Genomic DNA, 54,598 nt, shown 5'->3' on the forward strand with positions numbered 1-54,598 from the left:
GTAATCGCATTGGAAAATGCTAAATTGGTTGAAGGGTCCATCGAAAAAGAAAGACTCGAACATGAGCTTAGACTTGCCCACGAAGTACAGCTGAATCTTCTTCCGAAGGGTGTTCCGGATTTACCCGATGATTTCGACATCGCTGCTGCCAGTATGCCGGCTAATGAAGTTGGCGGCGATTATTTTGATTTCATTGAGATTGATGAAAATCGTATCGGACTTGTTATCGGCGATGTTTCAGGCAAGGGAACATCAGCTGCATTCTATATGGCCGAAATTAAAGGGATGATTCAAGCCTACAGCAGAATTTATGATTCACCACGTAAAATATTATGCGATGTAAATCGCGCACTATACGGTAATCTGGACAGCCGCTCCTTTATATCGCTTACCTACGCCATTGTGGACAGTAAAAAACATAAAATGAAGTACTCAAGAGCCGGACATATGCCTATACTGCGCTATCTCGAAAAAGAGAACGAATGGTCCGAATTGGAGCCAAAAGGGATAGGATTAGGTATGGATAAAGGCGATATCTTCGATAAAGTTATCGAAGAAGCGGAAATAAAGCTTAAAAGTGACGAGCTTTATTTCTTTTACACTGACGGCGCTTCGGACGCGATGAATCATAATCAGGAGGAATTTGGAGAAGAAAAATTGAGAATATCGTTAACAAAACATTATCACTTGAGCTGCGAAGAGATAAAAGCCAACCTGATTAATGATATTTGGAAACATATCGGCAAACAAGATGTGCATGACGATATAACGATGATTATTATGAAAATTAAGTAACAATAAGCGTTTCAGAACGTAAATAGCAGGGAGAGATAAATGCAAACAGACATAATATTGAAGAGAGAAGACATTAATGGAGTCTCGGTAATTCACGTCGGAGGATACCTTGATGCTCATACAGCAACAAAATTCGAATCGTTAATACTCGAGTTGACCAATGCAGAAAGATATAAACTCATCCTGAACTTCAAGGAACTTGATTACATTTCAAGCGCCGGATTGGGAGTTATTATGGGAAATATCGAAGAGATACGGAATCATGATGGAGATATCAAGCTGTCTGATATGGGCGAGAAAATTTACAGAGTATTTGATTTAGTGGGATTCCCGAGTTTGTATGACATATTCGATACTCAGAAAGAGGCTGAAACTGCTTTCGAAAGCAAAAGCTAAACGGGGAGAGAATAGTGTCCAACAAAGATTTTATACTGAAAATTCCCACTCGCAGCACAAACCTGAAAATAATTCGTGATTTTATAATGGATGTTTCCGACAAAGCGGGATTTGAGAACGAAGCGTGCTGTGATATTGCGCTTGCGGTTGATGAAGGATGCACAAATGTTATAAAACACGCATATAGGGGTGGCGATGGCAAGGATATTATAATAAACGTCAAGTATGATAAAGAAAAAATAACTATTATCATATCTGATACGGGTAAAGGATTTGATTCAGAGGTTTATGAAACCCTTGATTTAGAGGAATACCTTATAAAATTGGAAAAGGGCGGATTAGGAATTCACATTATGAAAAATACAATGGACGAGATTGATTTTAGGAAGGAAAAGGATAACATTAATTCCGTTCATATGATAAAATTTTTACCGCAGGAGAGTGCAGATTAAAAGATGAATTCCAATTCCTTTGAATAAGTAATGATACAGTCGTATTTTACTTCTGCCATTTATGCAATATAATAACACAAACAGAAAATATCTCGAAGAGAGAGAGCAGGATCTGCATGATCTTTTTGAAGTAAGCAAACGACTGGATAGCTTAACTAATTTCGATTCCATTATCGGACAGATGCTTCTCTCATTAATGGGGAGATTGATGATACAGAAATCTGTATTTATCATCATGAATGAAGATAAAGATGAACTCAGTCTCTGCAAGGCAAAAGGACTTAATCAATTTGAAGAAGGGACGGTAATAAAATACAATAAATTACCGGAAGAATTTTGCAAGTTGGAAGCGCTCAAGAAAGATGAGCCCTTGAGGGATTATTTAGAAAGCGAAGACCTTGAAGTGTTGTTTCCTATGATGAAAGCAGGCAGATTGATGGGTCTCCTTGCATTCGGAAAAAGGTTCAAAAACGACGAATATGAGAAAGAAGAAATAAATTATGTTTCTTCGCTACTGTCTTTAACAGCTTCATCAATAGAAAACGCACTATCCATAGATAAGATAAACAGTATAAACCGGGGACTCGACAGAAAAAATCAGGAACTCCAGACTCTTTTTGAACTGGGTAAAGAATTAAACTCCACGTTAGATCAGGAGACTATAGTAAGACAATTCGGCTATGCTCTGATGGGGCAAATGATGGTAGGCAGGTTTCTAATCTATTTAATCAGCGACGACTCTCTAAAGATATTTCACAATAAAGGTTTCAGCGGCGAGCATGTTGAGAGTATTCATCCGTGCTTAAAAGAGCTGGAAGATTTAAACGAAATATTGCTTGTGCAGAAAAAGAAAGATAAACTAAACGGCATACTTGCCAAGGCTCAAATAGCTGCTGCTATTCCTCTCTCGATCCAGGGTGAAAATAAAGGGGTGCTTTGTATAGAGGAAAAAAGAGGGACAGAACAATTTTCTGATGACGATTTACAGCTTCTGCATACCATGGGCGGACAGGTGATAATTTCTTTAGAAAATGCGAGACTCTTTAAGGAATCGCTTGAAAGACAACGGTTGCAGGAAGAACTGAACATTGCCAGGGAAATACAACAAGGTCTGCTTGCATCTGATTTCAATGTCTCCGGCGGGTGGAAGATATTCGGGAAGAATGTTCCCAGCCTGGAAGTTGGCGGAGATTACTTTGATGTGATTAAATTGGATAACGGTAAAATAGCGCTAGCTATCGCTGATGTATCCGGAAAGGGAGCCGGCGCCTCACTGCTTATGTCGAATCTGCAGGCAAGCTTGCGCGCCTTAGTCAATGTTGATACAAATCTTGGTTCAATGGTGGCAAGGATAAATAATATCCTGTATCAAAATACATCAGCGGATAAATATATAACCTTTTTCATCGGGATTCTTGACCCTGACAAAAGAACATTCACGTTTTGCAATGCGGGCCATAACCCACCTCTAATATTCTCCCAAAACGGTAATGTGACCGAGCTCGAAGAGGGAGGTTTAATAATCGGGGTGATGGCTGGAGCAATTTATAAGGTTGGAAATGTCGTGTTAGATGATGGGGACACTATCGTAATGTACACAGACGGAATTACGGAAGCAGAAAACGAAAAAGGTGAAGAATTCGGCGAGGAAGGCTTAAAGAACCATGTAAAAAGAAACCTAAAGTCTTCCCCTGAGGAGCTGATAAACTCTATAATAGAGGAAGTAGAAAGCCACGCTGTTGATTTGTCGGCCCAGGATGATGTGACACTACTTATTTTTAGCGGTTAATTAAGGTTTTTTTAATTTAATTATGGGGAACTATTACTATTCTCCGATGTATAATTTTTAAATGCACACAAATTTAAAAAATGGCGTATAGAAAAGGTCTTGACAATTCTTTCGTGTGATACTACCTTGGTGCGCTGACTAATAAAATTTAAAGAGGGCATATATTATTATTGTTACAGTATTGTTCAAAAAGTATCACCGGGTTTTAAGGATTACGGGCAGGTTGTTCTAAAGCAACCGTTCCGAATAAAGATTTTAAAGGAGAAACTGATGACAAGAACTGTAATAGCAGCCCTTTTTCTGCTGGCTCTTACATTTAATACCACAACATTAAAAGCTCAAGGCGAAGCTGGCGCGCCTTTTTTATTGATAGCTCCGGGTGCGCGCGCAAGCGGGATGGGCGAAGCGAATGTTGCATTAGCCGATGACGCGGTTGGCGGATTTTATAATCCTGCCGGTATTGCATGGGCGGAAGGCAAAAATCTAACATTTATGCGCGCGAAGTGGCTTCCAAATTTAGTCGATGACATCAGTTATAATTTCTTAGGTTATAGCCAATATGTAGAGGGTCTTGGTTCAATCGGAGGTCATATAATATACCTTGATCTCGGAGAACAGGTGAGAACCGGAGAAAGTTCACCTGATGCATTAGGTACCTTTCAATCTTTTATGCTTGCGGTAGCAGGCACTTACGCCGCGGATCTCGGTGAAAATTCTGCGGTAGGAATTAGCGTTAAATTCGTACATCAGGACCTGGCGCCATTTGGAGCCGGACAGGAAAAAGGAAGCGGCTCATCCTCTTCCTTCGCATTTGATGTAGGTCTGTTAGCTCGAGATAAAATTGTCGGCGGACTTGATTTGGGTATTGCTATTGCTAATATAGGTCCGGACATCGCATTTATTGATGCTAATCAGGCTGATCCGATGCCGATGAATTTAAAAATGGGTCTCTCATATATGCTCTTCGATGGAGAATTTAATTCCCTGCGAATAGTGTATGATATGAACAAGCTTCTCGTGGCTTCATATCCTGATAGAGATTTAAACGGCAATGACATAATTGACATTGGAACTGATGAAGAAGCCCATAAAGATCCATTTTACAAAGCATTTGTTACTTCGTGGACTGATGATTCTGCAAATATTGAATGGCAGAAGATCATTCATAATTTTGGCGTCGAATATTGGTATTCAGGGGTGGTAGCGCTTAGAGCCGGCGTATTCAGAGATTATTTACTTAAAGATACAGATAATAGTGTCGCACTTTTTAAAACTGTTGGTGTGGGTCTCAGGTATAATACCTTAGGTTTCGATTTCGGCTACGTAGATGGTCCCGAAGGACATCCGATTACCAACACTATGCGTTTAAGTTTTAATCTGGCTTTTTAGAACACTTCAGCTAATAATTTTACACAGGTGCATGGCAGTTGCCGGTCCTCAAAAAGCGAATTCAATGTTGAATCTGTTTCCCGATAGAATAAAAACATTCGTTTTCGTTATAATCTTATTTTTTGTATCAGGAATTGAAGCGGCGGAAAACGGATACAGAGTTAATTTTCATAATTATTCTTCAGGTTTAAAGAGTTCTGTTATAAGTCAAAGTGTCTCAATAGCGGCTATCAGGGTTCAGTTTGTGGAAGATGACGAAGAAGGTACGACGGGAAACGGATTGTTCGATCTTTCATCACCATCGGCAGGCGATGATTTTATATTCGATCCGCCGCCGCATAACCGGAGATATTTTCAGGCGCATTTGGAATCGCTTAACAATTATTTTAATTCGGTAGGTCAATCCCGATGGGGAATTGGTGGGATCAATTCAACCGTATTCCCGCTTCTAACGGATAGCGTGTATGATCTTCAAAATCCGATGCGGTTTTATAGCCCGAAATCAGATGAAGAAACCAATGATAAACGGTTGGCGCAGCTTTTCTACGAATCTGTAATTTTAGCTGCGGATGATGCGGGAAATTACTCGGGAACTGACTTAGTTATTGTTTTTCATGCTGGAGTTGGAAAGGATTTTACATTTCAACTCGACCTCACACCGTTCGATATTCCCTCGGCTTTGCTCGACAGAGATTTTCTTCAGCTGAATTTGGCTTCTTCTGAATTTTCCCAATTAGAAAGTTTGGGAGTTACCACCGGATTGATACTTCCGGAAACACAAAGTCAGGATGGTTTCAATATTGCGCTAAATGGTACTATTACTTTGCTGTTCGGCAGGTTTTTAGGATTACCCTCTTTATGGAACACGGATACTGGCGACCCTGGAATCGGAAAATGGGGATTGATGGATCAAGGTTCAAATAATATGGATGGAGCTGTCCCAGCTCGCCCGAGCGCATTCAGCAGAGTATTTATGGGATGGGAATTGGATATACCAGCATATCCGAGTGAAGGAAGAGAAATATTCACTGCCGCTGACGAGTTTGGCATTAAATATTATTCTATTAAAATCAATTCAGATGAATATTTTTTGATTGAAAACAGAAGCAGAGCTACAACAAATAAAACGGGATTCGAAGAGCTTATAGTCGGAAGAGATACCGCTTATGTAAAGTTTGATTCCTTAGGAAGCGGCGTAATAGTTAGTGTATCAAATTATGATGCGGGAATTCCCGGCTCGGGACTGCTTATCTGGCATATAAATGAATCTGTCGTGAAAGAGTTTTACTCCACAAACCGGATTAATACAGATAAAGAAAACAGGGGAGTAGATCTTGAAGAGGGGGACGGTTCGCAGGATATAGGAGAAGAATTTGGATTCTTGCAGCCCGGGGGCGGTTCTGAAAACGGCACGCCTTGGGATCCTTTTTACGCTAAGAATCCCGCCTGGTATTTCCAAAATCCTGATTGGGAAGCGGATGCTGATTCCACAGTGGCATTTACGCCTGAGACCAGCCCAAACAGCAATAGTAACGCAGGTGGCAAAACAGGAATTAGTATAACAAATATTTCCAAAGCGGGTTTAAGAATGACCTTTGATGTTGCTTCAAGCTTTCTTGCTGTGGGGTTCCCATTATATCTGGGCGCCGGAGCGGGAAGGAGTTTTCCTGCAGTTGCCGACTTAGATGGAGACGGAAATATAGAGATATTAGTGGCAACGTCGGATGGAACTATACACGGCTGGACACTGATACTCGATAGACTTCCATTAGTTTACTTGGGAGGTGGTGATACAGAAAATATAGTATCCACATTCGGAAATGTAACTACAAGCCATAGAATCGGAATATTCGCAGATTCGGTAGGTTCTATTAGTAATATCGCAATAAGCGACATAGACGGAGACGATACACTTGAAGTTGTGGTAGTTACTAAAAATGGCAAAGTGATAATGTATGAGCCGGAAGAAGGGGCGGTTATTGATAATCGCGCCGACAGCGCCTGGTCAATCTATCTTGGCGAAGAAGTGTTAGCAACTCCAATTGTATCCAACGGAAGAGTTTATGTAGGCAGCTTAAGCGGCACAATTTCGGAGATTAACAGCAGCGGGAATCTGATTAATTCGACTGCATCCGCTATTGAAATTCTAAGTATGACATTACCGGATGGTGAAGCTGTCAAAGGTTCAAACGACAATATTATTTCCGGTAATTTTTTACAGAACCGTAAATCGCTTGGTTCTGAACCCGAAGATTTAATTGTGACTATTTCCGCGAAAGGAATTGTGAGGGTTTTTATCGGTACAAACACGGATCTGGTCAACGCTGATTATGAATATGATATGGGCGACAGTGTACTTTCCTCTCCCGCAATGGCAGATATAGATAAAGATGGTGAACTTGAGATAATAATAACAGGGAATAATAAACTTTGGGCGTTTAACGGGAATTTGACACTTGTGGAAAATTTCCCTGTCACAATCGGTATTCCGGAACCGGTCGGTAAGATATTATCGTCGCCTGTTATAGGAGATGTTGACGGCGACGGTTCACCGGAAATAATTTTCGGAGCTCCTGACGGAAAGATTTACGGTTATCATTCGGATGGAACTGTGGCGGAAGGTTTTCCTCTTTCAACGGGAGCAAGCGTGAGCTCAACGCCTGTTATAGTTGATGCGATTCCGTCAGGCGCAATGGAAATCGTGGCAACGAGTGACGATGGTTGGCTGTATATGTGGTCTGTGCCCGGTAACGGAACAGCTGGAAATACTCCGGCTTATCTTCCGTGGAGCGCATTTGCCGGCTCGAACGAAAGAACAAATTTTGCTCCCGCTTCACCGAGTTCACCTCCTGTAGGAATAAATGAACTGCTTGCTCAGGATAAAGTGTTCGCTTATCCGAATCCCGTGGAAGGGAGTGAAGTGCGGATACGGTATTTTGTTAATCAATCCGGCAGTGTTGATATAATGATATTTGATATGGCAGGTGAGTTTGTAACAAAATTGCTTAACTCCAACATAGTTCAAAATGAATATAACGAAACGGTTTGGAATGTAAAAAACGTGTCAAGCGGAGTCTATTTAGCCAGGGTAACCGCTCATGGATTATCCGGCGGGCTGTCGTCTAAAGTTATTAAAGTGGCAGTTGTAAAATGACGCTATTCCGATTTTTCAGTTTAATTCTGGCTTACTTATTATCCGCAAATGTTGTTGTTAATGCCCAATTTCAACGTAATAACCATACAGAATTAAATTGGAAAACGATCGAGACCGAACATTTTAGCGTAACTTATCATCAAGGGCTGGAAACTTCTGCTGGGCGTGTTGCAAAGATAGCAGAGGAAATCTATCATCCCGTTACGGCTCTGTATAATTATGAGCCTCAGAACCCGATTCATTTTATAATTCAGGACACTGACGATATATCCAACGGCGCCGCATATTTTTATGATAATAAAATCGTTATCTGGGCGTTACCTATGGACTACGACCTCCGCGGAACGCATAACTGGCTTCGGGATGTGGTTACTCACGAATTTACTCATATAGTGTCAATGCAAGCAGCAATGCGATTCAACAGACATATTCCGGCTCTCTATTTTCAGTGGTTTAGGTATGAGAATGAACGACGTGATGATGTCGTCAGAGGATTTCCAAATGGGATAGTTTCCTATCCTTACGCGGGACTTACGGTGCCTTTGTGGTTCGCCGAAGGAGCGGCTCAGTATAACAGCGGTACATTAAAGTATGACCATTGGGATTCTCATAGGGATATGTTATTGAGGGAGCGGTCACTCAACGGGTCTCTGTTAAACTTGGATGATATGGCGGTTTTCGGGAAAGTCGGCATTGGAAACGAGAGTGTTTATAATCAGGGATATTCATTTATAACCTATATTGCTGACCGGTTCGGAGAACAATCAATAAGTAAGATAGCTAAAGCATTTTCCTCAACGCTTCCGATTTCCATCTCCGGCGCTATAAAGAAGGCAACAGGGATTGAGGGAGAGATAGTTTTTGAAGATTGGAAAAGAAAAATTGGCATTGATTACACTGGCAACACCAATATCATTCAGCAGAACCTTGCAGAGGGAACGGTAATAAGCAAAGGTGGAGCCGCGAATTTGTTTCCTACATGGTCGCAAGACGGCAACAAAATCGCTTATCTGTCGAGCAAGAATCATATATCTTTTGGACGTACTGACTTAATGCTGTTCAACGCAGAGAATGGAAATAGTGAGAAAATCGCTTCTTCAGTCGGTACTTCACCTTCATGGTCACCCGACGGAAACGAGCTGGTTTACGGCAGGGTAAGTAAGCCGGATAAACACGGATCGACATATTTTGATCTGTACCGCTACGATATTAAGAAAAAGAAAGAGAAAAGACTCACTCACGGAAGCAGAGGAAGGTATCCGGCATTCTCTCCTGATGGTAAGGAGATTGTGTTTGTCACTACTAATGACGGCGCAAGCAGTTTGATGGTTTACGATATCAAGACCGAAACGATAAGAGAATTATTGAGTTTTGAGGAGATAAGACAAGCCTATAAATTGGATTGGTCGCCTGACGGAAATTCAATACTCTTTGAAACTTCTACAGAAAACGGAAGAGATATTGCGCTCGTTAATGCCGATGGCAGCGAATTCAGGATGCTTCTGAATAGCCCGGCGGATGAACGTCACCCTGTCTTTTCGCCTGATGGCGAAAAAATATATTATTCCTCCGATAAAACGGGCATATTCAATATTTATTCATATGATTTGACCAATAGTGAGACTAAACAATGGACTAATGTTACAGGCGGCGCTTTTATGCCGTCGGTTTCTTCAAAAGGAGAACTGAGCTATTCGCGGTTTGAGGGGACAGAATATAAACTTTCGCTATTGAAGCTGGGAAACGAGGTAAAACCTGAACATTCGGTTTATAATAACTATCTGGAGACTTTGCCAACAGTTGATTATGACCAAAATTCTCTCCCGGAATATGAATCAAAAGAGTATGTGGCCACCACCATGACTACGTTTTTTATGCCTCGATTGATGATTGATTACGGCACCGTAAAGGTGGGTGGATATGTTTTCTCCAACGAGCTGCTCAATAAAATAAGTGTCATCGGAGGAGCAACAATCAACAAGGATTACGATTACGATTTATACCTTCGATTCGATTTCAATCGTTTATCGCCTAATATTTTTATTGAAGCGTACGGGATTTCACAAAACGTAGTAGATTCGTTGGTGTTACCCGGTCAAACTACTCCACTTGATATAAAGTTCAATCTAAAGGAAGTGTCTCCGGGGATGACTTTTTACAGGGGAGTGAAAGATCAGTTCACTTTCAGACTAACGTATAGTATTTATTCTGCCTCTCAATCAGGATTTCTTATAGATGATTTCGGTGGTTTAGTTAAAACTTCGTTCGGTTATGATTACTTCATAGGTAGGTCGGCATCGGTGGAATGGGGAAGAGACAATAGAGAGAGAACTGCAAAGAGTTATATTGCGAGAGATAACGGTATGCGGTGGCGTTTATCATACGCATATAAGCGGGATAAATTCATAGTTGATTTTGCTCGAAATGAAGATTTCGGAACAATTGAGGAGGTCTTTATCCCATTTAATTATCAGCAATTGGATTTGAATATTGATAAATATTTCAGCCTTCCCGGCAATAGCGCACTTGCCTTGAATATAGAAGGTGGTTATATTTCTAATAACGTAAACGACTTTCTCCACTACTTTGGAGGAGGCCTCCTTGGGATGAAAGGATATTCGTATTACAGCTATGGTGGCGAGCGAAAAATACTCGGCACGGTAACGTTAAATGCTCCTATATCAAATGGGATTAACAAGGCTTTATTAAACCTTTACATTAGGGATTTATATGGCGGAATTTTCTTCCAATACGGAGATGCATGGATAGGAACAGCGAGGATAAATGAATTCAAACGGACGGTCGGTTATTCCATCAGAGTTGGCGCTTATTCGTTCTATGCTTTTCCAACGGCATTCGAATTTCAGGCTGCGTATGGACTCGATAAATTCAGTGATGAGCAAGGAATCGTCCGGGGAAATGAATGGCGATATTATTTTACGCTTTTGTTTGATTTTCTCTAATACTTTATTAAAAAAATTATGAAATTTAATTATTTAATATTAGCCATCTGTCTTTTACTCGCAGCGTCAGATTCTTTCGCTTCCGATAAAAACAGGGGGAGAAAAATAATTCTTGATTCGGGAGAAACGGTCGAATTTGCTTATTTCAGCGAAGAATCACCTGCGCAGGACAGCTCCGGAAATCGAGTGGTTGTGAAACGTCCCGGTATATCTTTCCTGAGTTCGGCAATTATACCCGGAGCGGGTCAATACTATAACGGCTCAAAAAAACGAGCCGCAGCATTTTTAGCGGTTGAAGTGGGTCTATGGGTAGGCTATGCTGCGTTTCAAGGTAAGGGTCGCGATAAGGAGGATGAATATCAGGCTCTTGCAGACCAATATTGGGATTTTACCAGGTATAATCCGACAGAAGATGAACAATCACAGGGCCATACTATTCCGCTTGATGCCAATGATAATGTGATAAAAACTAATGAATATTATGAAAATATCGGGAAGTACGATAAGTTTAACAGAGGATGGGAAGGGGCGATTATAGGTTCCAATTCAACGACAACGGAAGAAAGGGAGGTGTATCTGAATCTTAGAAAAGACTCCAACGACTTCTTTGGATTGGCAACCACAGCAGCTTCTTTAGCGATACTCAATCATATATTGTCCGTGGGTGACGCTATATTTACGGCTAAAAAGCTAAATGACGAAGCGTCGCTGAAAATATCTGTCAAACCGTTACCAACCGGAAAAGGAAACGAATTTGTGAACGCACTTTCGATCGGTATCGCATGGTAAATGTTAAAATGAAATTTTTAATTATTATATATATATCGGCTATTGCGTTATTCCTGACAGGGTGTGGTTCAAAGAAGAACAACGAACTGGAGCCTGTGGATGTTCGCTTCGAAAGAGGAATGGAGTATTTTCAAAAGAAAAAATATTCCAAATCCATAATCGAATTTAAATTTGTTACCTTTAACGCACCGGCAAGTGAAATTGGCGACGATGCACAATTCTATCTGGCTGAGGCGCATTTCTATTCGAAAGAGTATATTCTCGCAATCTCTGAATACGAGCGGTTGGTTCGAATACATCCTGAAAGCCCGCTTGTGGATGAAAGCCAGTATAAGAGAGCGCTTTGTTTCGATATACTTTCCCCAAAATCTTATCACGATCAGGAAAATACGATCAAAGCCCTTGACGCATATCAGGAATATATTGAGGAATGGCCTCAAAGCGAAAATAAAGAAAAAGCAGAAGGCCGCTTGGATAAATTGAGGTTCAAGCTGGCAAAAAAAGTATATGATGCCGGAATGCAATATCGAAAATTGGATGAGTGTAAATCATCCATCATATACCTTCGACAGGTATTGGATAAGTATTATGATAGTGAGTTTGCGCCAGGGGCGCGCTGGAACATCGCAAGGTGTGAAATAAAACTTGAAAACTGGAGTGATGCGCTGGCAATGCTTATCGAAATTATCAATCGTAATGACGATTCTGAATATCTGAAAAAAGCACAAGAAGTATTGCCTGAGGTAAGAGAAAATGCGGAAAAATCTGAAGAACAAGCCCTTTTAGAAGATAACTGATTCAACATCATTGCATAAAAACACTTTAATTTTAGCCTAAATTATGAAAATAGGATTATTCGGCGGAACGTTTGATCCTCCTCATCTTGGTCACATTCGGCTGGCTCTTTACGTTTTAAATGAGAAAAACCTCCAAAAGGTAATGTTAGTTCCTGCGTATAAAACTCCTTATGATGATAAGCAGTCCACTGTTTCATTCGAGCATCGTTTCAGTATGGCAAAACTCGCCGTCGAAGCTCATCCTGATTTGGAAGTCAGTGATATTGAGGGGAAGCGCGGCGGTCAATCCTATACGATTGATACTATTCGCCAGGTCAAAAAGCTTTATGGTTTGTCTTCAGAGGAGCTGTATCTGATTGTGGGAGCTGATGGTTTTCTCCGCTTTTCCGAGTGGAAAGAGCCCGAATCAATCCTCACCGAATGCCGTGTTTGCGTTCTTAAGAGAAATGATATTGATAGCAAAAATTATAATAATGAATTTCTCAAGAAGGCGGAACTGCTTGATAACGATTTCTATGATGTATCGTCCCGGGAGCTGAGAAATAGAATAGCGAATGGAGATGATTTAGGAGATTTGATTGACAGCGGAGTATCGGAATATATCAGAGAGAACGGATTATATGTCTGATATTCCTTTAATTATCCGATAATATAACTGGAATAAGAATCTCAGCTATTATAAATTTCCCACATTGCCCTCGTAGCTCAGCCGGATAGAGCGACGGTTTCCTAAACCGTAGGCCGCAGGTTCGAGTCCTGCCGTGGGCACATAATTCAATCTGAAATACTGATAAATCAGCCGATAAATATCAGTGTTCATTGAGAGGTATAGTGCTGTGCGAATGAAGATTTTATCAGCCACCTGTATTGTTATAGCTACGTTCCTGATAGGTTGCGAAGACCCGGACGTTATTCCGCCGACGATAAGTATCACTAATCCGGCGGACGGCGTCACACTGACAAGAGCGGTGACCATAAAAGTAGATGCCTCGGATGATGAAGCTGTGGATATAGTTGAATTCAGTGTGGACGGGGTGCAGATTGGAGCTGCAAGCACAGCGCCTTTTGATTTCGAATGGAATCTCTCTTTTTGGGCTGACGGCAAAACGCACAACCTCCACGCGAAAGCGACAGACCCCTCGGGAAATGTGGGAACTTCCGATACTATATCAGTTACTATCTCCGAATTAGCCTTAACTCTGATTTTAGATCGCCCTTTTGACAATGAAATTATACGGTACACTAACGAAGTGTCAATCAGCTGGCGAGAATTGACCGGTGCCGTGAGCTATGACCTGGAACTGTCAACTGACGTCAAATTTGTCGCAATCCCTTATTCAGAATCTATAGTTGATATCAGTGTTACAACGTCTGCCTTAACACAGAGAGTTTATTATTGGAGAGTCAGAGGTGTGAATGATATAGGCGAAGAAACTGAATGGTCAGATGCGAGAAACTTTTCAGTTTATGGACCCGAAGCGCCCGATCTGATAAGTCCGGAGAACGGCGCCCTTATTATCGGAGTCAGCACACCGGCTTTGGCGTGGAACGCTTCCGAGTTTGCAACTCTATATGAGGTCAATACCTCATTAACTACAACCTTTACGTCAATTGAATTTGAAAAAACTACAGTGGAGACAACGCTGGTCACCACTGCGCTCGCGAACAGCAATTATAGCTGGAGAGTGAGAGCGCAAAATTCGGTGGGGTTTTGGAGTGATTGGAGTTTACCGGGCACATTTATTCAATCTGACGTTACAATATTTGCAAAAACGTTCGGCGAACCGCTGGCTGACGAGGGGACTTCTGTTCATCAGACTGATGACGGAGGTTACATCATAGCAGGTCATATTTTTGTTGGCGGTAACTTAGATGTGAAACTTATTAAGACGGACTCGGAAGGCAATGAAGAGTGGAGCAACAGTTTCGACACCGGCGACACGGACTTCGGTCTTTCATTGGAGCCGACTTCGGACGGCGGTTATATAATTGCGGGATATAGTTTTATATCCGGGCAAAACCCTTACGATGTGCTGCTGATAAAGACAGATGGCGGCGGCAATGAACTTTGGAAAAAATTATTTGATAGAAGTGTTTTTGATGCGGGTAGGTCGGTGATACAGACTTCAGACGGTGGCTATCTCATAGCAGGCAGAACCCAAAAAAAGGGAGCCGATGGTAGCGAGGTATGGCTGCTGAAGACCGATGCCAACGGAATTGAAGAGTGGAACAGGACATATTTGAGTTCTTCATTCGAGAATGGCAATTCTCTGATTGAAACTGCTGACGGCGGCTTTATTATCGCCGGCGAAAGATGTTGTTTCCCGAATATAGGATTACTCATAAAGACGGATTTGAATGGGGACGAGGAATGGATTAGGGAATTTCAAGGGATATTAGAGCTTACCTCTATAAAACCGACTTCAGACGGCGGTTATATAATTGGTGGCTCAAACGGATCTCAACCAATTCTGCTGAAAACCGATGTCGCCGGAACAGAGGAGTGGAGAAGCGCATACAGCGGGTTAGGATTGAGTCGCAGCGCCTCAGCTCAACAAACACTCGATGGAGGTTATATTCTTACGGGAAACGCTTTGGCTGAAACCGCTGCTACGGCTCTCTTGCTGCTAAAGACCGATGCGCTTGGAATAATAGAATGGAATAAGATATATGGAGCGGGAGACGGCGCAGATGGTCGTTCGGTCCAACAGACCTCCGACGGCGGGTTTATCATCACGGGTAAAGTCAATGAGGATATTTGGCTCATAAAAACAGATTCAGAGGGGAGAACGGTTTTTTAGAGAGCTGTTTGTCCGGCCGAAAGTAACTGATAATACTTCTAAGCAATTAACATCTTCATTTCATATATTATCACAAGATTTGTATTCACTATTTGTTAATATCGATTTACACATTGGGGAGAGGATGATTTCTATAATATGACTAAACCATTTTTCATAATCGCATCAATCACAGGATTTTTAGGAGTGGCTCTCGGAGCGTTCGGCGCTCACGCTCTTAAAGAGAGAATTAGCGAGCAGATGCTCCAAACTTTCGAGACGGGAGTAAGGTATCAGATGTATCACGCTTTCGCTCTGTTTATAGTTGCTTGGGCGCTAACGCAGTGGAAATCCAGTTATCTTAATTACAGCGGATGGTTGTTCATTGCGGGAATAGTGCTGTTTTCCGGCAGCCTGTACCTGCTGGCGTTCACAGGGCAACGTGGTTGGGGAGCAGTGACTCCTATTGGAGGATTGGCATGGCTGCTTGGCTGGCTATCTCTTGCCTGGGGAGTATATAAAGCCTGAAAAACAATATATGATTAGTCTGGCAAATGTTTCCGTAATGTTCTCGGAGAATGTGGGATTAGAGGGGATAACTTTTGACGTCTCGAAAGGTGATTTTGTCTGCATTACGGGTCCAACCGGCGCGGGAAAATCGACAATCCTTAAATTGATCTATATGTCCATTGCTCCCACATCAGGAAGAGTGAGTGTTGGAGAATTTGAATCGGGTACGATTACGCGTCGCCAAATTCCGTATCTCCGCAGAAAAGTTGGAATGATATTTCAGGATTTCCGACTCCTTGAAGACCGGAGTGTTTACGACAATATCGCGTTTGCGCTTAGGGCTACAGGCCACAAAAGAGCTGATGTGAAAAAACGAACAGCGAGAGTTATAGCAGATGTACAGCTTACACATAGGCGAAACTTTCTCCCAAAACATCTGTCAGGCGGAGAACAGCAGCGAGTTGCCATCGCTCGCGCTCTTGTTGTGGAACCTTATGTAATACTTGCCGACGAACCGACAGGAAATCTTGATCTGGATACATCAGCCGGCATCCTCGAGCTCCTTTTGAAGCTTCAGCGGCAGGGGACAGCAGTTGTTATGGCGACTCATGATTATTCTCTGATTGAGGGAGAAGATATCCGAATCATAAAAATTGAGGACGGACAGATGGTGGATGAGTAAGATTTGAGCTTCTTATTTTCTATCAGTGAAGGATTCAGAGGGTTGCGCCGCATAAAAGGCGCCGCTGTTCTGGCTGTTTTAATTCTCTCATTTGCGATAGCAATGGTCGGAACTTCAGCCGTCGTCGGCTGGAACGGGAAGAAATTTGTAAAATTCCTCCGTTCACAATTTGATTTAACGATATTCATCAAAATGGAAACGCCTGATGAGGTGATAATACAAATTGCCAAGGATGTGAGAAAAATAGAAGGAGTGAGTGACGTCATATACGTTTCCCCTTCGCAGGCGGCAAGAAAATTTGAAAATGAATTCGGAGAATCCGTATTGGATATTTTAGGGACAAATCCGTTTCCATCGTCATTTATTGTAAGACTTTCGCCTGAATTCGGCACTGCGGTTGACGCATCGTATATAGCCACAAGAATTGCGGCTCTTAATAATATTGAAGAAGTTCATTACAGGAAGAGTCTTCTTGTCTCAGTTGACAGGTATATAAATATACTAATAGGATTAGCATCGGTCATTGGCGGTATCGTTCTAATTTCAGCAATATTAATTTCTTCTTACACAATAAAACTTACAATTTTCGCCAAACGTGATATTATCTGGACTATGAGACTTGTAGGCGCTACTGACAGCTTCGTAAGGAGACCATTTTTAGTCGAAGGAATTGTTGAAGGATTAATGGCGGGCGTGGTGGCTGTAGGATTCGTGGAAATCGGATACAGGATAGCCTCAAGAATATTGAGAGAGTATATCCCAATTGAACGAGTGGAAGTAAACAGTGAAATTTACATCGGAATGTTGCTTTTTGGAATGACTCTCGGGTGGTTTAGCAGCAGATTGTCTGTCAGTCGATTTTTAAAAGAGAGTATGTAGTTTTGTACGAACTCTTATCAATACTCTAATTTGATAGAGAATGCTCTATTATATTATCAATTCTTGATTGTTTTAACTTGACTGAAAGCCGTTTTTATCATACTTTTCGAGGTTAATTAGGGGTATTGTGACCGAAAATATGAATGATTTAAACAGAAGACAAAAGAATATACTAAGAGCGATTATTGGAGAATTTATCTCCTCCGCCGCTCCGGTGGGTTCAAAGAACCTGAAAAAGAGCAATAATTTGAAGGTGAGCCCCGCTACTATTCGTCACATAATGAATGATTTAGAAGAAAGAGGCTATGTTTTTCAGCCGCACACTTCCGCCGGAAGAGTACCTACGGACAAAGCTTATCGCCTCTATGTCAACGAATTAATCTCAAACGATATTCTCAGTATTGAGCAGCAGGAGGAAGTGGAGGATTCGCTTCGCCCTTATGCGGTAGATGTTGAGTCTCTGCTCTCAACAGCAAGCTCGCTATTAGGTGAATTCACTTCAGAATTGGGAGTCGTTATTGCGCCGTTGATACTCGATGGTGAGTTGACCGGAATCAATTTATACTCCGTTGCAAGTCAGACTGTTCTGGTAGTTTTGCAGCTAAGAGAAGGATTTGCGAAAACAATAGTGTTAGAAATTCAATCGTCTCTACCTTCTGATGTTTTAGAAATGATTTCCGGTAAGTTGAATGAAAAGCTTGCAGGACTTGAGTTAAGGGAGATTCGCAAAACGATATCTCAAAGATGTCGCGATTTTACGAATGAAAGTTCAGGCATTGTAAAACTGCTCATTGATTCCGCTGATAGGGTCTTTGACTTCAGTGAGAACGAAAAAATTACCTATAGCGGCTCGGCGAATATGCTTTCAAAACCTGAATTTTCAGATCCTGCGAAGATGAGAAACCTGATGAAGGTTCTTGAGAATGAGAAGAAATTTATTAAGCAACTCCAGGATACGACCAATCAGAATGGTATAAACATAACTATTGGCAAAGAATTGGATGATCCGATAATCTCGGAACTCAGCTTTGTAACCTCGTCATACAAATTTGGGCATCAGATAGGAATACTTGCGGTGGTAGGACCCACGAGAATGGAATACAAAAAAGCAATTTCAATAGTGAATCATACGGCGAAGACCCTGACAGAATCATTTTCTAAGTAAAGGTAGAAGGATATTTGATTATTTATGAATAATGAAATCGAAGTAGAGACTAAAGAGAGCAACGAAATAAAGGTAGCAAAGAAAAAGCCTCGAGCTAAAAAGCCAACGAAATTACAGCAGGCACTGCTTGATATAGATGAACTTAAAGATAAGGCGCTTAGGCAAGCCGCCGAATATGAGAATTTTAAGAAACGCTCTGTTCGCGAATCGGATAACGCTATAAATAGGACAAGAGATTATACTATAGCGTCCTTTTTACCACTTCTTGACGATATTGAACGGACACTAAGCTCGGTCAAAGAACATAAGGGTATAGATTCTTTCGTGGAAGGAATAAAGCTGATTAAAATAAATTTTAATAAGATACTCAGTGAAAAAGGAGTGGTGTCGATAGAATCAGTGGGTAATCAATTCGATCCCGAATTGCATGAAGCAATGATGGTGGAAAATAATTCTGACTATGAAAATAACATAGTCATTGAAGAATTTGAACGAGGTTTTAAGCATGGCGACAGAATATTGCGACCCTCAAAAGTTAAGGTAAACAGAATTTCTGATGGCGAATGACTATTATGATACCCTTGGTGTAGATCGTTCAGCATCCGAGGAAGAGATTAAAAAATCTTATAGAAAGCTCGCAATGAAATATCATCCTGACCGTAACCCGGGAGATAAAACAGCGGAGAGCACTTTTAAAGAAATCTCACATGCATATTCTGTATTGACAGACAGTCAGAAAAGAGCAAGATATGATCAGTTCGGGGAAGCGGGAACGAGCGGTGGCGGATTTGATCCATTCACGGGTGACGCATTCGACCTTTCCGATGCGCTTCGCACTTTCATGGAGCAAGGCTTTGGCGGGAGAGGCGGGTTCGGCTCCGAGCAAAGCAGAAACGAACAACGAAGACGCGGTAATAATCTAAAACTTACATTAGAAGTTTCCCTTGAAGAAATACTCGAAGGGGTAAATAGGAAAATAAAAGTTAAGAGATATGAAGCGTGTAATAGATGTGATGGTGTTGGTGCGGAGAGAGGAAGCGATAGAAAAACCTGCCCTGTCTGTCAGGGTCAAGGTCAGGTAAAGCAAGTCAGCAGATCTCTTTTCGGGCAATTTATTAATGTTCACGCTTGTCCGAATTGTAGCGGTGAAGGATCTATCATCGACAATTTCTGCAAAGATTGTCATGGTTCGGGAAGAAAACGGGTTAATAGCGAGGTAAATGTGGATATTCCCGCGGGAGTTACAACAGGAAACTATTTGACCTTAAACGGTGAGGGAAATGCAGGCGAGCGAGGCGGGCCACCCGGTGATTTAATAGTCGTTATTCAGGAAAAGGAGCATAAATATTTCGTTCGAGAAAACAAAAATTTATTTATCGAAGCAAAGATAACTTTTTCTGAAGCTGCTTTAGGAACAGAAATCGAGGTGCCCACATTAACAGGAAAGGCAAAATTAAAAATCCCACAGGGCGTACAGTCAGGGCGTTTTTTACGAATGCGAGGAAAAGGTTTACCCGGATTACGAGGCGGTAGAAAAGGGGATCAGATGGTTCGCATTCAGGTTTGGACCCCATCCAAAATCAGTGATGAACAAAGAAAATTGTTGGTTAAGCTGGAAAAAAGTAACGGATCCAAACCACCTGAAATAATTGGCAAAGGGTACTTTGCTAATATATCAGATTAGTGACGAAATACTATATTAAAAAATAAACGCATAAGATTTAAATAATGAATAAATATTTTACACAAAAAGAATCTGTGGCAATCGGTTTTCTTGCTATAGCGTTTCTTGTGGGCGAAGGTGTAAATTTCTACAGGGAGAAGGCAGCAAAAGAGCGCTTGGAAAAATCTCTCCCATTACTTGTAAGCGAGAACAGAAAATTTCTTGAGACAACTTCCATGCTCGAAGCTCAGTTTGAAAAAGAAAATCAAGGAATAGAATTTAACGATAATGGTTCTCTAAAATCGCTCAATATAAACGTTGTCGGACTTGATGCGCTGACATTACTGCCCGGTGTTGGAAAAGTAATCGCCGGCCGAATGTTAGATAGAAGAATCAGAAAAGGTCCTTTTGAAACCGCAGAAGAATTGCTTGCTATCAAAGGTATCGGCCCAAAGAAATTTAAAAATATTCAACCGTATCTGATTATAAATGATTCAACAATGAAGTATAAGAACCAATAAAACTCGGGAGGTAGAGTGCTGAAGCTGCATGAAAAAAAGTTATCTAAATATTTTGACATAATAATTGGCGTCATGGTGGTTTTGTTCTTAGCAGTGCTATTTATTCCAAAATATCTTTGGAGCGAGGAGGATAGACTCAGGGAAGAATGTCGAACTCGGCTGGAAAATATTTATGAGTTAGAAATAGAATTTTTCCGATTAACTAACAGATTTCCTACTTCACCTGAAGAAGCGTTAATGCTGGTAAACGCTGTGTTGGATTCTGCCAGGGCAGATACAGGGTTCTTCGGTGCTGAGACTCTGATGATAGATACTTCCGTATATGTCATAGATACTCAGGGAGATATTGTAGCACGTGTAGACACATTATTAACATTACCGGAATCTGTTGATGAATTTAATTGTCCGTTGGCTCAGGAGCGATATACGATTAATATAGAGGGAAATAGAACTATTTATCTCGCCTGTCCTATTAAAAAGGAATTGGAAATTTTTAAAATCACAATGGTGGAGGCGGATGATTCACTCCGAAGCCTTTATGCTGAAGTAATTGCGGAAGACAATTACGAGATTCATACACTTGATGCTTTGAGTAAAATACCATCTCATCAGGCGGAATTAATGCCGGAACTATTTGTTATTGATGATAGGCTCATAAATGATGGAAATCTCGAAATAGTGAATGATATATATGAAAATGATGAAGATGCGTTGGTTCTGCTGATGATGATTCAAGAACCGGATACCTCGGATGAAGCTAAACGAAAATTTCCTACTACGAATGGAACTATACCCTATTCATTCTCTCTCGGTGATCTTAAGGATAATATCGATGGAACAATACTTACTTCGCCAAGACGCTGGCTAAGAGAGGATTATTACGAGCGGCATTTTTTATTTTTTTCGATGGTTGATTCTATTCACGGTTTCATCGAAGATGGCGATAGATCGTGGCTTTACGGAGATCAATAATCTATTTAGGGGCAGAATAAATTGAGCGCTGATAATAATCAGAAGTTTCCATGCGTCGGTATCAGTATGGAAGGAAGCATAATTCGTTCAGTAGAATTAGGGGTGGATAATGGCAAGCACAAACTCCTGGCTGTTAACGAGATGGAAGCTTCGAGTAATTTATGGGAAGAAATTCGATCTGATTCGGGCAATTCCGAACAATTATTATCATATTTGAACCCTGCAATTGAAGCGTTACCTGAAAAACCGAAATCTATCGCTATCGCATTAGATTCTAAGTCAGCAGTTATAAAAGTTCATCTTGTTGATACCGGGCTTCCGGAAGAAGAAAAAGACGAATTTATTCAGTGGGAGGCGAGAAAACGGTTGGGAGATTCGTATGGTGAATATGCAGTTACAATTTACCCGCTTTTAGAAGAAATCCCCAAATTCAGTAAATACCTATCCGTATCTGTAAAAAATGAAACGATTGAGCTATTAGACTCAATTTGTTCCTCTCTGGATATTCCGCTTGAGGTCATTGATGTGGATGTTTTTGCAGGAATAAATGCCGTATTATTTCTTAATGAACAGGCTTCATCGGGGAAAACATCAATTTTTAGATATTTGGAAAACGAATATACCGTAACTAATTTAATTGACGGAGAATTTATAAACAGCTCTCTGTTTCATAAAGAAAAAGATGGTTCGACTTTTATCGTTAACTCGTCCTCAAAAGATAAGGATACGGAAGATATTATCAGTTCACTTTCATCGGATAATCCTTCAAGTCCATTGAAAATTGTAGATAATATTTATATCTATCAAGGTGCTGCGCAGGGTGCATTATTAAAACCGTTGTTAGAAAAAGACGGGGATGGCAGGATTATGGAGGTTAATCCTTTTAGTGAAATAGAGCTGGGCGATGGCGTTAATAAAGCAGTGTTTGAAGATAATCCCGCTCGATTTACAGAAACATTTGGTATGGCGGTTCGGCTGTTGGACAACGAAGAAGGTTCTTAAAACGTTATGGTAAAAGTAAATCTTCTAAATAAGCAAGCATCGGAACCCGAAGAGCCGAATGATCTCTTGAATAATGAGGACACTGCTGTTCCCGATATGTCCAATCCGTCTGAACCGGAGCCTGAAACAAGCGCAAAAAAGGGCGGAGCTCTAAAATATATTTTGCTCATTTTTATCGCACTTATCGCTACAGGCTCAGCATATTTCCTCTACACAAAAGGGTGGAGTCTTAAAGATATAAGCTTCAAATCCGATGACTCTCTCATTATTGCGGATGAATCTTCTATGGATGAATCACCCAAAAAGAAAGCTTCGGTACGGAAAAAGAGCAAAGTTAAGAAAAAACTATCGACTATTAAACCCCGGGACCCGGACGTCAAAAAAGAACAACCTAAATCTAAACCCAAACAGAAGCCTAAATCTCAAAGTAAGAAAAAGGTTCCAAAATCCGCCAATATAGTAGTAGCAAAGGCGGCAGATGGAAGGAATCTGCTTGAGGTATTAAATTCAATTGTGACCTCTTTGGACGAAGAATCAGGAGATTTGAAATTGGCAGTATCGAGCAGCCGAGTAACGCTTGCCATTAATCTAAATTCAAGAGAGGATGCCGCATTGCTGTTAAGAAGAATTCGTCAAAAATGGCCGCTTAGCAATCTAAGGGCTGTTAGATTTGAGCAAACAAATAACCTGTCGGCATATAATTATGCGACTCAGTTTAATGGATCAGTAAAATCTACCGCAGTAGCGCCCGCAATGGAAGGTGGAATTCGCACAAAGATGAATCTGGGCGACTTTAAAAAACTTCTGTCCGGCTATCTTACAAAATCAGGACTGACTTCGAGTAGTTTGGATGCAAAAAAAGGAGTTAAAGGTAAGTCGGGAACTGTTATTCCAATAGTAATAACGGCTGACGGGGCTAATGAATCTATCGTACTTTTCATGGAATCTCTTATAAAATCCGATGCATCATATACTGTTTCAAGAGCATCAGTATTGAGCAAAGACGATGCCGTTTCCAAGATGTCTATCTATTTGAGCCTTAATATCGGATCAGTTAAGGCTCGCTCCTGATTAATGGTAAGAATTATATCCGGTACCCTGCGCGGTAATAAACTTGCTAATTTTACCGGTAACGATGTTCGTCCCACTTCAGACAGGATTAAGGAATGGATATTCAACGTACTTGGCAATATCGAAGGCTCGAAAGTTCTTGATTTATTCGCGGGAACGGGCAATCTCGGCATAGAAGCTATCAGTAGAGGAGCGGAATCTGTCACATTTGTTGACAGATCATCTAAATCACTTCAGTTAATAAAGAAAAATGTAACTCTTATGAAATTAGAAAACAGTGTAGAGATTCAGCGAAAAGATTCTCTGAAATTTATCGGTAAAAAAAATAAAGGCGAGTTTGACCTCATATTTGCCGATCCTCCTTATTCGTATTCTGATTCATCACGTTTAACGCTGGGAGTTATAAATATTTTGCCGCAATCCGGTACTTTCGTCTATGAAACGTCTATGAAAGTAAGTAAAAACTTGCCGATAGAGCCCGGTCGGGTGAAAAAGTTCGGTGAAACAGTAATCAACATTTACAGAGGTGAAAATTGAAAATCGCAGTATATCCCGGAACATTCGACCCTATTACTAACGGACATATCGACATTATTCAAAGAGGGTTGCGTATCTTCGACAAGATTATAGTCACGGTTGCCGTAAATCCGGGAAAGTCACCACTATTCAGTCTTGAAGAAAGAATAGAAATGATCGAGCAGTCAATTGGAGCGGTAGAAAATGTGGAAGTTGCTCAATTTCACGGTCTGATAGCCGAATACCTTAAAAGTGTGAACGCTATCGCTATGATTAGGGGTCTGAGAGCTATTTCGGATTTCGAATACGAGTTTCAAATGTCTCTTATGAATCGGAAATTAAACGAGGAAGTAGAAACAGTATTTCTTATGCCTGCGCAAGAATATATCCACTTGAATTCTACGATAATCAAAGAAGTCGCAAGTTTTAACGGTGATATAAGCGAATACGTACCGAAAAACGTCGAAGACAAACTGAACGAAAAGTACGGCAGGTAAAAGCTGTTGAATCCAATTGACCGAATAATTCATAAGGCAACAGCTGTCGGCAGCAGTTTGGTTTTCCCTGAGGGAGAAGATTTAAGGGTAATCAACGCCGCCGCTGCAATTATAGAATCGAAAATCGCAAGTGTTACGCTGCTTGGAGATGTGGGGAAAATTCAAATAACAGCATCGGAAAACAATCTCGACTTGAATCGGATTTCGCTGATTGACGCTTCCGCTTCCGAATATGAAAATGAATTCAGTGAGATAGTAAAAAGTAAACTCAGCGATAAAGATTCGTCTGCCGAATCTATCTCCGAAATTGTCGAAAACCCCGTAAATTTCGGCGCTCTGATGGTATCAACGGGTAAAGTGGACGGATGCATCGCAGGAGCTGTAAACAGAAGCGGGGACGTTATCAGAGCCGCGCTCAAATTCATAGGCTTGGATGAAAAATCACGTCTGCTTTCCGGTTCTTTTCTTATGCTCTCTCCCGACGGAAACAAGGCATATACATTCGCCGATTGCGGCGTTATTCCTGACCCTTCCGCAGCTGTGTTGGCAAAGATTGCAATTGCGTCGGCCAGAAACCATAATAGTTTGACGGGAGAAGAGCCCAGGATAGCGTTTCTTTCTTTCTCCACAAAAGGAAGCGCGAATCACAAGCGGGTTGAGAAAATGAGAGAGGCTTTACAGGCAGCACAGAAAGAATGCCCGGAATATCTCATGGACGGTGAATTGCAGTTCGATGCGGCATTTGACGCAAAAATCGGTGGAGAAAAAGCTCCCGAAAGTGATGTAGCGGGACGGGCGAATGTGTTTATTTTCCCCGATCTCGATAGCGGAAATATCGCTTATAAAATAGCTCAGAGAATGGGCGGCTATGAAGCGCTTGGACCGATTCTTCAGGGTCTAAAATTTCCTATGAATGATTTGTCAAGGGGATGCTCCTCCGAGGATATAGTTAAGGTAGCCGCTATAACAGCTGTTCAGACAGAAAATGTAAACAGGAAAGAGAATAATATTTATGCCCACGTATGATTATCAATGTTCCAATTGCGGATTTCGGTTCGAAGAATTTCAGAATATTTTTGCTGATCCGATTAAAAAATGCCCGGATTGCAAAAAGAATAAAGTTATCAGAATTATTAGCGGCGGCGCAGGATTAATATTTAAGGGATCGGGATTTTATATTACCGATTACAAAAATAAAAAGCCGACTGAAACTAAATCAGCTGAAACTAAATCAACGGATAAAAAACCAAAGAAAAAAGAGACAGCGAAAAGCAGTGCCGAAAAAAAAGATTAACTATAAATCCAGGAAAAATATATGGCTTATGACAAACTGAATCTGCCTGATAACGGGGAGAAAATAAAGTTTGAAAACGGAAATATAGTCGTACCGGCAAATCCTATAATCCCGTTTATAGAGGGTGATGGAATAGGTCCTGATATTTGGAAGGCGACTAAAATAGTTATTGACGCGGCTGTAGAAAAAGCGTACGGTTCCGAGAAAAGTATCGAATGGTTAGAGATCTATGCGGGTGAAAAGGCGAATGATCTATACGGAGAATACTTGCCGGATGACACAACAGCCGCAATCAGAGATTTTTTTGTCGCAATAAAAGGTCCTCTTACGACACCTATTGGCGGTGGTTTCCGCAGCCTGAACGTGACTTTGAGACAGGTATTAGACCTGTACGCTTGTATCCGACCCGTGAAATATTATAAGGGTGTCCCGAGTCCTGTAAAAAATCCCGAGAAGATGAATATTGTTATATTCCGCGAAAATACGGAAGATGTGTATGCAGGAATCGAATGGAGGGAAGGGAGCGACGAGGCGCTGCAGGTGATCGATTATTTGAAAGAAAAATTTGGTGTCGAAATCAGGAGAGATTCAGGTATCGGCATAAAACCGATTAGTATAACGGGTACCAAACGTTTGGTTCGCAAAGCGATTCAGTTTGCGGTTGAGAATGGGAAACGAACTGTGACATTTGTACACAAGGGCAATATAATGAAGTACACTGAAGGAGCGTTTAGAGATTGGGGCTATGAATTGGCGTCGGAAGAATTCGGGTCTGAAACTATCTCTGAGAAAGATCTATGGGATAATCATAATGGAGAATTACCTGACGGAAAGATACTCATAAACGACAGGATAGCCGACAGTATGTTTCAACAGATTCTTACCCGCACAGAGGACTATCAGGTCGCCGCTATGCCGAATCTTAACGGTGACTACCTCTCCGATGCTTGTGCCGCTCAAGTCGGAGGTCTTGGAATGGCTCCGGGAGCAAATATAGGCGACGAGATCGGATTGTTCGAAGCCACGCACGGAACGGCTCCCAAATATGCTGATAAGAATATGGTTAACCCCGGCTCATTGATTCTTTCGGGAGTTATGATGCTCAAATATCTCGGTTGGTCGGAATCCGCAGCTCTCATCGAATCGGCATTGGAAAAAACCATTCAGCAAAAAAGAGTTACTTATGACCTTGAGCGACAGATGGACGGCGCAACCAAATTAGGTACGTCGGAGTTCGCTGAGGCAATAGCGCAAAACCTCTGAGTAAAATAAAAATTGTTTGTTGATTACGCCGTATTAAAAGTTAAAGCCGGAAATGGCGGCAACGGGATAATTAGCTTCCGAAGGGAAAAACACGTTCCGAAAGGCGGACCCGATGGGGGGAACGGCGGTAACGGCGGAAGCATAATCGCTGAGACAGATTCCAATCTTTCAACACTTCAGGACATTAAGTATCGGAAAAGCTACAAAGGAAAAAGGGGAATGCACGGTTCCGGCGCGAATAAGAGCGGCAAAAGAGGCGACCCGGTGATAATCAAAGTGCCGCCCGGCACCCTGATAAAAAACGCTGACACAGGGGAGTTAATAGCCGACCTGACCGAACCGGACGAAAGCGTTGTTGTTGCGAAAGGAGGTAGGGGCGGAAAAGGAAATGCTTCTTTTAAAACGGCAACGTTTCAAAATCCCGATGAATCTGAATTGGGAACCAAAGGAGAAGAAGTCACACTCGAGCTGGAACTTAAATTATTGGCTGACGTGGGAATCGTCGGCTATCCGAATGCGGGGAAATCTACACTGCTATCACGCATAAGCTCTGCCAGACCTAAGATTGCCGATTACCCGTTCACTACGCTTGAGCCTAATCTCGGTATCGTCCGTATAGAAGACTATAAAAGCTTCCTGGTTGCCGATATACCCGGCTTGATAGAGGGCGCGCACAAAGGGAAGGGACTTGGCGACCGCTTCCTTAAACATATCGAACGAACAAAAATTATTTTGTATCTGATAGATTTTCTCGAAGAATCTCCCGCTGATACATTTAAAAAGTTAAAGCATGAATTGTCTTCGTATAAAGTTGACCTGTCGAGTAAGCCTTATCTTGTTTCCTTGAATAAGATAGATGCCCTTGAAGAATCGAAAAGAAAATCAGGCTCGCAAATTGGAGATAAAGAACCCTTTATGATATCCGCCGTCAGTGGCGAAGGAGTGGATTCATTACTACACGGATTATGGGATGAGCTCAAAAAACTTTCCGATTGAAGACATACTTCGGCTCTACAACGCTCCTAATGTGGGTCCGGCAACATTCATATCTTTTGTAGAAGAGTTCGGCTCTCCCGCAGAAGTGTTTCGCCGGTCAGCGGGTGAACTTTGCGCAATAAAAAGAATCAATACAGATAGAGCTTCGGCGATTCTTTCATCCGACAGCAGCGAATTCATTTCATCTCAATTAGCGTTAATAGAACGGACAGGCTGCAAGATGGTTTCCTATTGGGACGATGAATATCCACAGCGGCTGAAAACCATTTTCGACCCGCCGCCCTTTTACTTCATCAGAGGCGAGTTAATAGACGAAGACGATTACGCGCTTGCGGTTGTGGGCACAAGAGGCGTGACATCCTATGGCAAATTGATGACAGAAAAGCTCGTAACCGAGCTTGCGCGGGAAGGATTAACGATTGTAAGCGGACTCGCATCGGGAGTTGATTCTATCGCGCACAAAGCGGCTCTTGCCATAGGCGGAAGGAGTATCGGCGTTCTCGGTTCGGGTTTGGACAGGATATACCCGCAGGAAAACACCGGCTTGGCGAAAAGTCTGTCTGAAAAAGGCGCGCTCATCAGCGAGTTTCCTATGGGCACAGCTCCCGACAGAGGCAACTTCCCGCAGCGGAATCGGATTATAAGCGGCTTGAGTCTCGGAACTCTGGTGATTGAGGGAGACGTAAAAAGCGGCGCACTCATCACGGCATATTACGCTGTGGATCAAAATCGGGAAGTGTTTGCGCTTCCAGGAAATGCGACTTCGAAAATGAGCAGAGGGCCGCATCGGCTCATTCGCACAGGAGCGAAACTGGTCACTTCCGCGGAAGATATCCTTTCAGAGCTTGATTCAATAGTTGAGAGAGGACGAAAACCGAAACAGACCAAGCTGGTTTTTGATTTCTCTCCCGATGAGCAAACGATAATGGAAGTTTTGGACAGCGAACCGCTTTATATTGACGAAATCGCTGAACGTTGTTCGATAGCAACATCTCAAGCGCTTGGAACGCTGTTAGGCTTGGAATTGCGTTCACTCGTACGGCAACTCCCCGGGAAAATGTTTATCAGTCTTGTTCACAATTAATTATGCTGCCTGAAAGAAAGATGAAATTGATCCGGAACTACGTTCCTCCCAAAGACTGCGTGAGTGCGGGTTAGGGCCACCGCCGTTGGCGGGACTTACGCTTGCCCTGACTGCATGATGTACAAAAAGTAGTGCATTCCGGATAGAACAAAGCGATCTCGCGCTTTAGAATGCAAGTTACTTGCATCTTTAGCAAGATTTATTAGATTTAATTGCCTTGGAGGGCTGGTCAGAATGGTAATGCGGCGGTCTTGAAAACCGCTGGGAGCAATCCCTTAGAGGTTCGAATCCTCTGCCCTCCGCTGAGAAAAACCCTCAGAGTGAATGTGTGAGTGTATTACATGCATTTTAGAGGGAGTTTTTCTAACATTTCTACTTACACTTATTGTTCACCTTTTTAGTGCTATTTAGGCGATTTTTACGCTGATATGGCACATATACGGCACAAAATTTCAGGGCAAATACGCACTCGCAGATCAATGTAAATTATCTGCCATATCTTCGTAATCACTCTTCAAAATATTGTTTGGCGTCAGATGAATTTGGACAAAATTTCAAGCAGTTACGAAAAGCCCTGTAGCATACATTACTGCCAATCCACTCATAAAGCCGATCACGTTTCTATAGGTAACAATGGAGTCGACATTACGCCGTATTGACGCTAATCGCATCTGACCGTAAATTAGCAGCACAACCTGAAATATAGCTCCGGCACCTATTGATAATAGTAGTAACGACCATACACGAGAGAAGGTAAATCCACCGATCCATGTTCCGATTATGGTGGGAGCCCCTGCAACCAATCCTAAAACTAATAGATGCCAGAGAGGGAACTTACTTCGGGATAAGGGTGCCACTATGGCAATCCCTTCAGTTATATTATGAATCATGAATCCGAGTACAAGAAAGGCTCCTAATGATACCTCTCCCACTGCGTACGCTCCACCAATAGCAAGCCCTTCACCAAGATTATGTATTCCAATACTTAAGGCAATGATATAAGCCAGCGTTAGTACTGATTTGGTGTCTAAAGAGGTTGCATTTTCTTTTGATTCCTCATTTTTGCGTGCACGATGCTTAGAAACAGTTTGATCAATAGCTGTAAGAATGAGCATAGTTGCACTGATTCCAATAATAATAATCCCTGTGCCGTTAAGGACGTCGGCAACTTGCGCACTCAATTCAATCGCTTCAGCAATGGCATCACCGCCAAGGAATACAAGAAGTCCAATCGTTAAAGCCAAAAAGAAATCATACCACTTACGGTCAATGCGACGCAGGAAATAAATCCATAATAGGCCAAGATAGACCGGTATAACACCAACGTATATGCCGAGCATAGCAAAATTTCCCATCAGCGACCAAGTAACTTTTGGTGTCATCGTCGCTATTTCCACTTCATGTGTAAACGCCATACCCGTACCCGTGATAAGAACGATTTCATACGGTTCACCCTCAACCCAGGGATAGGGAATATGCACTGTGGCCTTTCCGAGACGTGGAATAGTTGGACTCGGCTTTATAGTGAATTGATATGATGTCCTGTTGAACCAACCTATCTGCACATGGGCTATAGTAAGCGGTTCAGGACCGCTATTAAAAACTTCAGCGTCAATGCCTGTATCGCTAAAGATAATTCGTTCGAACGAAAGTTCTTCTAAGGGAGCCGGCACATAGTCACGTAAGCCGGTTCCGTTTATGATAATAAACAAAACCAAGCCCGCAAGCAGCATTAAGGGCACTAAGCCGCTAAGTACCAATTTCAAAAGTGAGTATTTTCCCGAGGATGCGCTTTCTACACCCATATTGATTCTACCTCCATGACAAAAGATTTAGTTTGCTAATTTACGGGTGGAGATGGTTGTACATTAAACCAGCCCATCAAACCTTGTTCCATATGCTCCGAGAAATGGCATTGAAACATATAAGTTCCCGGATATTTGTAAGTGAATTCAAATATTGCTCTTTCAGTTATTGCAAGGTCAGTAACATCGGTAAGTTCCTGAGGCTCAAGAGAAGTTCCGGAAGGAAATAGATCAAACATGTTTGCGTGGATGTGTGGAGCCATCATTTCTTCAAACATGTTCAGTACATACATTCTTACAGGTTTTCCTAAAGTAAGGGAAACGGGATTGTGAGCATATTGGAAAGCCTTGCCATTCCACGAGTAAAAATCTGCACTCCCATCTCTGTCGGTGTCAAACGCACTCATGACGAATGCCAGCTCCTGTGCCTCCGGACGGGGCGTACGTGGATCGATTATCATCATACCGTATAATCCATTTAGAAGGTGCTGTGATACCGGATTAGAATGGCAATGATATGGGAATACACCATAGGGTTCCGCAATGAATTCATATATAAATTTCTCACCTCCGGGTACGAGTTCGAACACACCGTCCATATCTGCCGGATGTATTCCATGAAAATGAATTGTATGAGGAAACACTCCATTATTTATAAGGGTTACCCGTAGAGTATCTCCCTCTGTAGCCCGTAAGATCGGTCCAGGTACGGTGCCGTTAAAAGTCCATGCAGGTATTTTAACCCCGGGAGCCACCTCGTGGATTGAATCCTCAGCAATTACTAATGTATACTCAACAAGACGAGGTTTACCGGGCGGAATTCGCGCGGGAGGTGGGGTTGGATCATAAACCTCCTCAAGCGGTTTACGGGGCATAGAGGGTCTATTGAATTGAAATCTGGCGCTGCCTAATAATGACGAATTGGATTCATTAGTTTGTGCCTTATTTTCATCTTCATACTGCCCTAATATGTAACCACCGCCAAATATTGTGAATATTATCAGTGTTGCTAATAATAATTTGTTCGGCCCAATGTGAAGGAATGAATTGTACAATTTTACCTCCGAATCCTTTTTGGTTATGCCTAAATTTAATCATAATTACTCAGTTAACATCTCATCTACATAAACTGAATCTGCTATCTTATTTCCTACTATAATTTCAGTATTATCAATTTCAATCGTTATAGGTCCACTGAACGGCTCAACATTGGTGACTTTAAGTACGGTATTAGGATAGAGTCCCTTATTTGCCAGATAGATAAGCTTTTTGGAGTCTTCTTCCTCGACCCTTTTAATTAGTAAATCTTCACCCTTTTTTGCTTGACTAAGCCGTCTAAAGCTATCATTAGATACATAGCCATCCTTCGTCGGAATAGGGGCGCCATGCGGGTCATTTGTCGGATTATTTAATAGTATATCTATTTTATCTTCAATTTCTTCAGAGAGAATATGTTCCATTTTATCAGCTTCTTCGTGTACTTTTTCCCAAGGAACACCCATAGTATTTTGAAGATATAACTCTATTAATCTATGATGCCTGATAATCTCCAATGCGATTTTTTTTCCAGTCGCGGTCAGCGTCACCCCCTTATAAAGTACATGAGTAATTAATTCAGATTCAGCCAGTTTCTTGAACATACTTGTGACTGTGCCCCGCGTGACTCTCATTTTATCTGCTATAATTGTAGTAGTAGACTTCTGGTTCTCCGAGGTCACTCTGTAAATTGTGGCCAGATAATCTTCAACTTTGCTCGTTATCATTTTGTATCTCTTAATTATATATTTTGAATAACCTAACTTAATAGTTAGAAATATAAATAACAAGACTTTTATATGACCAAATCTAATATATTAAAAAATGATGATTCAGAGGATAATTATTAGCTATCGAGACAAGGTGTGAAGTGTCTTATAAATGTAGGTCATCTGGTCTCAATTGGTCTGGAGTGGTCTGGAGAATGGCCTGCCAGACATATGTCAGGCGGGCAATCAGATGGCAGCGATATATGTAAGTGGCTGAGTATCAATAGCAACGACGTTCTTGAAAACCTAAGGAATTACACACACTGCCTCTTCGAGGCACCCCTCTCAAGAGGGGAAAGTAAATCCCTCGCCTGTTAAGGATGTTGCCCCGCCGAAGGCGGGATTGAGTCCCGAAGTAAGCGGGAAATCCCTCGCCTGTTAAGGATGTTGCCCCGCCGAAGGCGGTGGCCCTCCGCAAGATTAGAACCCACTGTAAGTGCTGATAACAGTGGGTTTTATTGATTTATGTAATGTGGGTTTTCACAAATTACTAGTACGCTAATTGTTTACCATTAGTTCACCATTTGGTCTCCTTTAGTCTGGTTTGGTCTCCATTATGGCAGCTATATGCCAGCCTTTTTTATTCTCTATCCCAGTTGAAGTTTTATTGATTCGGATACGTTTGTGTTTAAATTACGTACGATGTGAGATGAAACATAACAACAGAAGGGCGTCCTATTCGTGAAAAATATTAAACCGGTAAAATTGGGTATAATCGGTTGCGGGATAGCAGCCAAAGCGCTCCATTATCCAGCATTAAACACACTACAAGATAAATTCAAGATAACTACTGTCTGTAATCATACGGAACAGAAAGCAAGGGAATTCTCGAAAATTGTCGGCGGTGTGCCTTACACCTTAGATTATAAGGAACTTCTTGCAATGGAAGATATAGAAGCCGTGGACATAGTTCTTCCTATACATCTGAATCGTTTAGTGGTTTCCGATGCTCTGAATGCGGGAAAACATGTAATAGCTGAAAAGCCCATCGCCGGAAATCTCTCTGACGCCCACGACCTTGTCAAACTCGCGGATAGTTCTAAACAGGTGTCTATGATTGCTGAAAATTACAGGTATAGGAAGGTGTTTCAAAGAACGAAAGAGCTTATAGAATCGGATGCTGTCGGTGACCTGAATTCCTTCTCTTGGAATATTTATTATAAACTGGATGAGAATAATGAATACGCTCGTACACAATGGAGGATCGATCATAAATACGAAGGCGGAGTTATCACTGACGCAGGCGTGCACAACATTGCGGCATTAAGACTACTTTTCGGCGATATCGCTTCAGGTTCCGCTTTGGTTTGGAACGTAAATTCCGCTGTTGGACGCACAGATTCCATTAAATTAAATTTTAAAACAACCAACGGGATAAACGGGTCGTTTAACATGTCAGCAAGCGTTGAAGGTTATTCAGAAAACAGACTGCTCATTTTCGGAAACAGAGGAACCATTAGTATTAGGGATGATGACATTGAAGTCATGAATCCTGAAGGAGAATCTTTTAAAGAATCGATGAATGACGATGGAGGATTCAAAGCGCAATTCGAAAATTTTTATGACGCTGTGCGAAACGGCAGTGAGGTGGTCAGCACATTTAAAGAGGCTTATAAAGATATTGAAGTTCTTCTGAACGCTTATCTCTCCTCTGAAAGCGGTATTCCCTTCAAAATAGAATAAATTTCCGGAAAAAATTAACTAACAAACTTTGACCATTCCATTGAATAACTTTACCAATAAAAAGTATTACTTTAGGTCAGGCAGGGAATCCCTCGCCCTCCGCAGGAGGAGTGCGGGTATGGGCTTGCCTGCAATCTTCGACACACTCATCTGAACTAGAGTGAGCTGCCACGTCTTAATGCTAATTACCTCAGAGAATTCCCCGGGAACCGCCGAGGATATTTAGTTTCATAAAGCTTAATCTTAAACGTATTATATGTTAGAGTTATGGGGATGGTCAATTCTTGTTGCGCTTCCAATTGCAGCCACCGGAAACTATATTTCTATGACAATGATAAAGTGAAATATATGGAAGCTATGATACAATACCCGACCGGAGAAGAGAAAATCAACATCATTTCTCATGCAATCGGATTCATATTAAGCGTTGTTGCTTCGGTTCTTTTAGTTATACACGCAGTTCTGGATGGTGATGTTTGGCATATAGTCAGTTTTAGCATCTTCGGAGCAAGTTTAATCATATTATACGCTGCCTCAACAGTTTACCACAGCACTGAAAAGCCGGAGTTAAGAATAAGAATGAAAATCATTGACCACGCATCTATTTATGTTCTTATTGCAGGTACTTACACTCCTTTTACATTGGTTACTCTACATGGAACTTTAGGTTGGGTGATCTTCGGCGCTTCTTGGGGATTGGCATTTGCCGGAATAATATTGAAACTTTTCTTTACGGGGAAATACAATTTGATCTCAACTTTAATGTATCTGTTTATGGGTTGGGTCATTGTCTTCGCCATAAAACCATTAATAAATAATTTACCTTCAGATGGCTTCCTGTGGGTTCTTGCGGGAGGAATATCTTATACAATCGGCGCGGTTTCGTACAGCATAAAAAAATTAAAATTCAATCACGCCATCTTCCATATGTTTGTTTTAGCAGGTAGTTTTTGCCATTTTATAGCAGTGTACTTTTATGTGTTGCCCTGAGGCTGTTACATTGCCCCCAATTAGCCCAATTGTAAAGTTCTATTGTTGGTCGACTTTAACAAGGAGGTTGACGTCTTCTTGAAACATAATACGTTTAAGCTGGTAAATTAGTGGTTTGTAAATTAAAATGAAGAATAATGGATAATATAAAAATACTTCTTTCTAATCCCTATATGAAAGCGCTCACCATCGTAGTGGTATCAGTTCTTGCCGCCGCTGTCATTAAATGGATATTCGGCGGTATCTTACATAACGCCGTCAAACGAACTAAGACCACTTTTGACGATAAGTTGCTTGATTTGCTCAACAAGCCTGTCTTTTACACTGTTCTGTTGATTGGTTTTAATATCGCTGTTCACACACTTGAGATTCCCGATAATCTTCGATATGTCCTCGTGGGTTTGATTAAAACCTCCGTGCTTCTGTTATGGACCGGGTCAGCATTGAAATTCACTACCCTTTTCTTGAAAGAACTCTCCGGAAATCCGGAAAGCTATAAATTCGTTCAGCCGCGTACATTGGTGTTGTTTGACAATCTCGGCAAGATAGGAATTCTTGCGGGAGCTCTCTACTTCTTCCTGCTCACCTGGGATATCAACATAACTGCCTGGTTAGCGTCAGCGGGCATAGTGGGCATAGCGGTCGGTTTTGCAGCGAAGGATAGCCTGGCAAACCTATTCTCCGGAATCTTTATCATGGTGGACGCTCCTTACAAGGTGGGTGATTTCATAAATTTAGACGGAGGAGAAAGAGGAAGAGTAACCGATATCGGGCTCCGGAGCACTCGCATACTGACGAGAGACGATGTGGAGATCACTATACCCAATTCCGTAATAGCCGGCTCGAAGATAGTAAATGAAAGCGGAGGCCCGAACGAGAAAGAGCGCATACGAATATCCATAGGAATCGCCTACGGTTCCGACATAGATATTGTGAGAGAAACCCTTGTCGATATTGCCAAATCGAACGCCAATGTAGAGGATGAACCGGAACCGAGAGTTAGATTCCGGGAGTTCGGGGAATCAGAATTATCGTTCCAGCTGCTCTTCTGGATAGCGGAACCTGTCCTCCGCGGACGGGTAATTGATGAACTGAACTCAGAGATATACCGGATGTTCAAGAAAAGGGGGATCGAGATCCCATTCCCTCAAAGAATCATCCATATGCGTCCGGCGAAGGAAGATTAGGAAATATTTTTAAATAACAAAATATTCTTATGAACGATATTTCCGAAAACCGTTGACCGCTATGGTTAACGGAACTCTTCGCTAATATTAAAATTCTCCTCAATAATGAGGGGTTGCTCAACCGAAATCTGAGATGTGGCGTGTCGGGAGTCTATTTATCATCTCGAATCCATATTTCATAAATTTTTCAGCCTATCTCTAAATTCTGACAGATACATGGCAATATACCGCCAATATAATTCTGAGAAGTAAGACGGTAAGATATGAAAAATTGTTGCTTTACCCCATAATAGCTATGAACACAAAGCTTTCCGGAATTAACCAACATATCTGGTACAATATGTGCAATTTATTAGTAGCGGAAAACTCTTAGTAAGAGGGAAAGGAGATGGAAAAGATAAATCCGCAAAAGTTTCGTCTTAAAATTCGCTATATTATTGCTCTGAGTACAATAGCAATTTTGATGACATCAGGCCAGATTCTTATCCATAATTCTCTTGTTAAATTATCCAGTGATTCCCGCATAGTTAATATTGCTGGGCGCCAGCGGATGTTAAGCCAAAAATTGAGTAAAATTGCTTTGGGAATCGAATCAGCAATTCCCGGCTCTGAACGGGAAGAATTGTTAGGGGATTTGGAGCAATCGTTATCTCTCTGGCAGGAATCACATTTCGGGTTGCAATACCAAGGTGGCAAATTAAAAATTCCGAGTGATAACAGTGAGAAAGTTAGGGTATTATTTTCTATAATAGAGCCGAATTTCTTGGCTATTCAAGACGCTTCTAACAGTATATTGGAGTTGGGAAAGAGCCGGATTAAAAAACATACTTCTCCGGATTTTTCAGATTTTGTTGAGACAATAATGAGCAACGAAAAGCAATTTCTCACAGGAATGAACGACATAGTTATGCAGTATGACCTTGAAGCCAAGGCAAAAGTAAACAGATTAATGTTGACCGAACATATATTGATGGCGCTAATCCTGAGTTTATTAATCTTTCAGGGATTGTTTGTTTTCAGACCTGCGCAAACAAGAATTAAAAAAACTTTTGATAAGTTATTCGAGGCTAAAACACTTCTCAAAAGGCACACAGAAGACTTAGAAAGGATAGTCGAGGAACGTACAAAAGAGATTCAGATGTCGGAAGAGAAATACCGGAATCTCGTAGAGAATTCGATAGACTCTATTTATATACTGCAGAAAGACAAGTACGTATTTGTGAACTCTGTTTGGGAGAAACTTTTCGGCTATTCGAATGAGGAAGCTCTTTCTGACAAAATTAATTATATGGATATTGTGGCGCCGGAAAGTAAGGAATATGTTATTGAGCGTTGTAAAGTAAGAGAAGAAAATGAAATATTCGTAAGTAATTATGAATTCAAAGCGATAACGAAGTCAGGCGAATTATTGGATATCGAAATAAATACGACGCCTATCAAATATAACGGAAGACCGGCGATACATGGGATAATTAGAGATATAACAGCTGAAAAACGAGAGAAAGCTGAGAGATTGGAACTTCAAATTAAACTCCATCAAGCGCAAAAAATGGAGTCGCTTGGAATGTTAGCAGGAGGGGTAGCCCATGACTTGAATAATATCATCGGTCCTATTATGGCATATCCCGACCTGATAAAGATGAATTTGTCTGACGGTAAACCTGTAGGCAAAGAATTGGACACCATAGCTTCTTCAGCCCAAAGAGCAGCTCACGTCATATCAGACCTGTTGGCTTTGACACGTCGCGGCAAGTATAAGATGGAACCGATAGACTTGAATGATCTTATCACCGAATATCAAGTATCAGCTGAATATAGTTCAATCGGCACACTATATGCCAAAGTAAAACCTAACTTTCAACTTTCAGGAGACAGACTGCTCTTTAAGGGCTCCGAAGCCCATATTCCCAAAGTAATAATGAATCTTGTTAATAATGCTTTTGAGTCTATGCCGGAAGGAGGGGTGCTCAGTGTCAAAACCTATCCAATCATTGTAGAAGATGGAGAATTAAGCGATAAGAATATTCCTCAAGGAAGATATAATCTGCTGACAATAGAAGATCAAGGTGAGGGTATAGCTAAACAGAATTTATCTAAGATTTTCGATCCCTTTTTTACCACAAAGATGAAATCAGGAAATAACGGTACAGGATTGGGACTGTCGGTAGTTTACAATGTACTTAAAGATCATGGGGCACATATAGATGTGGAGAGTGAGGTTGGAATCGGAACAAAGTTCTCTATCTATTTTCCTCGAATCAATGAGACGAAACAAACTACATCAGAGCTAAGCTTAGACAGCAAAAGTAGCGGAAATATATTTGTAGTTGATGACAGGAAAGAACAAAGAGAGATAGCCTCATTACTGTTATCAAATTTGGGATATAAAGTAGAGAGCGCGGGAAGTGGCCAAGAGGCGATTAAATATCTTAACAATAATGATACAGATTTAGTGTGGCTTGATATGATACTTGAAGATGATATGGATGGACTTGATACATACAAAGAGATAATTAAAATAAAACCCGGGCAGAAAACCATTATAGTTAGCGGCTATAGTGAAACCGATAGGGTTAAAGAAGCAGAAAAGCTCGGCGTAAATGGATTTATGCAGAAACCGTATAAATTGGATGATATTAAAAAAATAATACAAACGGTATTAAACGGTGATAAACTTGGTTCGGTAAAAAGCTTAGCTTAATTATAGCGTTCCGCTACAACTGACGTCGGGCGAACAAGCCCTATCCCGCATTCATAATTCAATCACCCCTTAAAAGGAAGGGGAGCGAAATCCCTCGACAGCTCTGTTAATCCTGCTTACGAGAGGTAGCCCGAGATGGAGATACCTCTTTATAGTAAATGGCTTTACATTGACGATGTATCGTAAACTCTTATGCCCGTAATAAATGGGCAGGTTTTAGCAATATTCTCCGCTTCATCAAGGTTTTCTGCATTGATTATTGAGTAACCTGTTATTGAATCTAAGCCAAGTGGCAATTCTTTAGTTCCTGATTTTGTGATTTCTCTTCCAGCTCCAAATGGGCTTCCCATATCAATAAACTTGTCTCCTACTGAAGCGAACCAATTGCCCCATGCTTATTTAATTTTAGACTTAAAATAGGCATTCGAAGTCTTAACGCTTGCGGGTATTATCATTTATACATAGATCCCTCACCTGATTTTCAGCCGGACAAGCCCTACCCCAATTAAAATTTCGGACAGCCGTCCGGTTGACTACTAATAGAAAGGAAATTAAATTAATGCCGCTTTATATGGATTTACACGATGTTCCGGGCGCTTCGGAAGAAGATTTGGTCAAAGCTCATCTGGCAGAACTAATAGCCGCACGCAATATAGCGTTACTGTAACCTCGTAAGTATCCATTGTAACGCGCACTTGAAAGCCGTCGCGTTAGTAATCACATCTAAATACCAAACCGGTTCTAACGACTTACCAATCTGATGTTTGGCTCGAATCGGATTAATCATAATTATCATAAAAATAAGTTGATTATGGAGTCATTAATCGTAAATTGTCTATCCCTCGGGGGAATGGAAAAGTTTGCGCCAGCAAACCTAAAATAGAAAGCTGCTTATGAAGGCGGATAAGATTGAGTCTCACGAAGTTGTAATCGGAAAAAAGCCACCCCGCAATAAAATAACTTTATTGGAGCGTTCAAACTCCACGCTTCAGCGGCAAGCCTTTTTTGTAGATCAAAATACAGATTTAAGTTTTACTCTGACTAACCTAAGTATGTCAAGAGAATATCCAGTTGTAACTCACATAATTTAAGCAAGGAGTTCAATATAAATCTATCTATACAAAAACAGGGAATCATTTATATATCCATAGTCTTGTCAGCGGGAATTTTTCTTGTGGATTTAATTATTCCCTTAGGGGTAGCTGCAGGAGTACCCTATATGGCAGTAGTACTTCTTTCACTGTGGCATCCGAGTAATAAATATACAATTGGTGTTGCAGTAATCTCCTCGTTATTAACAGTGTTAGGATATTTACTATCGCCTGAAGGTGGTTTATTTTGGATGATTTTATATAATAGAATTTTGGCACTTTCCGCCATATGGGTAACGGCGATTTTAACAATTAAACGTAAAAAAGTCGAGTTTGAGTTACAAAAGAGCGAGCGAGGCCTCAAAAGAGTATTGCAGATTGCAAAGTTAGGACACTGGGAGTGGAATATTCTGACAGAGGAAACCGTTTTTAGCGACGAATATCATAAAATATTTAATTTAGAGAAGGATAAATCGTACAGCACTGATGAAATTCTAGAATTAATCCATCCTGATGATAAGGCAAGATATTTGGAAATACTGGAAAATTCAATAAAAGAGAAGAAAGGTCTGACCGCCGACTACCGGATTGTATTAGATAGTAATGAAATAAAACATATCCATTCTGAATGGAAGGTTTACGCAGACTCTGAGAATAATCCAATCAAGATGGCGGGGACCGTACAGGATATAACCGAACAAAAAAAAGTGCTTGATGACCTGACTGTCAGTGAATTGAACCTTAATAAAGCGCAGGAAATGGCTCATGTGGGTAGTTGGGATTTAGACCTCCGCACAAACAGACTTAATTGGTCAGATGAAGTTTACAGGATATTCGGATTAACACCGCAAGAGTTCGGCGCTACCTACGAAGCATTTGTAGAAGCAATACATCCCGATGACAGAGAAATGGTGAACGAGGCATATCAGGAAGCAGTAAAAAACAATTCTCCATATGAAGTTGTTCACCGGGTTTTAAGACCTGATGGAGAAATTCGAATCGTTCGTGAGAGATCAGAGGAAATTTTAGATTCGACCGGGCATGCAATTCGCTCTGTGGGCACTGTTCATGACATAACCGAAATGGAAGAATCGATCCGGAGAGCAAAAAAAGAAAGAAACCATTTTGATAAACTGCTTGAATCGTTAGGAGAAGTGGTTTTCATAATGAATTTTGGTAATAGGGTGATAGAAAGGGTCAATTCCGAAATAAAATCTGTTTTCGGCTATGAGAGCTACGAATGTGTTGGACAATCAACAAGGATGCTCTGTCAAAATGAAGAAGATTTCATTGAGTTTGGAAATAAGTTACAAGAAGCAATTAAACGGGGTGATGAAGTTGTTCACATAAAGCAAACATTTGTGAAGAAAAATGGAGAAACGTTTCCTTCGGAAATTACACTTTCCTTTTTAAAGGAGGCAGGTAAAATAACGCACGTCATTTCTGTTGTTCGAGATGTTTCCGAGAGTGAACGAGCCGAACGCGCCTTGCGAGAAAGCGAAAAAAGGAATCTCAGGGCTCAGGAAAAAGCTCATTTGGGTCATTGGGATTGGAATGTTGTTACAAATGAAGCAATAGTGTCAGACGAATTTATAAGGATATGGAATCAAAACAGAGAGGAAAATGATAAACCTTCCTCTCTTGAAGATTTTATGGAATCGGTCCACCCTGAGGACAAAGAAACTGTCTTGAATGCGGTAGATATGGCATTAAAAAATATTGAAGAATATGATATTGATTTTCGTGTGGTAATGCCGGATAATACAATTAAATGGGTGAACAGCGCGGGGGATGTGACCTTTGATTCCGAAGGCAAACCCGTGCGAATGGTTGGAACCCTTCAGGATATTACCGAGCGCGTCAAATCTGAATTAGCGTTGAGAGAAGCAAAGGATAAATTGGAGGAAAAAGTAAGAGAAAGAACCTTGGAGCTTGAGAAATCCCATGGGAATTTGAAAAAATCATTAGAAGAAAAAGAATTGTTACTTAAAGAGATTCATCATCGGGTGAAAAACAATCTTCAGATTATATCAAGTCTTCTGAACCTGCAGGCAAACGCGATTAAAGATAAAAATATTGTAAAAAATCTTATGGATATGAGAAGCAGGGTTCAGTCTATGTCACTGATTCATGAGAATATATATAGATCAGATGATCTTTCTAAAGTCGATGTTAATAATTACGTTGCGATGTTAACAGAAAATCTGATACAAACTTATTCGGAAGAAGGGAAATCTATAAAGATACGGAGTAAAGTCGGGGACATCACATTGGATATTGATAAGGCTATCCCACTCGGGTTGATAATTACAGAGTTAGTCACGAATGCCATGCAGCATGCGTTTATAGAGAAAAAAAGCGGTATTATCGATATTAACTTGAGCGAATTTAATAATACTCTTGAAATGATAATCAGCGATAACGGCGATGGATTAACCGAAGGCACAGGTATTAATGAGAAAGGGAATCTCGGTTTTATGTTAGTAAAAACTCTTTCCGATCAACTTGATGCCGACCTTGATGTGAAAGTTAGTAACGGAACCAAGTATACAATGAGTTTTGCTAAATAAATACAGAATATAATTGGATAAAAAGTCAAAAATACTAATAATTGAAGATGAAAGAATAATCGCTGAAGATATTAGCTTAACTCTCCAGACCCTTGGCTATAATGTTTGCGCAATTGGCTCTACAGGCGAAGAAGCGGTTTCGCTGGCAAAAAATTTAAAGCCTGATTTGATTCTTATGGATATTAGGCTAAAAGGGAAAATGGACGGTATTCAGGCAGCGGAAAAGATTTTGAGCAGTTCGAGGATACCAATTATCTACGTAACCGCATATGCCGATGAAAAAACTCTTCAAAGAGCGAAAATTACCGAGCCTTACGGTTATGTTCTGAAACCTATACGGCAAATTGAGCTGCATTCAGCAATCGAAATTGGAATATACAAGCATGAGATGGAGGAAAAACTTAAAGAGAGCGAATTGAAAATTGAAAGAGAAAAACTAAATACAATTAAGGAGTTGGGAGGAGCAGTAGCACACGAATTTAATCAACCCTTACAATCTCTTATGATATTATCAAAACTCATGTTGACTGAATCAAAAGCAAAGAGAGAGGAAATATCAGTACAACTTTTTAAGGATGTTGAAAGAATGTCAGTACTGGTTCAAAGGCTGCTGAACTTACACACAGTAAAGACTAAATCCTACGCCGGAAAAAGTAAAATAATAGATCTCCTTGGCAGCAGTAAATTTCACATATCCACAAAAAAAAGCGTGCTACTTATAGACGATGAAGAGTCTATTCTCAATTTGCTCTCCAGGATTATAGAAAAAGAGGGTTATGATATTGATAGAGCCAATAGCGGCAAAAAAGCAATATCATTGTTAAATAAGAATGATTACGGGTTAGTAATTTGTGATATTCAGCTACCCGATTTGTCGGGCGTGGACTTATATCAACAATCCCGCAAAATGAACAAAAAAACTCCATTTGTATTCATTTCCGGATATACTGTAGATGAGATAGGAAAATCAGTAATAGATAGTTCTGCAGGATTTCTTGCTAAGCCATTTAAGGTTAGTGATATTTTGGAAATTCTGAATTCTGTATTCAAAGCGTGACTTAGTCGGGGAAAATTATCTCTAATAATGTTGTTCTGTAACTGTTAGGCTTTTTCGAACGCTTTATCCCGTCTTTGAGGATGCAAGCCATTGCCATTATTATTTAGGTTCGTAAACCTCGAAAAGCCTAATGTTTGCCGGCTCATCACTGACTTCTGATATGGCTTGATTCAGACGGGGGCCTATAACGCCGGAAGCGGCTTCAGCGTCTTCTTTTGAATTCCAAAGAACGATGATTCCATAATCGCCGACAATGTCATCAGCGAAGAAAACACATTCATTACAACCATTCTGAGCTTTGATAGCAGGAACAAATTCATCCGCGAGATTTTGAGCTGTTGAACGTGCCCCCGGTTCCAATGTTATTCTAACTAATCTTAAGTACATAAATTTTCTCTCCATAGGTTCTGAGTATTACTTTCATTTAGAATACATATAAATGTTCGAAATTAATTGGTTAAAAGCTTTAAATAATGCAAATTAAATTAAAAATTAAATAATATTGTGTCAACTAACAGGATAATTTTCACCAACCACCAAATAAGCGCGAAGCCTCAAATCATTCTAATATATAAGTAAATTCTCTTAAAATACCTGTTTGATTAATCGGATTTGAGGCTAAATTGGAGACCATAATTTTGTCCATGGACTCAGAGCAAATTTAAACACAATATTACCGACGGAAAATAATTTTAGTTAAATAGCGTATAGAAAATATTGGCTAAAAAGAAAATACTAATTTTAGGTTGTGGCGGAATGCTTGGAGAAGCATTTTACCATACTTTTCGCGATGATTTTGAAATTAAAGCAACGGATATTGACCTGAATGAAGAATGGTTATCTTTTCTTGATGTGAGGGATTTAGATGCCATTAGGATTATGGCGGAGGATTTTCAGCCTGATTATATTTTTAATCTTGCAGCATTTACTGATCTCGAATATTGTGAAAGGAATATTGACGAAACGTATTTGACAAATAGAACAGGGGCTGAAAATTGTGCTCTCATATCAGAAGAATTGGATAGCACTTATATTTTCATCTCAACCGCCGGAATCTACGATGGTGGACAGAATACCTATACAGAATCCGATATTCCGGCACCCATCAGTATTTACGGAAAATCAAAGTACTTTGCTGAAGTAGCAATCAAAGAAATCTGCTCGACATATTTCATCTTTAGAGCAGGCTGGATGATGGGTGGCGGTCAAAAAGATAAAAAATTCGTCCACAAGATTATTAAACTGATTTTAGCAGGACAAAAAGAACTACACGTTGTAACCGACCTGAAAGGTTCTCCTACATTTACATACGATTTTGCGCGGAATACCCTAAAAATGATTGGCACCAAGTTTTATGGTCTATATAATATGACTTGTGAGGGCGGACCAACAAGATATGAAGTTGCCGCTGAGATGCTCATGATTCTCGGGTTGACTGATAAAATTAAATTAATCGAAGTTGATTCGACGCATTTCAAGGAAGAGTATTTCGCACCGCGTCCCGAATCAGAGGTACTGGAAAATTTAAAGTTAAGGAACAAAAATATGGATGAAATGAGAAATTGGAAAATTAGTTTGAAAGATTATATTGAGAGCGAATGGTTAGAAATCGTCACCGGCGCTGTGACGTAAATATATAATTTCTCGTTTTGGAAAGAAAGATTACTTAAAAAATATCAATATGATTGATTTATTTTTATAGAGAGTGGGAGAATTGAAAATTCTAATTTATAGTTGCTTGTATCTCGGATTAAGTGGGCAAGCATTAGGACAAGAAACACTTGTACTGTCATCAGTCAAAGGTTCGATTGATGCCGAAGTATCTATAGCTGTCATGAAGGAAGCTTATGATATGATAGGAATTAATATCGAGATACGTGAATTTGGTGGCAAGGAGGCTTTACACGCATCAAATTCAGGTATGGTAGATGGAGAAATTGAGCGAATTGACGGGATTAGCAAGATCTGCCCGAACTTAAGGCAAGTTCAAATACCGATAAATTATTTTAATCTACACGCATTTTCAAAGATGAATAATATTGTAATTAACGGGTGGTACGATTTAAAACCATATAAGTTAGGGATTACTGAGGGTATGATAATCACCGGGCAAAACACAATTGGTATGGATGTTAAACTGTATAAGAATAATCAAGAATTGTTTGAAATGATATTGGCAGACAGTATTGAGATAGCTGTTATGCCGTTAATGAACGGCAAAATTATACTTAATAGGATGGGCATATCTAATATACACGCATTGAACAAAGTAATTGAATCATTATTCCTTTATCATTATTTACATAAAAAACATGAAAATCTTATCCCAAAATTGGAAAAAGCGTTAAAAATGATGTTATTTAAAGGAAGAATGCTTCAAATCCGAAAGGAAACGTTTGATAATATTATAAAAAATCAGGACTGATCATAGAAGAAATCACCAGCAGGCGCAGAATTGAAATCAGGTTTATACTAATCCTTTCCGGGGTAACCTTATCGATAATAATTTTTAGCTTTTTACTGACCTACGTTTTGACTGTTGAAGGTAAGAAAACACAACTGCGGGAGTTAGCTCGTTCTCAGGCGAGACTTATGGAATCCATAGCAAAATACAACGCCTTCTTTTCCGGGGATACTACAGAGGGATACGGTAGAGCTGCTACTTTAAGCCAGATTAGAGAAAGTCATCGTAAATACACAGGCTTTGGTGAGACCGGCGAATTGGTGTTGGCAGAGAAAAAAAATAACTTAATCATATTTTTATTATTTGCCAGAAAGGATGCGGCATACAGGATTCCCGATCCTGTGGAATTGAATTCGGGAATAGCTGTTCCAATGTCCTTGGCGCTTCATGGGAAGTCCGGAATAATTGAGGCATTGGATTATTTGGGTGTGGAAGTATTAGCAGCTTACGAACATCTAAATTTTTTAGACATGGGATTAGTCGCTAAAATGGATATGTCTGAAATTCAGGCACCTTTTATAACTGCGATTTTATATACTATTCTTGCTTCATTCGGGTTAATTCTCATAGGTACTTTTTTAAGTCGGAAGATTGTAAGTCCGCTTATAAAACAAGTTTATAATTTTACATCTGAATTGCAATCACGAGAAGAAGAGCTTATTCGCGCAAATTTTCTTGCCGAATCTGCTCTTGATATTACTAAGTCAGGTTATTGGCACGTTTCATTTGAGGATTCGGGTTGGTATACATCATCTGATAGGACTATTGCGATATTTGGCGATTTCCCACGTCCTGATTATCGCTATCATACCAAAGATGATTGGTATGCAAATATGAAGCTCGCCGATGTGAAAGCAGCCGAAATTGCATGGAATAAGTTTGTTGCTATAAGAGAAGGAGAAAGATCTGAATTTGATGTTACCTTTGCAACTAAACGCCCGGTTGATGGCGAGATAGTCTGGATTCATGCTTTGGGGCATGTAATCAAAGATGACAGGGATGAAACGATTGCATTGTTTGGCGTAGTTCAGGATATTACGGAAAAAAGGAAGATTAAAGCAGAGCAGTATGAACTAAGGGAAAAGCTGGAACGCGCGAAACGAATGGAATCATTGGGATTATTAGCAGGGGGAGTAGCCCACGACCTGAATAATATTATAGGTCCAATTATGGCCTATCCGGAACTGATAAAGATGAATTTATCCGAAGGCAAGCCGGTGGATGAAGATCTTGATGCCATAAGTTCCTCAGCACATAGAGCAGCTGATGTGGTCTCAGATCTCTTGGCTTTAACCCGTCGCGGTAAGTATAAGATGGAATCGATAGTTTTGAATGATTTTATTAACGATTATCTGAACTCAGCTGAATCAAAAACAGCAGAAAAATTATTTCCTCAAGTAAAACTTAATATTCAACTTTCAAAAGACCGATTATTAATTAAAGCTTCGAAAGCCCACATTCCAAAAGTGATAATGAATCTTGTTAATAATGCATATGAGTCTATGCCTTTGGGAGGAGTCTTAAGTATTACCAGCTCTTCTGTTGACATAAAAAGTGAAAAATTAAGTGATAAGAGTATTGCGCCAGGAATGTATAATCTGCTCACAATCGAAGATCAGGGGGAGGGAATTGAAGAAGAGAACGTCTCAAAGATATTCGATCCATTTTTTACCACAAAAATGAGATCAGAAAAAAGCGGCACAGGATTGGGATTGTCTGTAGTATATAATGTACTTAAAGATCATGGCGCGCATATTCACGTGGAGAGTAAGCTGGGTTTTGGAACAAAATTTTCTATTTATTTTCCAGCGACAAGCGAAGAAATAGAAACATCATCTGAACTTAAGCAAAAGAAACGGAATAGCGGAAGCATTCTTGTGGTCGATGATAGAAAAGAACAAAGAAATATTGCGGAAAGACTATTAACAACTTTAGGATATGATGTCGTGACTGTAGAGAAAGGTCAGGATGCGATTGAATATATTAAGAAAAAAGACGTGGATTTAGCTTTACTTGATATGATACTCGAAGATGATATGGATGGACTTGATACATATAAAGAGATTATAAAAATAAAACCAGGGCAGAAAACCATAATTGTTAGCGGTTATAGTGAATCCGATAGGGTTAAAGAAGCTGAAGAGCTCGGTGTAAATGGATTTATAAAAAAGCCGTATACTATGGATGATATAAAAAAAATATTACTAAAAGTGTTAGTTGACGGAGAAATTGATTCGAGTAAAAATCCTGATTAACGCTTCTTTTCATTAAGGAAATTCGCTGCCTTTATTGGAGCAAATATTCGATTATTAATCCTACCTCGTAGGAAGCGAAAAAGCGTGTGAGGCTATTCTTGTAGACCCAATGCGCGATGTTGCCGGGAGATAGATAATAATCCCTTTTCTTCAAAACAAAAAGTACTGGAAATTGCTCATCCCACTGATTAATCTATAAAAGGGAGAAATAATTTGATTACTATTATTTTAAACGACCCCCCTTACGGCACTGAAAAATCATATAATGCTCTCAGGTTAGCTATGTCCCTTGCGAAAGCTGGAAACTCGGTGAGCATATTTATGTTCGCAGATGCTGTATTCTGCGGTATGAAAGATCAGAAAACACCTGATGGATACTATAACATAGAAAAGATGCTGACCTATCTTGTAAGAAGGAAAAATAAAGTCCATGCCTGTGGCAGCTGTATGGACACAAGAGGGCTGAAAGAAGAATCGCTTGTTGAAGGAGTTAAAAAGAGCACTCTCCCAACCGTAGCAAAGTGGGTGGAGGAATCGGAGAAATGCCTGGTTTTCTGAAATAAAGTTATTTCTCTGATTGAAAACTCAGTTTATACGCGGAGTTTATAATGAACTGTATGTTTAAAAAGAACCCCATCATCCTGATTCTGCTTATTGTTATAGTTGTAATGGCAGCAGGCGGCTTAACGTCATATAACGAAGTAGATAAATCTGATAGACATCATGAAGGGGAGTGGAGGGGACCTTGGAGTATGATGGGTACGGGAGGATTCTGGATGTTTCCATTTTTTCCGATTATCATATTAGTCGTGATACTTTATTTTGTTTTTGGTAAGAACAGCGCTCATCGGTTTGGGTTCGATAGTGATGACACGCCAATGCAAATATTGAAAAAAAGATACGCTAAGGGCGAGATAACTAAAGAAGAATATGACGAAATTAAGAAGGACCTTTAATTTCAGGTGGACAATAGGCAGCTTTCTCAATCGCAGATAATTACTGCTTAAGTAATCTAAAATTATTCGTATTATTTTTTTCTATAATATTAATTCCCATTCATTTTGCAAGATGCATTTAATATATCTACAAGTTATATTTCAAAGATTTTGTCATACTACTGATCAATCATAGGTAAGGAGGCGCAAAGATTGAATATCACTTTTAAACTCAAATTAAGATTTATCGCATTATCAATATTTATTTCGATACTAACACTGAGCTGTTTCTCAGGTTCTGCTACCAAGACGGTCACACATTCCGATACACCGCATAAAACAAATGAAAAAATATTTGTAAAAGACGCCCATTCATTTTCAAAGCCGTGGGAGGCAAATATAGAGCATATTTCACTTGATCTGAATATCGATTTTGAAGAGAAGATCATATCAGGAAAAGCAATTTTATCTATCAATAACAAAAAAGCCGTAAACACGCTCCACCTTGATTCCTGGGATTTGAAGATCGAAAAAATCACCCTTGGAAAAGAAGAAAGTCCAACAACTTTTGAAATAGGTGAATTTGTTAAACTTCACGGATCGCCACTCATAGTTAATATTATGCCGGAAACGAAAACAGTGAATATCTATTACGCTACAAGCCCGAGCGCCGGGGGATTAGATTGGGTTGCTCCTATTCAAACCGCAGGCGGAGTTGAACCGTTCATGTATACTGTAGCAGAGCCAATACTTGCACGGAGCTGGATTCCGCTTCAGGATACGCCCGGAGTTCGATTCAGTTATGACGCTACTATCACTGTACCTCCAAAATTTCTGGCTATAATGAGCGCCACTAATCCGACAGAAAAGAATGCAGAAGGAGTTTATCATTTCGAAATGCCTCAGAAAATTCCATCCTATCTTGTTGCACTTGGGGTTGGTGATTTGGAATTTCGTTCACTCGGGCCTCGTACAGGCATTTATGCAGAACCATCGCTCATAGCTAAAGCAGAATATGAGTTTGCCGATACTGAAGCAATGATGACTTCGGCTGAAGAACTGTACGGCCCATATCGTTGGGGAAGATATGATCTTCTGATTCTTCCTCCGAGCTTTCCATTCGGAGGAATGGAAAACCCTCGACTCACATTTTTAAGTCCATTTTATCTCGTAGGTGACAGGTCACTAGTATCGGTCATTGCGCATGAACTGGCTCATTCATGGTCGGGAAACCTTGTGACAAATTCTGATTGGAATGATATATGGCTGAATGAAGGCTTTACCACCTACTTCGGTGGCAGGATAATGGAAGTAGTATACGGAAAAAGTTACCAGGATATGTTAGATGTGGTAAAAGAAATAGATTTGAGTGCAACGGTTGATCGAATAGGTCCCGATAACGCTGATACCCGGCTAAAAGTGAATTTTGACGGAAGAGATCCTTCAGGTGTTTTTACGAATATTCCATATTATAAAGGACATTTCTTTTTAATGGCTATTGAGAATGCTGTTGGCAGAGAGCGTTGGGATGCATTTTTGAAAGATTATTTTACCGTGCATGCCTTTGGCAATATGACGACCGAACGATTCCTTAAATATATGGACGAAAATCTGATAATGGGAAATGAGGAGCTTGCGGATATAATCCAGATCGATGATTGGGTTTACGGCGAAGGAATACCTACAAATTTTCCTGAATTGCATTCTTCGGAATTCGATATTGTTGACGAAGCAGTCAACAATTGGAAAACCGGTTCTTCAGCATCCGAAATAAGCACTGAAGGTTGGACAACCCATCACTGGATATATTTCATTAAACAGCTTCCGAAGAAAATATCAACAGCTCGATTAGACGATCTAAATAAAAATCTAAATTTAAACAATAATAAGAATCATAGGATATTAAGAATTTGGCTTGCGCTTGCGATGGAAAATCATTATGAACCTTCTTTTGACATGACCGAGAGATTTCTCATGGAGAAATACGGTTCTACAGGGTTATATCGAGCTTTGGCTAAGACTCCTGAAGGTTTGGAGATGGGAAGAAAAATCTATGAGAAGGCAAAACCGATGTACCATCATCTATCTAGAACTAGAGTTGAAGTTATTCTCGGATTGGATGAGAACTAACGGACAGAGATATTATCACTCATTTTGCCGGATGCTTTTAACAGGTCTGAAAGTTATATTAGCAAAGATTTTGTCAGAATAAAAATCAATACTAAACAGGAAGGAGTAAAGATTGGGCATCAAAATTAACTTCAATTTGAAATTTATTTTATTATCGTTATTTATTTCATTATTAACGATGAGCTGTTTTTCAGGTACTGCTACTAAAACGGATAAACATACAGATATGGCGAGGACAATGAATGAAAAAATATACGTAAAAGACTCCCACTCAAATTCAAGGCCGTGGGAAGCGAATATAGAGCATATATCCCTTGATTTATCTGTCGATTTTGAGGAAAAGGTCATATCAGGGAAAGCGACCCTATCTATCAATAATAAAGAAGCTGTAAATAAACTATATCTTGACGCATGGGGTTTAACGATAGATAGAATCACTCTCGGGGAAGACGAAAGTCCTGCAACTTATGAATTAGGCGATTTTGTCGAGCTTCACGGTTCAGCGCTGGTAGTTGATATTACGGCAGAAACAAAAACAGTTAATATATACTATGCTACAAGCCCGGACGCTCAGGGTTTAGATTGGGTTCCACCCATACAAACAGCAGGCGGTATCGAGCCATTTATGTATACTCAATCACAGGCAATTCTTGCGCGAACGTGGATACCTTTACAGGACACTCCCGGCGTTCGATTCAGCTATGATGCTACAATCAAAGTGCCATCAAAGTTTCTGGCAATAATGAGCGCGGGAAATCCAACCGAAAAAAATGCAGAAGGTGTTTATCATTTTGAGATGCCTCAGAAAATTCCATCCTATCTTATGGCTTTAGGGGTTGGTGATTTGGAATTTCGTTCGCTCGGACCGCGCACGGGCGTTTACGCCGAACCATCGCTCATAGATAGAGCAGAATATGAATTTGGCGATACTGAGGCTATGATGACATCGGCTGAAGAGCTGTACGGGCCGTATCTTTGGGGAAGATATGACCTTTTAGTTCTTCCCCCGAGCTTTCCTTGGGGAGGGATGGAGAATCCACGGCTCACGTTTGTATATCCGCTCGTTCTCGTGGGCGACAGATCCTTAGTCTCGCTTATAGCGCATGAACTGGCTCATTCATGGTCGGGAAATCTTGTGACCAACGCAGATTGGAACGATATCTGGCTGAACGAAGGATTTACCACTTACTTCACCGGCAGGATAATGGAAGTGGTATATGGGAAAAATTACCAGGATATGTTAGACGTAACATCAGAAATTAGTTTGCGAGAAGAGGTCGAAAGAATGGGTCCTGACAGCGCTGATACGCGGCTAAAGCTGAATATGGATGGAAGAAACCCTGATGACGCATTTACGAATATTCCATATTCTAAAGGAAAGTTCTTTCTAAAGACTATTGAGAATGCTGTCGGTAGAGAGCAATGGGATGCGTTTCTGAAAGAATATTTTGCGAAGCACGCTTTCGGAAATATGACGACAGAACGATTTCTGAAATATATGGACGAAAATCTGATAATGGGAGATAAAGAGCTGGCGGAAAAAATCCAGATTGATAATTGGGTTTACGGCAAAGGGATACCGTCAAATTTCCCTGAATTGCATTCAACAGAATTTGATATAGTTGACGATATGGTCAATAATTGGGAAAACGGTTCTTCAGCATCCGAAATCAGCACTGAAGGATGGACAACCCATCACTGGATATATTTCTTTAAACAGTTGCCGAAGAAAATTTCAACAGAACGGTTAGATGATCTAAACAATAATCTTAATTTAAACGATATTCAGAATCCTATCGTATTGAGATATTGGCTCGCGCTTGCGGTTGAAAATCTCTATGAACCTTCTTTTGAAACGACCGAAAAATTTCTCACGGAGATTGGGCATAGAGGCTCTGTTCGGGAAATATTCCGGGCATTGGCTAAGACTCCCGAAGGTTTGGAGATGGGAAGAAGAATCTATAAGAATACCAGAGAGAAGTACCATTATATGACTTTCACTGCCATAGATGCTATTCTCGGCTGGGAGGAATAGTAAACATCTTGACTGTCGGAATCTAAGCGGAGTATATTAATTCCACTGGAGAGGTGGCCGAGCTGGCTTAAGGCACTCGCCTGCTAAGCGAGAGTAGGGGTTAAATCCCTACCGAGGGTTCGAATCCCTCCCTCTCCGCAATTATATTTTAGCATAACCACCCCTTGATCCCCTCCTTTAGAAGGAGGGGAAATTGTTTTCCGCCCTGACATTCTCCGAATAATTATAGGGCTATATGTCTCATAATTATATATTTATTTAATTTTGAAAAAATCTCTTGTTCCTATATTTAATACTTCTATATTAAGAGGCTGTATAGCACACGAATAGATAGAGTGCTAACAAAATAAGAAAAGTAAAAACAATATCTTATGTTATAATGGAGGAACAGAAATGGCGTTAAAAATCAAACCTTTATCCGACAGAGTTGTAGTTCAGCCTGATGCGGCAGAGGAGAAGACCAGCGGTGGA

General features: G+C 40.5%; 46 protein-coding genes and 3 tRNA genes (1 of these 49 only partly in view). 44 read left to right on the forward strand and 5 right to left on the reverse strand.

Translation table 11 applies throughout. The annotated features are described in order from the left end of the window. From IIB39_00580 to IIB39_00725, 30 genes are all read left to right on the forward strand, one after another. A protein-coding gene (locus IIB39_00580; protein MCH8927195.1) for a SpoIIE family protein phosphatase crosses the window boundary here: on the forward strand, positions 1 to 795 show its 3' portion. It extends 1,227 nt beyond the left edge of the window; 795 of the gene's 2,022 nt are visible here — the last part of the coding sequence; the start codon falls outside the window, past its left edge; its stop codon occupies positions 793 to 795. A gap of 39 nt (positions 796 to 834) precedes the next feature. Further along, positions 835 to 1,191 carry an STAS domain-containing protein gene (locus tag IIB39_00585; protein MCH8927196.1) on the forward strand — a complete coding sequence of 119 codons (357 nt, stop codon included), beginning with the start codon at positions 835 to 837 and terminating at the stop codon, positions 1,189 to 1,191. A 14-nt stretch (positions 1,192 to 1,205) separates the two neighbouring features. Further along, on the forward strand, positions 1,206 to 1,643 hold the full coding sequence (locus IIB39_00590) for an ATP-binding protein (GenBank protein MCH8927197.1): 438 nt from the start codon (positions 1,206 to 1,208) through the stop codon (positions 1,641 to 1,643). Between the two features lie 61 nt (positions 1,644 to 1,704). After that, positions 1,705 to 3,432, forward strand: a complete 1,728-nt coding sequence (locus IIB39_00595) for a SpoIIE family protein phosphatase (protein ID MCH8927198.1) — start codon at positions 1,705 to 1,707, stop codon at positions 3,430 to 3,432. A gap of 270 nt (positions 3,433 to 3,702) precedes the next feature. Beyond that, on the forward strand, positions 3,703 to 4,821 hold the full coding sequence (locus IIB39_00600) for a PorV/PorQ family protein (GenBank protein ID MCH8927199.1): 1,119 nt from the start codon (positions 3,703 to 3,705) through the stop codon (positions 4,819 to 4,821). Positions 4,822 to 4,852: 31 nt separating this feature from the next. Continuing rightward, positions 4,853 to 7,975, forward strand: coding sequence for a T9SS type A sorting domain-containing protein (locus tag IIB39_00605; GenBank protein ID MCH8927200.1), 3,123 nt, complete (start codon positions 4,853 to 4,855; stop codon positions 7,973 to 7,975). After that, entirely contained in the window at positions 7,972 to 10,938 is a 2,967-nt protein-coding gene (locus IIB39_00610; GenBank protein MCH8927201.1) for a PD40 domain-containing protein, read from the forward strand. Before IIB39_00605 ends, IIB39_00610 begins: the two co-directional genes overlap by 4 nt. Before the next feature lie 18 nt (positions 10,939 to 10,956). Further along, a complete protein-coding gene (locus IIB39_00615; protein ID MCH8927202.1) occupies positions 10,957 to 11,727 on the forward strand; it encodes a hypothetical protein in 771 nt (256 codons plus the stop codon). Between the two features lie 8 nt (positions 11,728 to 11,735). Continuing rightward, positions 11,736 to 12,524 carry an outer membrane protein assembly factor BamD gene (gene bamD / locus IIB39_00620; protein MCH8927203.1) on the forward strand — a complete coding sequence of 263 codons (789 nt, stop codon included), beginning with the start codon at positions 11,736 to 11,738 and terminating at the stop codon, positions 12,522 to 12,524. 43 nt (positions 12,525 to 12,567) lie between these two features. After that, on the forward strand, positions 12,568 to 13,152 hold the full coding sequence (gene nadD / locus IIB39_00625) for a nicotinate (nicotinamide) nucleotide adenylyltransferase (protein MCH8927204.1): 585 nt from the start codon (positions 12,568 to 12,570) through the stop codon (positions 13,150 to 13,152). A 66-nt stretch (positions 13,153 to 13,218) separates the two neighbouring features. After that, positions 13,219 to 13,292, forward strand: a tRNA-Arg gene (locus tag IIB39_00630). A 74-nt stretch (positions 13,293 to 13,366) separates the two neighbouring features. Next, the gene (locus IIB39_00635) at positions 13,367 to 15,325 is read left to right on the forward strand and encodes a hypothetical protein (GenBank protein MCH8927205.1); all 1,959 of its coding nucleotides are present in this window, start codon (positions 13,367 to 13,369) and stop codon (positions 15,323 to 15,325) included. A 138-nt stretch (positions 15,326 to 15,463) separates the two neighbouring features. Further along, entirely contained in the window at positions 15,464 to 15,832 is a 369-nt protein-coding gene (locus IIB39_00640; GenBank protein MCH8927206.1) for a DUF423 domain-containing protein, read from the forward strand. A 10-nt stretch (positions 15,833 to 15,842) separates the two neighbouring features. Beyond that, entirely contained in the window at positions 15,843 to 16,496 is a 654-nt protein-coding gene (locus IIB39_00645; GenBank protein ID MCH8927207.1) for an ATP-binding cassette domain-containing protein, read from the forward strand. Positions 16,497 to 16,499: 3 nt separating this feature from the next. Next, positions 16,500 to 17,375: a hypothetical protein gene (locus tag IIB39_00650; GenBank protein ID MCH8927208.1), complete on the forward strand. Its 876-nt coding sequence runs from the start codon at positions 16,500 to 16,502 to the stop codon at positions 17,373 to 17,375. Positions 17,376 to 17,502: 127 nt separating this feature from the next. Further along, on the forward strand, positions 17,503 to 18,540 hold the full coding sequence (gene hrcA / locus IIB39_00655) for a heat-inducible transcription repressor HrcA (GenBank protein ID MCH8927209.1): 1,038 nt from the start codon (positions 17,503 to 17,505) through the stop codon (positions 18,538 to 18,540). Positions 18,541 to 18,564: 24 nt separating this feature from the next. Continuing rightward, positions 18,565 to 19,107, forward strand: coding sequence for a nucleotide exchange factor GrpE (locus IIB39_00660; protein ID MCH8927210.1), 543 nt, complete (start codon positions 18,565 to 18,567; stop codon positions 19,105 to 19,107). Further along, entirely contained in the window at positions 19,094 to 20,224 is a 1,131-nt protein-coding gene (gene dnaJ, locus IIB39_00665) for a molecular chaperone DnaJ (GenBank protein ID MCH8927211.1), read from the forward strand. Before IIB39_00660 ends, dnaJ begins: the two co-directional genes overlap by 14 nt. Before the next feature lie 44 nt (positions 20,225 to 20,268). After that, the gene (locus IIB39_00670) at positions 20,269 to 20,724 is read left to right on the forward strand and encodes a helix-hairpin-helix domain-containing protein (protein MCH8927212.1); all 456 of its coding nucleotides are present in this window, start codon (positions 20,269 to 20,271) and stop codon (positions 20,722 to 20,724) included. Positions 20,725 to 20,739: 15 nt separating this feature from the next. Next, positions 20,740 to 21,696, forward strand: coding sequence for a hypothetical protein (locus IIB39_00675; protein MCH8927213.1), 957 nt, complete (start codon positions 20,740 to 20,742; stop codon positions 21,694 to 21,696). Positions 21,697 to 21,717: 21 nt separating this feature from the next. Beyond that, positions 21,718 to 22,698: a pilus assembly protein PilM gene (gene pilM, locus IIB39_00680; GenBank protein ID MCH8927214.1), complete on the forward strand. Its 981-nt coding sequence runs from the start codon at positions 21,718 to 21,720 to the stop codon at positions 22,696 to 22,698. A gap of 6 nt (positions 22,699 to 22,704) precedes the next feature. Continuing rightward, on the forward strand, positions 22,705 to 23,769 hold the full coding sequence (locus IIB39_00685; GenBank protein MCH8927215.1) for a hypothetical protein: 1,065 nt from the start codon (positions 22,705 to 22,707) through the stop codon (positions 23,767 to 23,769). A gap of 3 nt (positions 23,770 to 23,772) precedes the next feature. Continuing rightward, complete coding sequence (gene rsmD, locus IIB39_00690) at positions 23,773 to 24,306, forward strand: 16S rRNA (guanine(966)-N(2))-methyltransferase RsmD (protein ID MCH8927216.1); 534 nt, start codon at positions 23,773 to 23,775, stop codon at positions 24,304 to 24,306. After that, on the forward strand, positions 24,303 to 24,782 hold the full coding sequence (coaD, locus tag IIB39_00695) for a pantetheine-phosphate adenylyltransferase (protein ID MCH8927217.1): 480 nt from the start codon (positions 24,303 to 24,305) through the stop codon (positions 24,780 to 24,782). The genes rsmD and coaD overlap by 4 nt, the downstream gene beginning before the upstream one ends. A gap of 6 nt (positions 24,783 to 24,788) precedes the next feature. Next, entirely contained in the window at positions 24,789 to 25,808 is a 1,020-nt protein-coding gene (gene pta, locus IIB39_00700) for a phosphate acetyltransferase (protein MCH8927218.1), read from the forward strand. Further along, positions 25,795 to 26,076, forward strand: coding sequence for a zinc ribbon domain-containing protein (locus IIB39_00705; protein ID MCH8927219.1), 282 nt, complete (start codon positions 25,795 to 25,797; stop codon positions 26,074 to 26,076). The genes pta and IIB39_00705 overlap by 14 nt, the downstream gene beginning before the upstream one ends. A 21-nt stretch (positions 26,077 to 26,097) precedes the next feature. Continuing rightward, positions 26,098 to 27,339 carry an isocitrate dehydrogenase (NADP(+)) gene (gene icd, locus IIB39_00710; protein MCH8927220.1) on the forward strand — a complete coding sequence of 414 codons (1,242 nt, stop codon included), beginning with the start codon at positions 26,098 to 26,100 and terminating at the stop codon, positions 27,337 to 27,339. A gap of 12 nt (positions 27,340 to 27,351) precedes the next feature. Continuing rightward, complete coding sequence (obgE, locus tag IIB39_00715) at positions 27,352 to 28,335, forward strand: GTPase ObgE (GenBank protein MCH8927221.1); 984 nt, start codon at positions 27,352 to 27,354, stop codon at positions 28,333 to 28,335. Next, positions 28,310 to 29,419: a DNA-protecting protein DprA gene (gene dprA, locus IIB39_00720; GenBank protein ID MCH8927222.1), complete on the forward strand. Its 1,110-nt coding sequence runs from the start codon at positions 28,310 to 28,312 to the stop codon at positions 29,417 to 29,419. The genes obgE and dprA overlap by 26 nt, the downstream gene beginning before the upstream one ends. A 219-nt stretch (positions 29,420 to 29,638) precedes the next feature. After that, a tRNA-Ser gene (locus IIB39_00725) sits at positions 29,639 to 29,721 on the forward strand. Positions 29,722 to 29,973: 252 nt separating this feature from the next. Here the strand turns inward: IIB39_00725 and IIB39_00730 are convergent. From IIB39_00730 to IIB39_00740, 3 genes are read right to left on the reverse strand one after another with little or no spacing between them, the layout of a single operon-like run. Then, on the reverse strand, positions 29,974 to 31,224 hold the full coding sequence (locus IIB39_00730) for a ZIP family metal transporter (protein MCH8927223.1): 1,251 nt from the start codon (positions 31,222 to 31,224) through the stop codon (positions 29,974 to 29,976). Between the two features lie 35 nt (positions 31,225 to 31,259). Continuing rightward, entirely contained in the window at positions 31,260 to 32,279 is a 1,020-nt protein-coding gene (locus IIB39_00735) for a multicopper oxidase domain-containing protein (GenBank protein ID MCH8927224.1), read from the reverse strand. Positions 32,280 to 32,324: 45 nt separating this feature from the next. Further along, positions 32,325 to 32,987, reverse strand: coding sequence for a metal-dependent transcriptional regulator (locus IIB39_00740; protein ID MCH8927225.1), 663 nt, complete (start codon positions 32,985 to 32,987; stop codon positions 32,325 to 32,327). Positions 32,988 to 33,710: 723 nt separating this feature from the next. On the opposite strand from IIB39_00740, the gene IIB39_00745 reads away from it, so the two are divergent. The 4 genes from IIB39_00745 to IIB39_00760 all read left to right on the forward strand — a co-directional run bounded on the left by IIB39_00745 (position 33,711) and on the right by IIB39_00760 (position 39,590). Further along, on the forward strand, positions 33,711 to 34,712 hold the full coding sequence (locus IIB39_00745) for a Gfo/Idh/MocA family oxidoreductase (GenBank protein ID MCH8927226.1): 1,002 nt from the start codon (positions 33,711 to 33,713) through the stop codon (positions 34,710 to 34,712). A gap of 348 nt (positions 34,713 to 35,060) precedes the next feature. Next, positions 35,061 to 35,702, forward strand: coding sequence for a hemolysin III family protein (locus tag IIB39_00750; GenBank protein ID MCH8927227.1), 642 nt, complete (start codon positions 35,061 to 35,063; stop codon positions 35,700 to 35,702). Positions 35,703 to 35,839: 137 nt separating this feature from the next. Next, on the forward strand, positions 35,840 to 36,889 hold the full coding sequence (locus IIB39_00755) for a mechanosensitive ion channel family protein (protein ID MCH8927228.1): 1,050 nt from the start codon (positions 35,840 to 35,842) through the stop codon (positions 36,887 to 36,889). A gap of 388 nt (positions 36,890 to 37,277) precedes the next feature. Next, positions 37,278 to 39,590, forward strand: a complete 2,313-nt coding sequence (locus IIB39_00760; protein MCH8927229.1) for a response regulator — start codon at positions 37,278 to 37,280, stop codon at positions 39,588 to 39,590. A gap of 164 nt (positions 39,591 to 39,754) precedes the next feature. On the opposite strand, the gene IIB39_00765 is transcribed toward IIB39_00760, so the two are convergent. Then, positions 39,755 to 39,940: a hypothetical protein gene (locus IIB39_00765; GenBank protein ID MCH8927230.1), complete on the reverse strand. Its 186-nt coding sequence runs from the start codon at positions 39,938 to 39,940 to the stop codon at positions 39,755 to 39,757. An 869-nt stretch (positions 39,941 to 40,809) separates the two neighbouring features. Between IIB39_00765 and IIB39_00770 the strand changes: the two genes are divergently transcribed. Beyond that, the gene (locus tag IIB39_00770; protein ID MCH8927231.1) at positions 40,810 to 43,251 is read left to right on the forward strand and encodes a PAS domain-containing protein; all 2,442 of its coding nucleotides are present in this window, start codon (positions 40,810 to 40,812) and stop codon (positions 43,249 to 43,251) included. 13 nt (positions 43,252 to 43,264) lie between these two features. Beyond that, complete coding sequence (locus IIB39_00775; protein ID MCH8927232.1) at positions 43,265 to 44,308, forward strand: response regulator; 1,044 nt, start codon at positions 43,265 to 43,267, stop codon at positions 44,306 to 44,308. Between the two features lie 99 nt (positions 44,309 to 44,407). Here IIB39_00775 and IIB39_00780 read toward each other — a convergent pair whose 3' ends face one another. Next, positions 44,408 to 44,695: a hypothetical protein gene (locus tag IIB39_00780; GenBank protein ID MCH8927233.1), complete on the reverse strand. Its 288-nt coding sequence runs from the start codon at positions 44,693 to 44,695 to the stop codon at positions 44,408 to 44,410. A gap of 369 nt (positions 44,696 to 45,064) precedes the next feature. Between IIB39_00780 and IIB39_00785 the strand changes: the two genes are divergently transcribed. The 8 genes from IIB39_00785 (at position 45,065) to IIB39_00820 (ending at position 54,265) form a co-directional block, all read left to right on the forward strand. Then, entirely contained in the window at positions 45,065 to 45,940 is an 876-nt protein-coding gene (locus tag IIB39_00785) for an SDR family oxidoreductase (GenBank protein ID MCH8927234.1), read from the forward strand. An 82-nt stretch (positions 45,941 to 46,022) separates the two neighbouring features. After that, entirely contained in the window at positions 46,023 to 46,733 is a 711-nt protein-coding gene (locus IIB39_00790) for a transporter substrate-binding domain-containing protein (protein ID MCH8927235.1), read from the forward strand. Between the two features lie 167 nt (positions 46,734 to 46,900). Then, entirely contained in the window at positions 46,901 to 49,027 is a 2,127-nt protein-coding gene (locus IIB39_00795) for a response regulator (GenBank protein ID MCH8927236.1), read from the forward strand. A gap of 213 nt (positions 49,028 to 49,240) precedes the next feature. Next, positions 49,241 to 49,585 carry a DsrE family protein gene (locus tag IIB39_00800; GenBank protein ID MCH8927237.1) on the forward strand — a complete coding sequence of 115 codons (345 nt, stop codon included), beginning with the start codon at positions 49,241 to 49,243 and terminating at the stop codon, positions 49,583 to 49,585. A gap of 194 nt (positions 49,586 to 49,779) precedes the next feature. Next, complete coding sequence (locus IIB39_00805; protein ID MCH8927238.1) at positions 49,780 to 49,983, forward strand: SHOCT domain-containing protein; 204 nt, start codon at positions 49,780 to 49,782, stop codon at positions 49,981 to 49,983. 192 nt (positions 49,984 to 50,175) lie between these two features. After that, positions 50,176 to 52,092: a leukotriene A4 hydrolase C-terminal domain-containing protein gene (locus IIB39_00810; GenBank protein MCH8927239.1), complete on the forward strand. Its 1,917-nt coding sequence runs from the start codon at positions 50,176 to 50,178 to the stop codon at positions 52,090 to 52,092. Between the two features lie 226 nt (positions 52,093 to 52,318). After that, positions 52,319 to 54,127 (forward strand): leukotriene A4 hydrolase C-terminal domain-containing protein, encoded by a 1,809-nt coding sequence (locus tag IIB39_00815; protein ID MCH8927240.1) that lies wholly within the window; start codon positions 52,319 to 52,321, stop codon positions 54,125 to 54,127. A 47-nt stretch (positions 54,128 to 54,174) separates the two neighbouring features. Continuing rightward, positions 54,175 to 54,265, forward strand: a tRNA-Ser gene (locus tag IIB39_00820). Positions 54,266 to 54,598 lie beyond the last annotated feature (333 nt).

Source organism: Candidatus Neomarinimicrobiota bacterium (assembly GCA_022573815.1).
Lineage (GTDB): Bacteria > Fidelibacterota > SORT01 > SORT01 > SORT01 > JACZTG01.

Coding starts and splice junctions, on each gene's coding strand:
- IIB39_00585 (MCH8927196.1), top strand. CDS start 835: ATGCAAACAGACATAATATTGAAGAGAGAAGACATTAATGGAGTCTCG.
- IIB39_00595 (MCH8927198.1), top strand. CDS start 1,705: ATGCAATATAATAACACAAACAGAAAATATCTCGAAGAGAGAGAGCAG.
- IIB39_00600 (MCH8927199.1), top strand. CDS start 3,703: ATGACAAGAACTGTAATAGCAGCCCTTTTTCTGCTGGCTCTTACATTT.
- IIB39_00605 (MCH8927200.1), top strand. CDS start 4,853: ATGGCAGTTGCCGGTCCTCAAAAAGCGAATTCAATGTTGAATCTGTTT.
- IIB39_00610 (MCH8927201.1), top strand. CDS start 7,972: ATGACGCTATTCCGATTTTTCAGTTTAATTCTGGCTTACTTATTATCC.
- IIB39_00615 (MCH8927202.1), top strand. CDS start 10,957: ATGAAATTTAATTATTTAATATTAGCCATCTGTCTTTTACTCGCAGCG.
- bamD (MCH8927203.1), top strand. CDS start 11,736: ATGAAATTTTTAATTATTATATATATATCGGCTATTGCGTTATTCCTG.
- nadD (MCH8927204.1), top strand. CDS start 12,568: ATGAAAATAGGATTATTCGGCGGAACGTTTGATCCTCCTCATCTTGGT.
- IIB39_00635 (MCH8927205.1), top strand. CDS start 13,367: ATGAAGATTTTATCAGCCACCTGTATTGTTATAGCTACGTTCCTGATA.
- IIB39_00640 (MCH8927206.1), top strand. CDS start 15,464: ATGACTAAACCATTTTTCATAATCGCATCAATCACAGGATTTTTAGGA.
- IIB39_00645 (MCH8927207.1), top strand. CDS start 15,843: ATGATTAGTCTGGCAAATGTTTCCGTAATGTTCTCGGAGAATGTGGGA.
- IIB39_00660 (MCH8927210.1), top strand. CDS start 18,565: ATGAATAATGAAATCGAAGTAGAGACTAAAGAGAGCAACGAAATAAAG.
- IIB39_00670 (MCH8927212.1), top strand. CDS start 20,269: ATGAATAAATATTTTACACAAAAAGAATCTGTGGCAATCGGTTTTCTT.
- IIB39_00685 (MCH8927215.1), top strand. CDS start 22,705: ATGGTAAAAGTAAATCTTCTAAATAAGCAAGCATCGGAACCCGAAGAG.
- rsmD (MCH8927216.1), top strand. CDS start 23,773: ATGGTAAGAATTATATCCGGTACCCTGCGCGGTAATAAACTTGCTAAT.
- IIB39_00705 (MCH8927219.1), top strand. CDS start 25,795: ATGCCCACGTATGATTATCAATGTTCCAATTGCGGATTTCGGTTCGAA.
- icd (MCH8927220.1), top strand. CDS start 26,098: ATGGCTTATGACAAACTGAATCTGCCTGATAACGGGGAGAAAATAAAG.
- dprA (MCH8927222.1), top strand. CDS start 28,310: ATGAGCTCAAAAAACTTTCCGATTGAAGACATACTTCGGCTCTACAAC.
- IIB39_00730 (MCH8927223.1), bottom strand. CDS start 31,224: ATGGGTGTAGAAAGCGCATCCTCGGGAAAATACTCACTTTTGAAATTG.
- IIB39_00740 (MCH8927225.1), bottom strand. CDS start 32,987: ATGATAACGAGCAAAGTTGAAGATTATCTGGCCACAATTTACAGAGTG.
- IIB39_00750 (MCH8927227.1), top strand. CDS start 35,061: ATGGAAGCTATGATACAATACCCGACCGGAGAAGAGAAAATCAACATC.
- IIB39_00755 (MCH8927228.1), top strand. CDS start 35,840: ATGGATAATATAAAAATACTTCTTTCTAATCCCTATATGAAAGCGCTC.
- IIB39_00760 (MCH8927229.1), top strand. CDS start 37,278: ATGGAAAAGATAAATCCGCAAAAGTTTCGTCTTAAAATTCGCTATATT.
- IIB39_00765 (MCH8927230.1), bottom strand. CDS start 39,940: ATGGGAAGCCCATTTGGAGCTGGAAGAGAAATCACAAAATCAGGAACT.
- IIB39_00770 (MCH8927231.1), top strand. CDS start 40,810: ATGGCAGTAGTACTTCTTTCACTGTGGCATCCGAGTAATAAATATACA.
- IIB39_00780 (MCH8927233.1), bottom strand. CDS start 44,695: ATGTACTTAAGATTAGTTAGAATAACATTGGAACCGGGGGCACGTTCA.
- IIB39_00785 (MCH8927234.1), top strand. CDS start 45,065: ATGCTTGGAGAAGCATTTTACCATACTTTTCGCGATGATTTTGAAATT.
- IIB39_00795 (MCH8927236.1), top strand. CDS start 46,901: ATGGAATCCATAGCAAAATACAACGCCTTCTTTTCCGGGGATACTACA.
- IIB39_00805 (MCH8927238.1), top strand. CDS start 49,780: ATGATGGGTACGGGAGGATTCTGGATGTTTCCATTTTTTCCGATTATC.
- IIB39_00815 (MCH8927240.1), top strand. CDS start 52,319: ATGGCGAGGACAATGAATGAAAAAATATACGTAAAAGACTCCCACTCA.